General features: G+C 59.5%; 50 protein-coding genes and 1 pseudogene (1 of these 51 running past the window's edge). 24 read left to right on the top strand and 27 right to left on the bottom strand.

Annotation, left to right across the window (positions count from 1 at the left end; translation table 11 throughout):
• The 7 genes and pseudogenes from CKW21_RS24370 to CKW21_RS24340 form a co-directional block, all read right to left on the bottom strand.
• On the bottom strand, positions 1–697 hold the 5' portion of the coding sequence (locus CKW21_RS24370) for an anthranilate synthase component I family protein (RefSeq protein WP_095196440.1). It extends 779 nt beyond the left edge of the window; the window shows 697 of its 1,476 coding nt (coding positions 1–697); it begins with the start codon at positions 695–697; the stop codon falls past the left edge of the window.
• 648 nt (positions 698–1,345) lie between these two features.
• Positions 1,346–2,221, bottom strand: a complete 876-nt coding sequence (locus CKW21_RS24365) for an alpha/beta fold hydrolase (protein ID WP_095196439.1) — start codon at positions 2,219–2,221, stop codon at positions 1,346–1,348.
• Between the two features lie 13 nt (positions 2,222–2,234).
• A complete protein-coding gene (locus CKW21_RS24360; RefSeq protein WP_095196438.1) occupies positions 2,235–3,125 on the bottom strand; it encodes a DMT family transporter in 891 nt (296 codons plus the stop codon).
• 7 nt (positions 3,126–3,132) lie between these two features.
• Positions 3,133–3,744: pseudogene (locus CKW21_RS32370) on the bottom strand (flavodoxin family protein).
• A 4-nt stretch (positions 3,745–3,748) separates the two neighbouring features.
• Positions 3,749–4,435 (bottom strand): iron-containing redox enzyme family protein, encoded by a 687-nt coding sequence (locus CKW21_RS24350; protein ID WP_095196437.1) that lies wholly within the window; start codon positions 4,433–4,435, stop codon positions 3,749–3,751.
• Positions 4,419–4,982 (bottom strand): acetyltransferase, encoded by a 564-nt coding sequence (locus CKW21_RS24345; protein ID WP_095196543.1) that lies wholly within the window; start codon positions 4,980–4,982, stop codon positions 4,419–4,421. The genes CKW21_RS24350 and CKW21_RS24345 overlap by 17 nt, the downstream gene beginning before the upstream one ends.
• Before the next feature lie 13 nt (positions 4,983–4,995).
• Positions 4,996–6,351 carry a phenylacetate--CoA ligase family protein gene (locus CKW21_RS24340; protein WP_095196436.1) on the bottom strand — a complete coding sequence of 452 codons (1,356 nt, stop codon included), beginning with the start codon at positions 6,349–6,351 and terminating at the stop codon, positions 4,996–4,998.
• 398 nt (positions 6,352–6,749) lie between these two features.
• Between CKW21_RS24340 and CKW21_RS24335 the strand changes: the two genes are divergently transcribed.
• Positions 6,750–7,199, top strand: a complete 450-nt coding sequence (locus tag CKW21_RS24335) for a Spy/CpxP family protein refolding chaperone (protein ID WP_095196435.1) — start codon at positions 6,750–6,752, stop codon at positions 7,197–7,199.
• 184 nt (positions 7,200–7,383) lie between these two features.
• Positions 7,384–8,721, top strand: a complete 1,338-nt coding sequence (locus CKW21_RS24330; protein ID WP_095196434.1) for a HAMP domain-containing sensor histidine kinase — start codon at positions 7,384–7,386, stop codon at positions 8,719–8,721.
• A gap of 114 nt (positions 8,722–8,835) precedes the next feature.
• Here CKW21_RS24330 and CKW21_RS24325 read toward each other — a convergent pair whose 3' ends face one another.
• The gene (locus CKW21_RS24325) at positions 8,836–9,402 is read right to left on the bottom strand and encodes an NAD(P)H nitroreductase (protein ID WP_095196433.1); all 567 of its coding nucleotides are present in this window, start codon (positions 9,400–9,402) and stop codon (positions 8,836–8,838) included.
• 121 nt (positions 9,403–9,523) lie between these two features.
• Here CKW21_RS24325 and CKW21_RS24320 point away from each other — a divergent pair, with 121 nt between their 5' ends.
• Positions 9,524–10,978 carry a TrkH family potassium uptake protein gene (locus CKW21_RS24320; protein ID WP_095196432.1) on the top strand — a complete coding sequence of 485 codons (1,455 nt, stop codon included), beginning with the start codon at positions 9,524–9,526 and terminating at the stop codon, positions 10,976–10,978.
• Here the strand turns inward: CKW21_RS24320 and CKW21_RS24315 are convergent.
• Positions 10,935–11,996, bottom strand: a complete 1,062-nt coding sequence (locus CKW21_RS24315; RefSeq protein WP_218274055.1) for an AraC family transcriptional regulator — start codon at positions 11,994–11,996, stop codon at positions 10,935–10,937. The genes CKW21_RS24320 and CKW21_RS24315 overlap by 44 nt on opposite strands.
• Positions 11,997–12,156: 160 nt before the next feature.
• On the opposite strand from CKW21_RS24315, the gene CKW21_RS24310 reads away from it, so the two are divergent.
• Both CKW21_RS24310 and CKW21_RS24305 read left to right on the top strand, forming a co-directional pair.
• Positions 12,157–12,468, top strand: coding sequence for a DUF962 domain-containing protein (locus tag CKW21_RS24310; protein WP_095196430.1), 312 nt, complete (start codon positions 12,157–12,159; stop codon positions 12,466–12,468).
• A gap of 18 nt (positions 12,469–12,486) precedes the next feature.
• Positions 12,487–13,077 (top strand): HD domain-containing protein, encoded by a 591-nt coding sequence (locus CKW21_RS24305; protein WP_095196429.1) that lies wholly within the window; start codon positions 12,487–12,489, stop codon positions 13,075–13,077.
• A gap of 125 nt (positions 13,078–13,202) precedes the next feature.
• On the opposite strand, the gene CKW21_RS24300 is transcribed toward CKW21_RS24305, so the two are convergent.
• On the bottom strand, positions 13,203–14,018 hold the full coding sequence (locus CKW21_RS24300) for a UDP-2,3-diacylglucosamine diphosphatase (protein WP_095196428.1): 816 nt from the start codon (positions 14,016–14,018) through the stop codon (positions 13,203–13,205).
• A gap of 135 nt (positions 14,019–14,153) precedes the next feature.
• Between CKW21_RS24300 and CKW21_RS24295 the strand changes: the two genes are divergently transcribed.
• Both CKW21_RS24295 and CKW21_RS24290 read left to right on the top strand, forming a co-directional pair.
• Entirely contained in the window at positions 14,154–14,912 is a 759-nt protein-coding gene (locus tag CKW21_RS24295) for an AraC family transcriptional regulator (protein WP_095196427.1), read from the top strand.
• 76 nt (positions 14,913–14,988) lie between these two features.
• Positions 14,989–15,882, top strand: a complete 894-nt coding sequence (locus CKW21_RS24290) for a DMT family transporter (RefSeq protein WP_095196426.1) — start codon at positions 14,989–14,991, stop codon at positions 15,880–15,882.
• On the opposite strand, the gene CKW21_RS24285 is transcribed toward CKW21_RS24290, so the two are convergent.
• From CKW21_RS24285 to recQ, 4 genes are all read right to left on the bottom strand, one after another.
• Entirely contained in the window at positions 15,876–16,163 is a 288-nt protein-coding gene (locus tag CKW21_RS24285; RefSeq protein ID WP_095196425.1) for a SelT/SelW/SelH family protein, read from the bottom strand. The two genes, CKW21_RS24290 and CKW21_RS24285, sit on opposite strands and share 7 nt — an antisense overlap.
• Positions 16,164–16,353: 190 nt before the next feature.
• Entirely contained in the window at positions 16,354–17,847 is a 1,494-nt protein-coding gene (locus CKW21_RS24280; RefSeq protein ID WP_095196542.1) for a FimV/HubP family polar landmark protein, read from the bottom strand.
• Positions 17,848–17,974: 127 nt separating this feature from the next.
• Positions 17,975–18,409 (bottom strand): MarR family transcriptional regulator, encoded by a 435-nt coding sequence (locus CKW21_RS24275; RefSeq protein ID WP_095196424.1) that lies wholly within the window; start codon positions 18,407–18,409, stop codon positions 17,975–17,977.
• A gap of 119 nt (positions 18,410–18,528) precedes the next feature.
• A complete protein-coding gene (gene recQ, locus CKW21_RS24270) occupies positions 18,529–20,655 on the bottom strand; it encodes a DNA helicase RecQ (protein ID WP_095196423.1) in 2,127 nt (708 codons plus the stop codon).
• A 414-nt stretch (positions 20,656–21,069) separates the two neighbouring features.
• Between recQ and CKW21_RS24265 the strand changes: the two genes are divergently transcribed.
• The 4 genes from CKW21_RS24265 to lapD all read left to right on the top strand — a co-directional run bounded on the left by CKW21_RS24265 (position 21,070) and on the right by lapD (position 25,583).
• Positions 21,070–21,657, top strand: coding sequence for a YecA family protein (locus tag CKW21_RS24265; protein WP_007984167.1), 588 nt, complete (start codon positions 21,070–21,072; stop codon positions 21,655–21,657).
• Positions 21,658–21,667: 10 nt separating this feature from the next.
• Entirely contained in the window at positions 21,668–22,063 is a 396-nt protein-coding gene (locus CKW21_RS24260; protein ID WP_095196422.1) for a YbaN family protein, read from the top strand.
• Positions 22,064–22,912: 849 nt separating this feature from the next.
• A complete protein-coding gene (gene lapG / locus CKW21_RS24250) occupies positions 22,913–23,620 on the top strand; it encodes a cysteine protease LapG (RefSeq protein WP_095196420.1) in 708 nt (235 codons plus the stop codon).
• Between the two features lie 22 nt (positions 23,621–23,642).
• Positions 23,643–25,583 (top strand): cyclic di-GMP receptor LapD, encoded by a 1,941-nt coding sequence (gene lapD / locus CKW21_RS24245; RefSeq protein WP_095196419.1) that lies wholly within the window; start codon positions 23,643–23,645, stop codon positions 25,581–25,583.
• Positions 25,584–25,716: 133 nt separating this feature from the next.
• Here the strand turns inward: lapD and CKW21_RS24240 are convergent, their stop codons facing one another.
• Positions 25,717–32,103: a retention module-containing protein gene (locus CKW21_RS24240; RefSeq protein ID WP_095196418.1), complete on the bottom strand. Its 6,387-nt coding sequence runs from the start codon at positions 32,101–32,103 to the stop codon at positions 25,717–25,719.
• A gap of 597 nt (positions 32,104–32,700) precedes the next feature.
• On the opposite strand from CKW21_RS24240, the gene CKW21_RS24235 reads away from it, so the two are divergent.
• The 3 genes from CKW21_RS24235 (at position 32,701) to CKW21_RS24225 (ending at position 37,718) form a co-directional block, all read left to right on the top strand.
• A complete protein-coding gene (locus CKW21_RS24235) occupies positions 32,701–34,059 on the top strand; it encodes a TolC family outer membrane protein (protein WP_095196417.1) in 1,359 nt (452 codons plus the stop codon).
• A 134-nt stretch (positions 34,060–34,193) separates the two neighbouring features.
• Positions 34,194–36,353 (top strand): type I secretion system permease/ATPase, encoded by a 2,160-nt coding sequence (locus CKW21_RS24230; protein ID WP_095196416.1) that lies wholly within the window; start codon positions 34,194–34,196, stop codon positions 36,351–36,353.
• A gap of 9 nt (positions 36,354–36,362) precedes the next feature.
• The gene (locus tag CKW21_RS24225) at positions 36,363–37,718 is read left to right on the top strand and encodes an HlyD family type I secretion periplasmic adaptor subunit (RefSeq protein WP_095196415.1); all 1,356 of its coding nucleotides are present in this window, start codon (positions 36,363–36,365) and stop codon (positions 37,716–37,718) included.
• 120 nt (positions 37,719–37,838) lie between these two features.
• Here the strand turns inward: CKW21_RS24225 and CKW21_RS24220 are convergent, their stop codons facing one another.
• Both CKW21_RS24220 and CKW21_RS24215 read right to left on the bottom strand, forming a co-directional pair.
• Positions 37,839–38,435, bottom strand: coding sequence for a tRNA-uridine aminocarboxypropyltransferase (locus tag CKW21_RS24220; protein ID WP_095196414.1), 597 nt, complete (start codon positions 38,433–38,435; stop codon positions 37,839–37,841).
• A 4-nt stretch (positions 38,436–38,439) separates the two neighbouring features.
• Entirely contained in the window at positions 38,440–39,333 is an 894-nt protein-coding gene (locus CKW21_RS24215; RefSeq protein WP_095196413.1) for a LysR family transcriptional regulator, read from the bottom strand.
• A gap of 387 nt (positions 39,334–39,720) precedes the next feature.
• Here CKW21_RS24215 and speB point away from each other — a divergent pair, with 387 nt between their 5' ends.
• The 6 genes from speB to CKW21_RS24185 all read left to right on the top strand — a co-directional run bounded on the left by speB (position 39,721) and on the right by CKW21_RS24185 (position 45,326).
• Positions 39,721–40,671 carry an agmatinase gene (speB, locus tag CKW21_RS24210; RefSeq protein ID WP_095196412.1) on the top strand — a complete coding sequence of 317 codons (951 nt, stop codon included), beginning with the start codon at positions 39,721–39,723 and terminating at the stop codon, positions 40,669–40,671.
• 9 nt (positions 40,672–40,680) lie between these two features.
• Positions 40,681–41,103, top strand: a complete 423-nt coding sequence (locus CKW21_RS24205) for a nuclear transport factor 2 family protein (protein ID WP_095196411.1) — start codon at positions 40,681–40,683, stop codon at positions 41,101–41,103.
• Between the two features lie 54 nt (positions 41,104–41,157).
• Entirely contained in the window at positions 41,158–42,669 is a 1,512-nt protein-coding gene (locus tag CKW21_RS24200; RefSeq protein WP_095196410.1) for a cytosine permease, read from the top strand.
• 158 nt (positions 42,670–42,827) lie between these two features.
• Positions 42,828–44,207, top strand: a complete 1,380-nt coding sequence (locus CKW21_RS24195) for a sodium:solute symporter (protein ID WP_095196409.1) — start codon at positions 42,828–42,830, stop codon at positions 44,205–44,207.
• An 84-nt stretch (positions 44,208–44,291) separates the two neighbouring features.
• Positions 44,292–45,017 carry an MBL fold metallo-hydrolase gene (locus tag CKW21_RS24190; protein WP_095196408.1) on the top strand — a complete coding sequence of 242 codons (726 nt, stop codon included), beginning with the start codon at positions 44,292–44,294 and terminating at the stop codon, positions 45,015–45,017.
• A 57-nt stretch (positions 45,018–45,074) separates the two neighbouring features.
• Positions 45,075–45,326 carry a phosphopantetheine-containing protein gene (locus CKW21_RS24185; protein ID WP_095196407.1) on the top strand — a complete coding sequence of 84 codons (252 nt, stop codon included), beginning with the start codon at positions 45,075–45,077 and terminating at the stop codon, positions 45,324–45,326.
• Positions 45,327–45,512: 186 nt separating this feature from the next.
• On the opposite strand, the gene CKW21_RS31955 is transcribed toward CKW21_RS24185, so the two are convergent.
• The 4 genes from CKW21_RS31955 to CKW21_RS24170 all read right to left on the bottom strand — a co-directional run bounded on the left by CKW21_RS31955 (position 45,513) and on the right by CKW21_RS24170 (position 48,657).
• Positions 45,513–45,641, bottom strand: coding sequence for a PA1414 family protein (locus CKW21_RS31955; RefSeq protein ID WP_007914492.1), 129 nt, complete (start codon positions 45,639–45,641; stop codon positions 45,513–45,515).
• 139 nt (positions 45,642–45,780) lie between these two features.
• On the bottom strand, positions 45,781–46,674 hold the full coding sequence (locus tag CKW21_RS24180; RefSeq protein ID WP_095196406.1) for a LysR family transcriptional regulator: 894 nt from the start codon (positions 46,672–46,674) through the stop codon (positions 45,781–45,783).
• 78 nt (positions 46,675–46,752) lie between these two features.
• The gene (locus tag CKW21_RS24175) at positions 46,753–47,685 is read right to left on the bottom strand and encodes a DMT family transporter (RefSeq protein ID WP_095196405.1); all 933 of its coding nucleotides are present in this window, start codon (positions 47,683–47,685) and stop codon (positions 46,753–46,755) included.
• Positions 47,686–47,820: 135 nt separating this feature from the next.
• Entirely contained in the window at positions 47,821–48,657 is an 837-nt protein-coding gene (locus CKW21_RS24170; protein WP_095196404.1) for a S1 RNA-binding domain-containing protein, read from the bottom strand.
• Positions 48,658–49,007: 350 nt separating this feature from the next.
• Between CKW21_RS24170 and CKW21_RS24165 the strand changes: the two genes are divergently transcribed.
• Together CKW21_RS24165 and CKW21_RS24160 are read left to right on the top strand one after the other, a co-directional pair.
• Positions 49,008–49,196: a hypothetical protein gene (locus tag CKW21_RS24165; RefSeq protein ID WP_028621608.1), complete on the top strand. Its 189-nt coding sequence runs from the start codon at positions 49,008–49,010 to the stop codon at positions 49,194–49,196.
• Positions 49,197–49,410: 214 nt separating this feature from the next.
• On the top strand, positions 49,411–50,280 hold the full coding sequence (locus tag CKW21_RS24160; RefSeq protein WP_095196403.1) for a DUF6279 family lipoprotein: 870 nt from the start codon (positions 49,411–49,413) through the stop codon (positions 50,278–50,280).
• 124 nt (positions 50,281–50,404) lie between these two features.
• Here the strand turns inward: CKW21_RS24160 and CKW21_RS24155 are convergent, their stop codons facing one another.
• Positions 50,405–50,794 carry a transcriptional regulator gene (locus tag CKW21_RS24155; protein ID WP_095196402.1) on the bottom strand — a complete coding sequence of 130 codons (390 nt, stop codon included), beginning with the start codon at positions 50,792–50,794 and terminating at the stop codon, positions 50,405–50,407.
• Positions 50,795–50,972: 178 nt separating this feature from the next.
• Between CKW21_RS24155 and CKW21_RS24150 the strand changes: the two genes are divergently transcribed.
• Together CKW21_RS24150 and CKW21_RS24145 are read left to right on the top strand one after the other, a co-directional pair.
• Complete coding sequence (locus CKW21_RS24150) at positions 50,973–51,707, top strand: thioredoxin family protein (protein ID WP_095196401.1); 735 nt, start codon at positions 50,973–50,975, stop codon at positions 51,705–51,707.
• 223 nt (positions 51,708–51,930) lie between these two features.
• On the top strand, positions 51,931–52,206 hold the full coding sequence (locus CKW21_RS24145; protein WP_095196400.1) for a hypothetical protein: 276 nt from the start codon (positions 51,931–51,933) through the stop codon (positions 52,204–52,206).
• A gap of 10 nt (positions 52,207–52,216) precedes the next feature.
• On the opposite strand, the gene CKW21_RS24140 is transcribed toward CKW21_RS24145, so the two are convergent.
• The 5 genes from CKW21_RS24140 to CKW21_RS24120 form a co-directional block, all read right to left on the bottom strand.
• On the bottom strand, positions 52,217–53,020 hold the full coding sequence (locus CKW21_RS24140; RefSeq protein ID WP_095196399.1) for an IclR family transcriptional regulator: 804 nt from the start codon (positions 53,018–53,020) through the stop codon (positions 52,217–52,219).
• Positions 53,021–53,080: 60 nt separating this feature from the next.
• On the bottom strand, positions 53,081–54,391 hold the full coding sequence (locus CKW21_RS24135; protein ID WP_095196398.1) for an MFS transporter: 1,311 nt from the start codon (positions 54,389–54,391) through the stop codon (positions 53,081–53,083).
• 171 nt (positions 54,392–54,562) lie between these two features.
• Positions 54,563–55,711, bottom strand: coding sequence for a galactonate dehydratase (gene dgoD, locus CKW21_RS24130; protein WP_008085519.1), 1,149 nt, complete (start codon positions 55,709–55,711; stop codon positions 54,563–54,565).
• 48 nt (positions 55,712–55,759) lie between these two features.
• Positions 55,760–56,380, bottom strand: coding sequence for a 2-dehydro-3-deoxy-6-phosphogalactonate aldolase (locus CKW21_RS24125; protein ID WP_095196397.1), 621 nt, complete (start codon positions 56,378–56,380; stop codon positions 55,760–55,762).
• A gap of 19 nt (positions 56,381–56,399) precedes the next feature.
• Positions 56,400–57,392, bottom strand: coding sequence for a 2-dehydro-3-deoxygalactonokinase (locus CKW21_RS24120; RefSeq protein ID WP_095196396.1), 993 nt, complete (start codon positions 57,390–57,392; stop codon positions 56,400–56,402).
• Positions 57,393–57,671: the final 279 nt, after the last annotated feature.

Here is a 57,671-nt window from a genome sequence, read left to right as displayed (position 1 = left end):
TGTCGACCCAGCCAAGGAACTGCTCTTTTTCCACAGTATCCCGAGCCACCGTAACGGACGGATAAACAACCGGCGCGTTAGTGGTCTGAATGTCGATAGCACCAGCCAACAGCGCGGAATAGTCATCGGTTCTGCGGTGCGCCCATAGAGAACAATTATTAACCAAAATATCTACACTTCCATTGGCATGGAAGTACACTAGCGTCTGAAAAACGCTCAAGGCAATGATCGGATAGTCAATGGTCCGCTCGGTCAGGTCCGGAATATTTTCGACAAACCGGACACTGTCATATGAGAGATAACCAAAAAAAGCGAGACTAGGATTAGGCTGATGCGGAACATCAAAGGATGTTTGTATCGCACGTAACAAATCCCATACGGCATCGTTCGAATCAATACTGACACGTCCAATGTTGTCCAGAAAAACGCCCTGCTCCGACAGCGAACTTCTTAGATGGGCAGTCAGTAGTTCACTTCCCTCAATTATCGCGTACCCCTCATAAATTTTTACCGCCAGTAATGGCTCCATGCCGATTATGGTCGCCTTACGATCGCGGCTGGGGCCAGACAGTGATTCAAGTATAAAGGTCTTATCGGTGCCGAATGCTTTTGCCGCTGCTTCATACACAGCCAGCGGGTCGCATTTCAAGCGCTCAGTATGAGCCAGAACACTAACGGAGGCGGTTATCCTACTCAAGACATTACTCCTATATTATCGCCAGCAGTTCACACAGATCAGCGCCGACCGCCTGGGTCGACGCCCTAAACTGCCAAACAGATCAGACAGCTCAACTATTAATTAATGGATCCTTCGATCCGATCCGTGCACCGCAAGCAAACGCATGCCCTTTGCTGATCCAATCAGCACAGTTAGATTCCACACTTGTGTGGCACCGAACAGATCGAAAGAAAATGTTAAAATCATGGCATTGACTCTGCCAGATTCTCCATTCTGGGTATGTCAGAAATGTCCTGTAAAGCCTGCGGAATACTCCGTCAGAAAGAACACGGCATTAAAGAAATCCAAAACCCAATACCTCAGTCCTTTATATTTCGCGGTAGCTGCGATCCATGTCGTTCGCTGAAGCGAGTCGATTTAGTGCAGGCAGCCTGTCGCCGAACAGATGCTCAGACTGTCGTGCATCTGCACTGCGATCCGATTCCCGCGTCGGTCTACAAAGAGATGAGCGTAGTGCGACCACGCCGCACCAAATACCGCCATGACGCGAATCATTGAGACAGGTCTCGTAGAAATATCATGTAAGGTTTTGTCGGTGGGAAAGCTCGTAAAAATGAGCCGCGTTCGTGAGGCAGGGGCGGCCAGATGACTATTAGAACTTTATAGCTATATTGCTAGGAACCGCTGGATGGCATCCAGTGTCTCCTCGCCACACTCCAGATACGGGACATGCCCCGCACCCTCGATAATGCAGACGCTTGCCTGTGGCAGTAGTCGGTTAATCTCATCCAGGCAAGAAATATCAAATACGCGATCGTTGCTCCCCCACACAATTAAGGTCCGCGCCTTGACTTCCGCGAGCCGCATTTGAAGCGGGTACAAACCGGAGCCCTTGAAATCTTCCAGTATTTTCCCGATCCTCGCATAGCAAAGCGCTCCCCTAGCAGCCAGAGCCTTTGCCAGAAACGCATGGACCTTGGGCGCTCGAGTAAACACGATCTCCCAAAGCTTCCGCATTTCACAGACGGTCCGGTAGCCAAACGGATGCTTGCCAGACTCAAGAAACTGGCTCATGGCCGGACTAAGCCTTGCAGCCGGCAAACCGGCAGGCGCTATTGCGATTAAACGGGACACCTCTGCCGGATAAGTGGCCGCATAAAGGCAGGCAATGCAGCCACCAATGGAGTTGCCAATCAATACTACGTCCTTGAAAGACTGCGCATCGAAAAAAGCCTTCAGTCGCTCCACTTGAGCCACAGGACTGTAACTTTGCACGCCGTCGAACGAGGACTCCCCTTCACCGGGAAGGTCGAGGAATACGCAGTTGTAAGTGTCCACCAACGAGTATATTTGCGGCCCCCACTGATCCTTACTGGCCCCTAATCCATGGAGGAACACCAGGGTGGACTTGGCCTCGCGGCAAGTCGAGTGCAAATAGGCAATCTCATAACTTTTTGCTTTCCAGCACCGGGCTGTAAGTCTGTAGCGAAACCGGTTTTGCTGACGCAAGACGAGCAATGCCAACTGACCTGGCCACTCCATGGAGAATCACCTCTTAATGGGTTCGCCGATCAATCAGGCGGGTTGTTACCTGCACAAGTCTGCCGGGGATCTGACAGAGCCCGACACCGACCAAAACCGCCACACCGCCAACGATAAGGCTCAGTGACAAACCTTCTTTCAAGAGAAACTGGCTAACTGCAACCGCAAAAACCGGCACCAATAATAGAAACGGCGTCAGGCGCTGGACGGGGTGTCTGCCCAAAAGCCAATACCACAAGCCAAATCCAATCAGCCCACCACTGACGGCCGTATACAGCATGGCGGCCCAGGCCGTCGGACTGGCTATCAGGACAGCCCCCCACGCCTGCCCCTCAACCGCAGCCGAAACAATCAACAACTCCGGTGCCGCAATCAATGCCGTCCACCCGCTTATAACTAGCGGGTTGAAAGGTCCCCACCGCTTGGTGAGCAATGTTCCCACGGCGAAGACAAAAGCCGCAGCAATCACCAGCAATATTCCCGCCAACGTACCGCCTTTGCCAACGCCTCCCAACACCGTCAGCACGCCTAGCAACGCTACGATAATCCCCCCCACGACGGGTAATGCGATGCGCTCCCCCAAAACAGCAAAAGCCAGCAACAGAGTGAATGGTGTCGCAAGTTGGTAAACAACAGCAGACGTCGAGGCATCCACTCGTGAAATACCGCAATACAACAACCCGAAATGTAGCGCCCCTCCCAGGGAACCGATCCAGAACACTTGGAGAAGTTCGTATCGTTTGGGAATTCCACAAAAAGGTAATAAAACAGCCGCCATCAAGGCAAAGCGCATCGCGACCATGAGGATAGGCGGAAGCTCTTGTCCGCCAATTTTAACCGCCGTTACTTGTGCCCCCCACAAGAACGCCACTAGTACGGCTATCAATGAATCTCGAATAGGCATCTATGCATCATCCCGTTTGAAATTGGACTTGCTTTAGCAGGCGCAAACGCTCGACGCCACCACAGGGACTTTCATTCAATTTGTGATAGTGCTCCACAAGGCGATCCAGTGTTTCCCGCAATGCCTGTTCCGCCTCTGGGTCCTGAACTAGTTGTGTGTTGAACGTGGCCGGGAACCCCGAGCCGACCAATACCATTTTATTCAACAGGGCATTGAGCACCACCTGGCTAAATACCGCCGTGTGGCCGTATCGACGCCCCACCACCGCCACAGCCGCAAGCTTGTCTCGCAACGGTCGCTCACGCGGACGCATGAAGCCATACCCCACCCGCTCCAGAAATGCCTGGAAACGGCTGTTGGTTCCCTAGGCATGCATCACCGGCAGGTACAGAATGGCGTCCGCCTTGACCATTTCATTTACGATCGCGGCCACATCGTCTGGCAGGGAACAATCGATGTGTGAACAGGCGTTATCGGCATCGCAGTAGTCGATACGATAATTGCGAAGCCAGAGTTCTTCGACCGAGGCGCGTCCTTCCAAGTGGCGTCGAATCAACGACACCACTTTACTGCTGACCCCGTGTGCCCGGCTTGACCCGACAATGACGATCAGCTTCATCAGTTCAGGACGTCTTGGCCAATGGGGCGTCAACGAGACGCTCATATTCCAGCAACGACTCCTCCAGCAACTGACCGGTGAGGTACAACGTCACCCTCGCCACTTCTTTGATTAGTGCTCGCTCTTCATCCGTCTTCACCGCGCGCTGCATCGCCAAGCGCACTTCTTCGGAATGCTTTTCATCAATGGTCGAATGGGCGACAAAGAACGTCATTTGCTCGTCACTAAGTCCCAGGTCTACACGGAACTTGTTCAGAATGGGCTGGATGTGTTCATACACTCCCTCCGCCCAATAGCTGTACCCCAAGCGGGCAATCGGTCCCAGGCGGATGGCCACGTCGTTCAGATAGGAGATCAGCGCCTGAGTGGGAGGAAGCGGCACAGGCAGCGACGCAGGCAAGGCACCGATAGACTCCAGGTCACGAATGACCATTTTCTCGTGGCCCAGTTCTTCAAGCGCGTGCTTGTAAACGAAGCGCAGCAGCGTTGTCTGGCCCGGATCCGCTCTGAAAGCACAGGCTGCCTGATTGATCGAGTTGAAGCGGGTGTAATGGTAAACCTGGAGCATCACCTGCTGATAAAGCTCGACCGTAATTGGTTGCTCGAGGCTGTGACTCCAATAGCGACCCTTTTTGATTTTGTCCCAGCCGCTGTCAACAATGGCATTCAATTCTTTAAAGAAATTGTCCATGAATTACTTTCCCTTTTATGGTGTTAAAGACGGTTTCCAGCTCCAGGTAAACCAAACTGTAATCACGTGGTGATTGTCGGCTCGTCCAAGTGATGTCGTCGGCTAGAACACACCCTCCGATATCGACATACAGGGCAGCCAGACGCCCCCGACACAAAGCCGAGATGTATCTAAACTGCGTATTGGCTCTTAACCAAATTGCTGCTTGCAGAAGGAAGTGCCTCAAGTACAGGCCGCCCCTATACTTCTCATCCAACACCAGCCGATTGGCGTCAAACGAGTCCATTGGATGAGCGAAATAATGCCCCACATTAACGACCCGTTCGACAAAGCTCACGCCATGTCCCAACGGAGTTATCCGGATAGCACCGACAATCTCGCCTCCATCCAGATAAGCCATGTGATACGAATAGGTATCGCGTAATACCTCGGCATCGGAAAAATTTTCTTCACTGGCCGGGTTGTCACCAATGTAGCGAGACCTTAAAGCACGCACTTTTTGGAACAGTTCACTTTTCGCCGACACGATTTGCATGGACATGCTCATACTGTGCCCCAACCTATCGGCTGCGTTGATCAACAATTCGCGCTTCTTTCCAACTGAACCAACTGCCCAAGTTCACATGATCATCAAGGTCATCGACCATCATGATTGTCGCCTCAACCCCTAGGCGCTCGCGCACGCGCTCACGGATCAACAACGTCAATTGGCTGCGATCACCTTGGTAAAACCTGGACATTTCCATTTTGGCGATCACTGTATCTCTGTCATTCACGCAGTTGATGACGATTTGATAACCTAGGCATTTCTCGACACCTTCAAGCAGCGCCTGCTCGATTTGGCCAGCCGTGAAGTCTTTGCCGTTAAGGATCATGGCATCTTTGACACGTCCGACCACTTTCATTACCTGCCCTAGTGCAATCGGTTTTTTTGCCGTTTTTTGAATGCAAATTAAGTCGCCCGTACGGTAGCGGATCAACGGTTTCACGCCGTCGACCAGCATGGTGACGCACAACTCCCCTTCACCACTGTCACCCAGACTTTCGCCCGTTTGGGGGTTCAATACCTCAATGATGTAGTTGAGTCGATGGGGCATCAGTTGGTCGCTGGTGTTGGCTGCGGCAATAATCATCGCTTCTTGCGAGCCATACAGACTGTTGTAGGCTTCACAACCCCAGAGACTGTACAAGTTGTTTTTCAAGGCTGACGTACAGAGTTCACCGCTCATCATGAACGCCCGCAAATGAAAGTCCTCGCAGGGATTGAAGCCTAGCCGCTCGGCCTCCTTGGCCAGTGCCAGCAACAGTCCTGGAGCTGAAGCGACGACGCCGATGCGCAAATCCTTCATCAACTGGAGCGTCTTGGGATATCCGATGACCGGGGAATGCGGCCAGATTTTGGCGCTACAGACACCCAGTTGATGACAGACATCACCCAAGGTATCACCGAAGGAATGCGCCTCAGTCGGCCCCATGATGCCTACAACGGGTTTCTCTGCAGGGAAATGTTTCTCCAACACCGCCTTGTAAGCCATGGTGAGTTGTTTGTTACTTGCATAACTTTCTTTTTTATCTCGTGGGCATGGGGTCGCCGGACCGGTCGTGCCGGTGGTTTCATAAAAATAAATGCTGTCTTCCAGTGTGCCAGACAGAATATCTAGCATAGACTCTCTTAAATCATCCTTAGTGGTAAAAGGCAGTGAAGAAAGATTCGCCAGCGTGATGCCTTCTACATCAATATCTTTAAAGTGTTTTCCGTAGAAAACGGATTTACTTTTGACATGCCGCAGGACCGTTTTGAGCCGTTCCTCATGCCAGAGCCTAAGTTCGTCTTCACTTAGCGTGTTGGTCCAGTATGCCTGATGAATATCGTTATACTTTGTGGCGAATTCATCAAAAAGCTTTCTCACACCCATAACTTACGCCCTCGTCGACATTTATATTATTAGCTCTGCTCTTAACTACTAACGATGCCTCCCTCTGATACGGACACTAACAAGTTAGGAAAAACCATATACCTGCCTAACAAAACAGTTGCGAGCGCGAAAAAGATATGATAGGGCCAACCTGTCAATAGGAGATGTTGGTCTGCGTAAACGACCGGAGCCACTCGAGTTGTGATGCCGGCGTTGCACTAGGTAAAAAGGAAAGCCGGCGGGGTATCGTTTGGTGAAGCAGCCGATGTGTTGGATTTGTCAGGTTGTTCGAAAATCATCTTTACCCAAGCTTTACGCTCCGCTGACCGCCGCTGACCTTGATCTCCGTAATCTGTACTCATCCGGAACGTACCGGGAATGAGACAAGGAGATTCACCATGCGCAAGACTCTTATCGCTCTGATGTTCGCCGCCACCCTGCCGACTGTTGCCATGGCCATGCCCGAAGGCGCCGGCCCTATGGGTGGCCCGATGGATGGAGCGCGCCACGGCGGTCAGATGCACGGCATGCACGGCAAAGGCCCCTACAGCCAGCTGGACCTGAGCCGCGAACAGCGCGAGCAGATCCGCAAAATCATGGGCGATCAGATGCATGAGCGTAAGCAAGTGGTCGACAAGTACCTGGAGAAACTCTCGCCAGCCGATCAGAAAGCCATGAAAGACGAGATGGCCGCCAACCACAAGAAAGCCGAAGCTGATGTGCGGGCGCTGCTGAAACCGGATCAACAGAAGAAATTCGACGAGATCCAGAAAAAACGGGCTGAACGTCGCGCCGAATGGGCCGAGTTCAAGGCGTGGAAAGCGCAACAGGCGCAAAAAGCGCAATAATGATCTAACCCTGACCCAACGGCGAACACCGTTGGGTCTCAGTTTTCCGATCTACTGTAGGAGCGAGCTTGCTCGCGATGGACGTCAACGATAACGCGCGGCATCAGGTAGCACGTGTCGTCACTGCGTTTTTCGCGAGCAAGCTCGCTCCTACATCGGATTCATTGTTGTCTGAGGATTTTCTGTGCGTTCATTGTTCTGGCGTATCCTGGCCAGCTTCTGGCTGGCCATCGCCCTGGTTGCAGGGCTGTCCATTTTGCTCGGGCACATGCTCAACCAGGATGCGTGGATTCTCAGTCGTCACCCAGGCCTCAACACCCTGCCCGAACAATGGACGCAAACCTATGAGGCCCAGGGCGAAGAAGCCGCCCAGGACATTCTGGAACAGCGCAAACGCCAGTATCACATCGACGTTCAGGTACTCAACGAAAGTGGCGACCCGGTGGTGCGCGGCACCTTCCCACGCCGCGCCGCGGCCTTCGAAGCGCGACAGAACAATGATGACCGGCGCTTGCCATGGCGGCGTCTGACCGCTGAATACACCAGCGAAAAAACCGGCGACACCTACCTGCTGATCTACCGCATCCCCCACCCGGAACTCGATGCCTGGCACCGTGAAAGCCTGCTCTGGCCACTGAGTGCGCTGGGTATCGCCCTGGTGGTACTGACCTTGTTCAGCCTGTTGGTGACCTTTTCCATCACCCGTCCGCTCAGCCGTTTGCGCGGGGCGGTGCATGACCTGGGGCAAACCACTTACCAGCAGAACAGTCTGGTCAAACTGGCGAACCGCCGCGACGAATTCGGGGTGCTGGCCAACGATTTCAACCGCATGGGTGCACGTTTGCAAAGCCTGATCAGCAGCCAGCGGCAACTGCTGCGGGACGTGTCTCACGAACTGCGCTCGCCCCTCGCCCGCCTGCGCATTGCGCTGGCCCTGGCCGAACGGGCTACGCCGGAAGAACGGCAAAAACTCTGGCCGCGCCTGACCCGTGAGTGTGACCGACTCGAAGCGCTGATCAGTGAAATACTGGTGTTGGCGCGGGTTGATGCCGATAACGCCAGCGCCGAAGAGGTGGACCTGAATGCGCTGCTCACCGGGCTGCAACGGGATGCACAGCTGGGCTCGCCAGAGCAGAACGTTCGCCTTGAAGCCGAGCCGCAACTGAACCTCAGAGGGTGGCCGACCATGATCGAGCGCGCTGTGGATAACCTGCTGCGCAATGCTCAGCGCTTCAACCCGGAAGGCGGGCAACCGATTGAAATGCAGGCGTTGCGACAGGGTGAGCGGATTGTGGTGACCGTGCGCGATCATGGTCCGGGGGTCGACGCCGAACATTTGAATCAGCTTGGAGAGCCGTTCTACCGGGCGCCCGGGCAGACCGCAGCCGGACACGGTCTGGGCCTGGCCATCGCCCGCCGTGCGGCGGAACGGCATGGCGGGAGTCTGGTGCTGGCCAATCACCCGGAGGGTGGGTTTATTGCCAGTCTGGAATTGCCGATGGTGCCGGGGGCCATCACCTAACCCTGAATCCCTGTGGGAGCGAGCCTGCTCGCGAAAGCGGCAGTACACTCAACATCTCAGTGCCTGACACTCCGATTTCGCGAGCAGGCTCGCTCCCACAGGGGAAATACGGTGTCAGGCTTTGCCGGGCCAGGCGCTGACGAACTCTGCCAGATCCACCTTCTCCGCCACACGTGGCTCCTTCAGCGGCGTACCGAGATAAAGGAACGCAATCACCTTCTCCCCTTCCGCCAGCCCCAACCCTTTGGCCACATGCGGCGAATAGGCCAGATCCCCTGTACGCCACACCGCACCAATGCCCTGCGCATAGGCCGCCAGCAAGATCCCGTGCGCCGCGCAGCCAGCCGCCAGCATCTGCTCTGACTTCGGATACTTGACGTGATCCTGCAACCGGGCAATCACCACGACCACCAAGGGGGCGCGCAAAGGACCGTTGCGCGCCTTGTCGATGGCCGCTTCGGTCACTTCGCTGTCTTGCAGCTTCGCCGCTTCAGCCAGTAACTCGCCCATCTGCTCGCGCGCTGCGCCTTCGACGGTCAGGAACCGCCAAGGCTGCAAATGACCGTGATCCGGTGCCCGCATCGCTGCGGCAAACAACACTTCGCGCTGCGCTTGAGTAGGTGCCGGTTCGATCAGGCGCGGGACGGAAACACGGTTGAGCAAAACGTCGAGAGCCTGCATCGGCCACCTCCTGAAAAAATTGTGCGGCTATTCTAGCTGTAACTACCGTGGCAATGCCCGTTTACATGCCCTGCCCCACAGGTAGAATGGCGCCCTTCCTTACTACAGCCGAGCGGATTTCATGGCGTTGCCGACCTTGCGTCTCATTGGTTTCATCATCGGCATCTTCCTGATAACCCTGGCCATCGCCATGGTCGTGCCCATGGCCACGCTGGTGATCTTCGATCGCACCGGCGACCTGCCGTCGTTCCTCTGGGCCAGCATGATCACCTTTGTCGCCGGTCTGGCGCTGGTCATTCCGGGGCGCCCCGAGCATGTCCATCTTCGGCCAAGGGACATGTACCTGCTGACCGTCAGCAGTTGGCTGGTGGTGTGCATCTTCGCCGCGCTGCCGTTTTTATTGACCCAGCACATCAGCTACACCGACTCATTCTTCGAAAGCATGTCCGGCATCACCGCCACGGGGTCGACGGTACTTAATCACCTGGACGACATGTCTCCCGGCATCCTGATGTGGCGCTCATTGCTGCACTGGATCGGCGGCATCGGCTTCATCGGCATGGCGGTGGCGATCCTGCCATTGCTGCGCATTGGTGGCATGCGACTGTTCCAGACCGAATCGTCGGACCGCTCCGAAAAAGTCATGCCCCGCTCGCACATGGTGGCGCGGTTGATCGTGGCGGCCTACGTCGGCATCACCATTTTCGGCAGCCTGGCGTTCTGGTGGGCCGGGATGAGTCCATTCGATGCGATCAACCATGCGATGTCGGCGATTTCCACCGGTGGCTTTTCCACCTCGGACCTGTCCCTGGCCAAGTGGACGCAACCGGCCGTGCACTGGGTGGCCATCGTCATCATGATTCTCGGCAGCTTGCCGTTCACCCTGTACGTGGCGACCCTGCGCGGCAACCGCCGTGCGCTGATCAAGGATGAACAGGTTCAAGGCCTGATCGGCATGTTGCTGGTGACCTGGCTGATACTGGGCACCTGGTATTGGTGGACCACCCAGCTGCATTGGCTGGAGGCACTGCGGCATGTGGCGCTGAACGTGACCTCGGTGGTGACGACCACCGGTTTCGCCCTGGGGGACTACAGCCTTTGGGGCAACTTCTCGCTGATGCTGTTCTTCTATCTGGGCTTCGTTGGCGGCTGTTCGGGCTCGACCGCCGGCGGGATCAAGATTTTCCGTTTCCAGGTAGCCTACATCCTGCTCAAGGCCAACCTTAACCAGTTGATCCACCCGCGCGCGGTGATCAAGCAGAAGTACAACGGTCACCGTCTCGATGAAGAGATCGTGCGTTCGATCCTGACTTTTTCGTTCTTCTTCGCCATCACCATCTGTGTGATCGCGCTGTTACTGTCGCTGCTCGGCGTGGACTGGATGACCGCCCTCACCGGCGCGGCCAGTACGGTGTCCGGCGTCGGCCCGGGCCTGGGCGAGACCATCGGCCCGGCCGGCAACTTCGCCTCGCTGCCGGACGCCGCCAAGTGGATTCTCTCGTTCGGCATGCTGCTGGGCCGACTGGAGATCATTACGGTGTTTGTGTTGTGTATTCCGGCGTTCTGGCGTCACTGACCGGCGCAGGCATCTGCATCAACCGCACCCGGTACTCACCGGGTGTGGTGTCGAACCAGCGGCGGAAGGCGCGGAAGAAATTGCTCGGATCGGCGAAGCCCAACAGGTAGGCAATTTCCAGCAGTGTCATGGCCGGTTGCGCCAGATATTGTTCGGCCAGTTCTCGCCGGGTGTCATCGAGCAACGTCTGAAAACTCGTGCCCTCCTCCTGCAATCGCCGCTGCAACGTGCGTTGTGACAGGTGCAGCGTCTGCGCCACGGCATCACGTTTGGGTTCACCCTGGGGCAACAGACGACACAGCACCTGGCGCGCCTTGTGGGTCACGCGACTTTCGGAAAAACGCGCCAGGTATTCACCGGCAAACCGGTCATGCAGCAGCGCCATGGCCTCGTTGGCGGTCGGCAGCGGTGCTTCCATGTCCGCGCGCTCGAAAATCAACGCATCGTATGGCGCGTTGAACACCAGCGGTGCATGGAAGGCTTGTTTATAAGGTTCGATATTGACGGGTTCATCGCCCTGCACCAGCACCTTGCGCGGGTGCAGTGTGCGTCCGGTCAGCCAGCCGCACAGCGCCAGGGCGCACGCCAGCGAGGCTTCGGCGCTTTGACGGGTGGGCGGCAAATGATCGCCATGCACCGTCAAAATCAGCGCGTAGCCCTCATCCAGCAGCCGAAAACTCAGATCGGCACTTTCGGCAATGATCCGCTGGTAACGCACCAGGCGCTGAAAGCCCTCGGCCAGGGTCTGGCTGGACATCAAGGCGTAACCGGTTACATGAAACTGCGCAGGTCGCACCACCTTGCCCATGTTCAGGCCAATTGCGGGGTTGCCGGACAGCTCAACCGCACGCTGCCACAGTCGTGTCATGGAATCTTGCGGGAAGCGTGCATCCGGATCATCCAGTGCCGCGTAGTCGAGCCCCAGTTGTTTGAACAGAACCCGGCAATCCAGGCCGTCCATTTCCAGTGCTTTGACAATCCCCATCGCCCAGCTTGCAGAAGTCGTTCGTTCGCTCATGTCGGGTTCTTACATGATGAGCCGCATGTCACGGCCAATTTCCGAAGGATACTAAAGTGGCGCCGATTGTCACTGGCTGACGCCTACGTTCACTCTAGACTTAAATAAGCTACCCGCAGAACAACTTGCAGTCAGAACAATAACCACAGAGATCGCAGTCGTGGAAAACATCAGACGATTCAACAGCTTTGCTGAGTTTTACCCGTATTACCTCAGTGAGCACAGCAACAGTACCTGCCGCCGATTGCACTTCATCGGCACCACGCTGGTCATTTTCATTCTGGCGCTGACCATCGGCCGAGGCGCCTGGATGCTGTTGTGGGCCCTGCCGCTGGCGGGTTACAGCTTTGCCTGGGTCGGGCATTTCTTCTTCGAAAAAAATCGCCCTGCGACCTTCCAGCATCCCTTCTACAGCCTGCTCGGCGATTTCGTCATGTATCGGGACATGATTCTGGGGCGCGTGCCGTTCTAGTTCAAAAGAGGATAGCCGATGAATGCCAATGCCCGTTTCACCCACATGAAGGATGGCACGCAGGAAGACTGGGCGATCATCGCCGCGGATTTCAGTGCCTACGCCCGACAATTGCCATCAAGGATCGTGGCGCACCTGAAGCTGCTGGAGGGTGATTTCGGCGGCTTCCCGGTGGATCGACTGACCCACTCCCTGCAAACCGCCACCCGCGCCTGGCGTGATGGTCGCGACGAAGAGTACGTGGTCTGCGCGCTGCTCCATGACATCGGCGACACCCTGGGCTCCTACAACCACCCAGATATCGCGGCGGCGATTCTCAAGCCATTCGTGAGCGCCGAGAATTTGTGGATGGTGGAAAAGCACGGGATCTTCCAGGGCTATTACTTCTTCCACCACCTGGGCATGGACCGGCACCTGCGCGAGCAATTCAACGGCCATCCGCAATATCGGGCGACCATCGAGTTCTGCGCCAAATACGATGCGGCGGCGTTTGATCCGGCCTATGACACACTGCCGCTGAGCTTTTTCGAACCGATGATGGCGCGGTTGTTTGCGCAGCCGAAGAACTCGATCTACAAAGCGGCGATGGAGGAGCATTCGCCAGCCTGATAGATCCAGCGGGACCGCTGCGCGGTCCATTCGCGAGCAGGCTCGCTCCCACAGTTGACCGAGTAAACACGGTTAATGTGGGAGCGAGCCTGCTCGCGAAGAGGCCAGTCCAGACGCCTTGACTTTTAAGCCAGTTCCGCCACCTTCGCCGCCTTTAACTGCGCCTCCTGCGCCTGGGCATCCGCCAGCCGATACAGCTCGATCGTGCCATCCCAATGCTCGATCAACGCCGTGCACGACTCCACCCAATCGCCACAATTGAGGTAGTCCACCTCGCCGACCTTGCGAATCTCGGCATGGTGAATGTGCCCGCAGACCACGCCATGCAGCTCGCGCTTGACGCATTCATGGGCGATGGCTTCTTCAAAGTCGCTGATGAAGCTGACCGCGGTTTTCACCTTGTGCTTGAGGTATGCCGACAGCGACCAGTAACCGTAGCCATAACGGGCGCGCCAATGGTTGAGCCAGCGGTTGAGGGTCAGGGTGAATTCGTAGGCGGAATCGCCGAGAAACGCCAGCCAGCGGTGGTAACGGGTAATCACGTCGAACTGGTCGCCGTGGATCACCAGCAGATGCCGACCATCGGCGGTCACGTGCACCGCTTCGTCCACCAACTGGATATTGCCCAGGATCAGCTTCGAATAGCGGCGCAGGAATTCATCGTGGTTGCCGGTGACGTAGATCACCTCGGTGCCGCGCTTGCTCATGGTCAACAGGCGCCGGATCACGTTGGTGTGCGCCTGTGGCCAGTACATGCCGCTTCGCAGTTTCCAGCCGTCGATGATATCGCCGACCAGGTAGATTTTATCCGCGTGATAACCCTTGAGAAACTGCGAAAGGTGTTCGGCCTGGCAATCGCGCGTGCCCAGGTGCACATCGGAAATCCACAAGGTCCGCACACGTTGCTTACGGCTGGGTTTGGCGAGCTCGGCGCTGGTCATGGGCAACCCTCAGGACAAGTTTTGGCAAGCTTGCGCCAGTCGGGTTAATCGACCATGACAGCGGCAAGTCAGTCCTGTGACAACGCGCGCAGCCCACCTCGGTGTAGACTGGCCCCCTTGACCGGGAGACCTGCGATGCGCCCCATCCTCACACTTCGCCAGTACACCGAAGACCTGATCGTCCACAGTCACGAACACGCGCAACTGGTGTTCGGGCTGTCGGGTGCCCTGGATTTCGAGGTAGACGGACGTGGCAGCCAGGTGGTTCAGCAAAGTTTCGTGGTGGTCCCCTCGGGGTTTCATCATGCGTGCGGCAGCGCCAATGGCAGCCGTTGCCTGGTGCTGGATGTGCCGGGTGATCAATGGCTTGGCCAGTCCCTGGGCGATCATGCCGAGGCTAGTCGCCGCTTGCTCGATAACGCCGGCCGGTTGTCGCTGAATGCCGGACAAAGCCAGTTGGTCCATTGGCTGGCCAACAGTCCGGTCGATGATCCAGTGATTGCGCAACAAGGCGCGGTGCTGTTGCTGGCCAGCCTCAATAATGCCAGGCCCGAGAGTGTCGGCGGGCGGCGCCTGCCCTATGCGGCGCTGAATGCGCACATCGACCAATACGCCGCCTACCCGTTGCAGGTGGCCGATCTGGCCCGCGTCGCCGGCCTCTCCAGCGCTCGCTTGCATGCACGGTTCGTGGCCGAATGCGGCCAGACGCCGATGGACTACATCCGCAGCCGACGCCTGCACAAGGCGGTGGGGTTGTTGCGCGACTCTGCCCTGCCCATTGGCGAGATTGCCAGTCGAGTCGGCTACAGTTCCCAAAGTGCCTTTGCCGCCGCGGTGCTGCGCGAGTTCGGTGCATCGCCCGGCAAACTGCGGCGCGAGGCTGGCGACAAATAACGCGAGTCTGGCGACAGACACAACGGCGGCGGGCGCGGTTAAATGGCCGGGTTCAATACGATTACCAAGGATTGCCATGACTCCCCGTACCGCCCTTGGCGCTTTGCATATCGGCGCACTGATGTTCGGCCTGACCGGTGTGTTCGGCAAACTTGCCGCCGCTTCACCGGCCATCATCGTCTTCGGCCGGGCGGCGTTCGCGGTGTTGGCGCTGGCATTCTTTGCGCGGTTCGCCAGTAACACCCGCTGGCAAAGACTCGAAGCCGTTGATTGGCGCCGACTCTTGCTCAGCGGCTTGTTGTTGGCCGGACATTGGGTCAGTTTCTTTATTGCGGTGAAGGTTGCCGGCGTGGCCATCGCGACCCTGGGCTTTGCCAGCTTCCCGGCCTTTACCGTCATCCTCGAAGGGCTGATCTTCCGCGAGCGGATTCGCGCCAATGAAATCCTGCTGGTGGCGCTGGTCAGTGTCGGACTGGTGCTCGTTACGCCTGAGTTCGATCTGGCCAGCGGAGCCACGACCGGTCTGCTCTGGGCGGTGGTTTCCGGCTTGCTGTTCTCCCTGCTGTCACTGACTAACCGCGCCAGTTCCGCACGCATCCCGCCAGTGCAGGCGGCGTTGTGTCAGAACGTGGTGGTTGCCCTGTGCCTGTTGCCGGTGGCGGCACCGCAATTGAGCGCTGTGCGCCCCATCGACTGGCTGTGGATCGGCCTGCTCGGGGTATTCTGCACCGGCGTCGCCCACAGCCTGTTCGTCGCCAGCCTGGCGGTGATCAAGGCGCGGACCGCCGCAGTGGTCTTCGCCCTCGAGCCGGTGTATGGCATCACCATGGCCTGGCTATTGTTCAATGAAAACCCGACCCTGCGCATGTTGCTCGGAGGCGCGCTGATCATCGTTGCGATCGTGGTGTCCAGCAGGCTCTCAAGTAGCTCGAGCAAGAAAGCCGTTGCCGCGGAAGCGGCATCTCACTGAGTACGGTCGTTGTGTCCCAGGTCGCGGTCCGGATCGATGCGGTCGCGGACCCGCTGCTTGAGCACCTTGGCCTCGGGGAAACCGCCGTCGGCCTTGCGCTCCCAGATCTGCACATCGTCACAGAAAATGTGAAAAACCCCGCCGGTGCCGGGCACCAGAGACACTTTGCCGAGGTCGTCGCCAAAGGTACTGAGCAGCTCCTGGGCCAGCCAGGCCGCGCGCAACAGCCACTGGCACTGGGTGCAATAGGTGATGACGATTTCCGGTTTTGGGGTGGTCATGATCGGCGAAATTCCTGAAACGCAGAATAAGAATAAATGTGGCGAGGGAGCTTGCTCCCTATCAGCTGCGAAGCAGTCGTAAAAACGATGAATGCAGTGTGCCAGGATAAACGCGGCTTCTGGTTTTGGGGCCACTTCGCAGCCCAACGGGAGCAAGCTCCCTCGCCACAGTTTGTTTCAATGCAATAGATTATCGTATTCCCGCCAACAGACTGCGGGCCGTCTGTTTCAATGGCTCATTGGCTTCTTTGAGCAACTCGTCGAGCAGTTCGATGGCGCTGTCCCTATCACCGTCATCAATGCAAGTCCGGGCTTGCTCCAGTTTGCCTGCGTTACTGGGCTCGGCCGGACGATCCTGGCTCACTGTTTCGTCGAGAAAGCTGTCGTCCAGGGGCCGCGAGGCTGGTTCGATTTCCCATTCAATCTCGGGCTGCGGCAGTGCCGGTTCGCTGGATGGCGAAGTTTCAAATGGATCGACCAGGTCCCAATTCGCATCCATCGACAGGTCATCCAGGTTCAACTGGAACTCGTCGTTGGGAATGGTCTTGGGTGTCGGGGTGAAGGGCAATGCGGTGGAGGCCGCGACAGCGACCGGCCCCATTTTCGAGTGGCGGGCGCGGATGTCCTGAAGCTTTTGCGCATCAAACCCGGCATTGCGCAGGCTGTTTTCTTGCGTCTGCGCTTGCGGCACATCATTCGCAGGCGTCTCTTCTGGCTGAGCGTGCATCGATTGCAGCTCCAAAGCAGGCTGTACCGGTTCTGCGTGACTGAACAGCGGCTCATGCGGTGACGGCTGAGTGGCTGCCGATCCGAACGTTGCCTGAACCTGTTGCCGTTGACGGCGAACCCATATGGCCAGCAACAGCAACGCCAACAGCACCAACAGTCCGCCGATCAACAACCAGTCAGTCCCGGGTTCCTCGGCGATCACTGGTGCGGGAGTCACGGCAACGGGTGCAGCCGGTGCTGTTCTGGCTTGCTCGACCTCGGCCAATCGGGTTTGCAGCTCGGTCACCTGCTTTTTCTCGACGGCGATCTGCTCATCCTGTGCCTGGAGCTTCGCGTTGAGTTCATCGACAGTTGACTGCAACTGCTGGCTCTGCAAGACACTCGCCGCCAATTGCTCGGCAAGTGGGTCCGGCGTGGGTGCGGCGGCAGGTTTTGGCAGCGGTTCCCTGGGCGCAGGCGCGACGGCGGGCTGGACGCTGGGAAAGGCGGAAGCCGGAAGACTGGCCACCGACTCATCAGTGGCAGGCTCAATGCCCGGCGTTCCCGGGGGATCGATTAAAACCGTGTACTCGCGCAGCAAGCGACCGTTGGGCTGATGGAGCTGCACGAGGAAATTCAGGAAGGGTTCGTTGACAGGTTTACTGGATGTCACCTGGATCAGGCTGCGGTTGCCTCGCAGCACAGGTGTAAATTTCAGGTCGTTGAGGAAGAACCCCCGCTCGACACCTGCGCGACTGAATTCCTCTGCCGTCGCCAGGCTGACCGACAGCTCGCCGTCCTCCAGACCCGCGGCATCCACCAGGGTAATGTCGGCGCGTAGCGGTTGATTCAGCGCCGAATGCAGGGTGATTTCACCCAGGCCCAGTGCTGGCGCCAAGGCTGACCAAGTGACAGCAGCACCGGCCAGCAACCACCTGACGCAACCCCGTACAACGACTAGCCGACTCTCAAGCATGAGCATCCCTTAGGTAACCAGAACCAACTTGCACGTGATCGCACATCCGGTACGAACACGATATTGCGCAGTAGTTCTTATAGTCAGCTAAAAGCGGTCTCTCAAAAGTCTGGCCCGGTGTTGTGCCTCAAGATTTTTCCAGGTTGGCCAATATGTGCCCATGAACCCGCATGCAGACCTTCAAATCCGCCTCATCGACGCCTTCGAACAGTTCATGACGCAGTTGAGTGGCAATGGTTTCAATTTGTTCAATCAGAGGAAGCGCGGGAGCACAGAGGACGATCTTTTTCGCCCGACGGTCTTCCAGAACCGATTGGCGTTGCACCAGGCCCTGGCTTTCCAGGCTATCGAGCAGGCGGGCCAGGGTTGGTCCTTCGACGCCGACGCTTTGCGCCAGTTCACGCTGGGTCGGGGCTTCGTCGAAACGCGCCAGATGCAGCAGCACCAGCCAGCGTGCCTGAGACAGGCCGAGGCCAGCCAGACGGCGGTCCAGTTCGGCACGCCAGCCGCGCGACATCTGGGCCAGTTGCATGCCAAAGCGGTGTTGATCGGTTAACGGCATAAAACACTCATGGTTAGACTGAAATAGAGAAATACTAATTATTAGTCAGCTAAGCATGAGCCTCGACTGGAGGCAAGGCCTGTTCTGTACTGAATCGTTACATCAGTGAGACGGGTCACTTAAATCTCGAATTCGGACTGCAGCGCGGCCCGAACACAGTACAAGACCCCCTCCGGCACTCGTCCTGCGAACAAGGCTGAAATCTCCGCCACCGGCGGCAACTCGCCTTCTCCGTCGAGGAATGCATCCTGGACTTCACCCATCAAGTCTTCGGGCAAATCCAGCGCCTGCTCCAGCGATAACTGCTGTTTGCCGATGGCCTCGGCGAGCATGGTGTAGACGTTTTTTTCCGAGCATTGCAACTGACCGGCGATTTGCACCGGTGTCATGCCCGCCCGCGCCAGGGTGATCAGCTCGTGGCGCACATCGGCCACCGGCTTCGGTGCTTCGACCTGACCGCCAAGTACTTCCAGGAAGGCCTCGCCATAGCGTTCCAGCTTGCGCGCGCCGACACCGCTGACCCGGGCCATTTCCGCCAGCGAGGTTGGCTGGCTGCGCAGCATTTCCAGCAAGGTCGAATCGGGGAAAATGACGTACGGCGGCACGCCATGCTCTTCGGCGAGCTTGCGACGCAAGGCGCGCAAGGCCTCCCATTGCTCGCGCTCTTCGCCACGCACCAATTGGCTGGCCTGGCTCTTGCTGGTTTTCGCCGTGGTTTGCGCCTTGAGGTCGCGACGCAGTTCCAGGGTCACTTCCCCCTTGAGCAGCGGCCGGCACGTGTCGCTCAAGCGCAGGCCGCCGTAGCCTTCATGATCAACGTCGGCCAGGCCACGGGCCACCAACTGACGGAACAGCGAGCGCCATTCGCTCTCGCCAAGCGCCTTGCCGACACCGTACACCGACAGGTGCTGATGACCGAAACTGCGTACCTTCTCGTTGTCCTTGCCCAGCAACACATCCACCAGATGCCCTACACCGTAGCGCTGGCCGGTGCGGAAGATCGCCGACAACGCCTGACGTGCAGGCTCGGTGGCATCCCAGGTCTGCACGCCATCGATGCAGTTGTCGCAGTGGCCGCAAGGCTCTGGCATGTCTTCATCGAAATAGGCCAGCAGGGTCTGGCGACGGCAGCGGGTCTCTTCGCACAACGAGAGCATGGCATCGAGCTTGTGCTGTTCCAGGCGCTTGTGGCGTTCGTCGCCTTCGGAGTTCTGCAGCATCTGCTTGAGCATCACCACATCTTGCAGGCCGTAGGCCATCCAGGCATCCGCCGGCAGGCCATCACGGCCTCCACGCCCGGTTTCCTGGTAATAGGCCTCCAGGGATTTCGGCAAATCGAGGTGCGCGACGAAGCGCACGTTGGGCTTGTCGATGCCCATGCCGAACGCCACGGTGGCGACCATGATCAGGCCCTCCTCGTTGAGGAAGCGTTTCTGGTGATAGGCGCGCAGTTCATTGGGCAGGCCGGCGTGGTACGGCAGCGCCGGGAAGCCTTGTTCAGTGAGGAATGCAGCGACTTCCTCGACCTTTTTGCGCGACAGGCAATAAACGATGCCGGCATCGCTGCGCCGCTCGGCCAGGAAGGCCAGCAACTGCTTGCGCGGCTGTTCCTTGGGCACGATGCGGTAAAAAATGTTGGGGCGGTCGAAGCTCGACAGAAAGCGCTCCGCGTTCTGCAGGTGCAGGCGGGTGACGATTTCTTCGCGGGTGCGCTTGTCAGCGGTGGCGGTCAGGGCGATGCGCGGTACATCGGGGAACATTTCCGCCAACTGGCCCAGTTGCAGGTATTCCGGGCGGAAGTCGTGACCCCACTGCGACACGCAGTGCGCTTCGTCGATGGCGAACAGGGCGATGTTCAGCCCTTGCAGGAAGGCCAGCATGCGCGGCTGGACCAGGCGTTCCGGGGCGAGGTAAAGCATTTTCACCTCGCCGCGCCGGATGCGGGCCGCCAGATCGCGTTGCTGCTCGGCGCTGAGGGTGGAGTTCAATGCCGCGGCGGCTACGCCCAGCTCTTCGAGGGTGGCGACCTGGTCGTCCATCAAGGCGATCAACGGCGATACCACCACCGCCAGGCCTTCGCGCAGCAGCGCCGGCACCTGGAAGCACAGGGACTTGCCGCCACCGGTAGGCATCAGGACCAGGGCATCGCCGCCACTGGCCACGCGCTCAATGATTGCACCCTGGCGACCACGGAAACTGTCGTAGCCGAAGATGTCCTTGAGGACGCGTTGAGCCTGTTCGAGCATAGAAACTCCAAAAATCACCGAAACATCCCTGCAAAGGCTGGTTCAGAACCCGCAATGCTGCTCCGACAAATCGTAAGTGCGCATTGCATGACGCTTTACATTTCAGCCGTGACGCCAGCAGGGCATCACAAAACGCGCGAGTATACCCGAGCCCTGACCGGCAAAGGGCGCCACTGAGAAGACACCCGAATGCGATTGCAATGCAAAAACCTGTGGGAGCGAGCCTGCTCGTGAAAGCGATGGGTCAGTAAACATTGATGTTGAATGTAATGCCGCATTCGCGAGCAGGCTCGCTCCCACAAGGATTACGGTGTTGCGCAAGGTCGCAATGGCGCAAATCTGCCGCGCGGCTGGCCCAAGCGCTCAAGAAGGCCTAGAATTCCCGCATCGAATATTCCCCAAGGTAGCCCTTTAATGTCCTTCGCTGAGCAACTAACCCGCCTGCAAGTCTTCCTCGACGCCGATGAACTGCATGACGAGGCGCTGGACTACGTGGCCGCCCACGGCTACCTCACCGCGCTGTCGATCTGTTCTGAAGCCGTTCCCGATCGTGAGTGGATCGACGCACTTTTCGCTGAGGAGCCGCATTACAGCAGCGAAGCCCAGCGCGAAGAGATCGAAGCCACGTTGATCGGCCTCAAGGCGCACATCGCCCGTCAACTGGCCTCCGATGAAGAGTTCGAGCTGCCGTGCGATCTCGACCTGGGCGACGATCCGGACGATTCCGAACTGCGCGGCTGGTGCATCGGCTTCATGGAAGGCGTGTTCCTGCGCGAAGAAGCCTGGTTCGAAACCGCCGAAGACGAAGTCAGCGAAATGCTGCTGCCGATCATGGTCGGTTCGGGACTGTTCGACGAGCAACCGGAGTTCTCCGACATTGCCGCCGATGCCAACCTGATGGATGACATGATCGTGCAGATCCCGGAAGCCCTGACTGCGCTGTACCTGCTGTGCAACGCACCAGACGAAAAACCGGCGATTCTCAAGCCTCGTCACCACTAAGGTCCTGCCTATGGACAACCCCATAGGCAACCGCCCCCTGATGTTGCGCTACGTGCTGCTGGCCATCGGCTGCCTGAGCGTAGCGCTGGGGGTGATCGGGATTTTCCTGCCGGTGTTGCCCACCACTCCCTTCCTGTTGCTGGCAGCCGCCTGTTTCGCCCGCAGTTCACCCCGTTTCTATCAATGGCTGGTGCAGCATCCACGGCTTGGGCCATGGATTCGCGACTATCTCGATGGCAATGGCATTCCGCTCAAGGGCAAGGTCTACGCCATTGGCCTGATGTGGATGAGTATTCTGTTTTCCTGTTATCTGGTGCCGATGCCCTGGGCACGCGGGTTCATGCTGACCAGTGCGGTGTTGGTGACGGTTTATATTCTCAGGCAGAAGACGCTGCGCAGGTCTTGACCGCTCTTGATTGGGGGCATATCTGTTTCTTCGGTAATGGCGGCTGACGGTTTCGCTCTTACAGCGAGCCACTTGGAAGCGCCCCAAGTAACCAAGGGCTCTTGCCCCTTTCGTTCGGTGCCTCGCTGTGGCTCGGCATGCCCTCGCTCCGGTCCTGCTCCGTGGGCCCGCCGCGATCGGCCTCTCGAGGGGCGGGCACCGCGAAAAGCCAATGCGAGGCGGCCTGACAGCCGACCTGGTTGCAGGCTTGACTGCGATCACATTGTGGGAGCGAGCCTGCTCGCGAAAAACGCCCGGACCACGCGATCCTCCAGACAGGGCGCGTTATCGTTGACGTCCTTCGCGAGCAGGCTCGCTCCCACAGGGGAATGAGCACATCCGCCAAGTCAGGTCGGCTATAAGGCCGCCTTGTTTTGGCTTTGGATCTGGGCGCCCCGTTAAACCACGATGGCCGAACGCAGGTATTGCTCCGGGGGTAAACCGGCAGGACGCCGGTTTAGCCGCGCTGGGCCAGGGATGGCCCATCTCGGCGGCCCATGGAGCAATGCCGGAGTGAGGGCATGCCGAGCCTAGGCGAGGCACCGAGTGGTGGGGCAAGAGCCCTTGGTTACTTGGGGCTTTTCCAAGTGACTCGCCGTAAGGGCGAAACCATAAGTCGCCGTTACCGCAGGAATGGATATGTACACCTTCAAAAACTACGTCGCGCAACACATAGCTTCCGCGAGCAGGCTCGCTCCCACAATAAGACGCTGAACATCCTCAACAAACGGTCCCCGTTCGCCGACGACCAGCCCTCCCCCAACCCAAACACCACCTAGACTTTACAAATCCGCACCCGAGCAGCCCGACATGCCTCGCAGTCCGCGTAGTCAAGGATGGCCAACGCCCCGGCTTGGGTTCGGCGGATGGCTGTTGCTGGCCGGTTTTCTGCTGACCCTGCTGAGCAGTGTCCGGGCCGACCGGGATTTCGCGCAGATCCTGCAAAACGCCGAAAAACGCTACGGCACCCTCGGCCCGGCACGGGAGCGAATCGAGGCCTGGAGCCAAATGCTGCAAGGCGAACGCAATGCACCTGAGCGCGAGCAACTGAATGCGGTGAATCGCTTCTTCAATCAGCAATTGAGTTTTCAGGACGACACGCGCATCTGGCGGCAGATTGATTACTGGGCCACGCCCGTCGAATCCTTGATCAAGGGTGCCGCCGACTGCGAGGACTACGCCCTGGCGAAATATTTCAGCCTGCGCCGCCTCGGGGTTCCCAGCGAAAAACTGCGAATCACCTACGTCAAGGCGCTGGCCCAGAATCAGGCGCACATGGTGCTGACCTTCTATGCCAGCCCCACTGCCGATCCGCTGGTGCTGGACAACCTGATTGGTGACATCCGTCCTGCCTCGCAGCGCAAAGACCTGCTGCCGGTGTATGCCTTCAACGCCGAAGGCTTGTACCTGCCGGGAGCCAATGGCGGCAAACGCAGCAGCGACTCGAAAAAACTGTCGCGTTGGCAAGACGTACTGCAAAAGATGCAGACTGAAGGCTTCGCCGTGGGCGATGGCTGAAGACATCAGCAAGGAGCATTCCATGAAACTGCGCAACCAGTTGTTTCTCGCCATCTGCCTGTTCCTGCTGGTGGCGTTCAGCGGCAGTTTTTTTGTCAGCCTGGAAAGCTCTCGCGAACAGATGCTCGGCCAGTTGCGCTCCCACGCCCAGGACGCGGCCACGGCGTTGGGCCTGTCGTTGACCGCGCAGATCGATGATCCGGCCATGATGGAATTGATGGTCAGCTCGATTTTCGACAGTGGCTACTTCAACAGCATTCGAATCATCGACATCAAGGACGAGCAGGTACTGGTGGAGCGAAGCGCTCCGGCGCGGATCGAAGGCGTGCCAGGCTGGTTTGTCAGTCTGGTCAACCTGCGTCATCAGGGCGGTGATGCGTTGATCATGCGCGATTGGGAGCAGGCGGCACGGGTCGAGGTGCTGAGCAATCCACAGTTTGCCCTGGCCAAGCTCTGGGACAGCACCCTCGGCAGCCTGATCTGGTTGGTCGTGTGCGGATTGCTCAGCGCCATATTCGGTGGCTGGCTGTTGCGTCGACAACTTCGTCCACTCGAAACTTTGGTCAAACAAGCCGAAGCCATCAGTAAACGCGAGTTCCTGAGCCTGCCGAAACTGCCCCGCACGCCGGAATTGAAACGTGTGGTACTGGCGATGAATCAGATGGTCGAGAAACTCAAGGCGTTGTTCAGCGAAGAGGCAGCGCGTAGTGAAAAGTTACGCAGCGAGTCCTATCAAGACAGCCTGACCGGGCTGGCCAACCGACGCTTGCTGGATGAACAACTGGCGGACCATTTACTGGTCGCCGAGCAACATTGCGACGGTCATTTGCTGATGTTGCGAATCAACGACCTGACCGGGCTCAACCAGCGCCTGGGCGGCCAACGCACTGATGCGTTGATCAGCGCGGTCGGCGAATTGCTCAAGCGTCTGACCCGCTTGCCGGAGCGACGCACCTGGTTGGCGGCGCGCAATCGCGGGGGCGAATTCAGCCTCTTGACGCCAGGCCTGGATGCCGAGGACGCCGCACGCCTGGCTGCCGAAATCAGTGCCACCCTGGAAAACCTGCGCCAGACCGGTGCCAGTGACTGCATGCCGGTCGCGCATCTGGGCATCGTCGCCTACCACCCCGGCGAACCGTCCAACGATGTGCTTGTGCGACTGGATCAGGCGCTGACCCAGGCCGGCCAACATCCCGAGCGACCCTGGGTGCTGCTGGACCACGGCGAGAGTGCACCGAACCCGACCCCGTACGATTGGCGCGGCTGGATCGACGACGCGCTGACCCAAGGCAAATTGCAGTTGTATTTCCAGCCGGTGGTGCAATGCGCCGATACCAGTGAGGTGTTGCATCACAAAGTCCTCGCACGCTTGCTCGACCCGCAGGGCCAGGCGATTGCAGCCGGGCATTTTCTGCCGTGGATCGAGCGTCTTGGCTGGTCGGCACGCTTCGATCTGGCCATGCTCGAAGCCACCCTCGATTACCTTGCCGTCAATCGCTGGCCGCTGGCGCTGAGCCTGTCCGGCAGCACCTTGCGTGATCAGCAGCAGCTGCAGCTGATCATCGACATGCTCGAATCACTGCCGGAACTGGCGCCGTTGCTGACTCTGGAAATCGATGAACGCCAACTGCCGCCTCCCGAGCAACTGCAGCGACTCAGTCATAGCCTGCTCGACACCGGCTACCGCATCGGCCTGCAGCATTTCGGCGGCAGCTTCAGCCAGATCGGCAACCTCACCCAACTGGGCCTGGCTTATCTGAAAATCGATGGCGCCTACATCCGGCATATCGATGCACAACGCGATAAACGGCTGTTCATCGAGGCGATCTTCAGGGCGACCAACAGCATTGATTTGCCGTTGATCGCGGAAATGGTCGAGACCCAGGGCGAGCTGGAGGCCATCAGGGAATTGGGGGTCTTCGGGGTGATGGGCAGGTTGATCGGGCCACCGGAGCCGATGTGATTTCGTCAGGCAGAACGGTGGGAGCGAGCCTGCTCGCGAATGCGATTGCACAATCAACAGGGTTGCTGACTGAACCATCGCTTTCGCGAGCAGGGTCGCTCCCACAGGGATTAGTGTGAGCCGGCCCCTCAGGTCACACGGTATCCACCTTCAACGAATGATCGTTGAGCATGCCGTTGATGATGGTCGCCGAGTCCGCACCGGAGATCACCCCGCCCGCCCCCGGGGTGACACCGTAATGGCTGGCCAGGTTGACGCCGGCCAGGTCGATGGTCTGGTTCGGCGCAGCACCGGCCATGGCGCTGACGTCGATGCTGGTCACCAGTGACGCGCCGCTGCCGCTGACGGTGAAGTGCAGGTAGTCATCCAGCGAAGCCGCAGTGCCGTTTTCCCCTTGCAGCAGTTGCGACAGATCGAGTTTGTCGGTGCCCGGCGTGAAGTCGGTGATCACATCATGGCCGCTGTTGCCCTTGAACCACTGGAAGGTGTCGGCGCCGCTGCCGCCGGTCAGGGTGTTGTTGCCCAGGCCGCCGATCAGGAAATCGTCGCCGCCCTCGCCCTTGAGCACGTCGTTGCCCAGGCCACCGGTGATGATGTTGCTGTTGTTGTCACCGGTCAGGCTGTCGTTGAAGTTCGAGCCGACGAGGTTCTCGATGCCTGTCAGGGTGTCAGTGCCAGCGCCCAGCGTATTCTGTGGCCCGCTCGTCCCCAGATTGACCGTGACGTCCGCCGTGGCATGGGCGTAGCTGGCGGTATCGTTGCCGGTGCCGCCGTCGAGCAGGTCATTGCCTACGCCGCTGAACAGCAAGTCATTGCCGGCGCCGCCGTGCAATTCGTTGTTGCCGGTGCCTGCGGTGAGGATGTCATTGCCGTCACCGGCATTGAGGATGTTGTCGCCGCTGCCCGCCACCAGCGTATCGTTGCCGGCGGTACCGGTGAGGGTATGGCCATTCTGGTAGCTGATGGTCACGTTGGCGCTGTCGCTGCCGCCATGGTTGTCACTGGCGGTGTAGGTGCCGTGGTAGTCCGGGGTGATGTCATGCGCCCCGGAATAATCGAGCTTCATTGTCAGTTGGTAGCCTTCCGAATTGTTGACGCCGCTGCCACTGGTATTGGTGATGTTGGTGATGTGGATCTGGTACACACCATCCGCCGCCGCGGTAATGGTCTGGCCATCAGCCAGGGCAATCCAGGCGCCGCCATTGATGGAGTACTCCATGGCGATACGCCCGGCTGCCAGGTTGTGGTCCAGGTTGAGGGTTTCACCTTGTTTGAGGTTGACGGTGATTCGGTCCTCATCGTTGGTGTTGGCCGCAGTGACCGGGCCAAGGTAACCACTGACCACCAGTAGTGCGGTCATGGTTGCGGTATTGGCCGCAAACGACTCGCGCACATTGGCCAGGTTCTGGTTGCTCGGTTTGACGCCGCTGCCGGAGAAGTCGATCGCACCGGAACCCTTGAAGTCCGCGCCTTTGCCGACCCAGCCTGTGTAGTAGTTGCTCGGCGATGCGCTCAGCGGATCGCCATCGGGGTCAGTGTCATTGGCCAGCAGCAGCTCGCCCGGCACCGTGATGTTGCCCGAGAGTACGTTGGTGATGATGTGATCATCGGCGGCCACCGGTGGTGCATTCGGAATGACTTTGACCACCAGGGTCGAACTGGCGAGATCGCCGTCGTTGTCGCTGACGGTGAAGCCGATGTTTTCGGTGAGCACCACTGAGGTGGTTTTCTGCGATACGTAGCTGTATTCGCCGGTATCGAGATTCACCACCAGAGTGCCCTTGTTGTCGGTGGCGATACTCAGGGTGTTGTTGACCGTGTTGAAGGTGCCATGGTTGGCGCCGCCGCTGAAGTTCAGCGAACCCTGGTTGCTGTTGCCTTTCGGATCATAGGTGTAGGTGGTGCCGTCGACGGTGATGGTTTTGATGAAGCCACCATCGGCCCCGAACGTACCGCCCTCGCCCAGCAACGAACCGGTCACCGGCGCGCCGATGACGGTACCCGAGAGCACCGAGTTGAGCTGGCCGAGGTCGGTGACGATCACCGCATTGGTATTGGTGCCAGTGCCGGTACCGTCATAAGCCAGTGGATCGAGGGCGTCATTGTCGACGCCTTTACCCAGGCCGATCGCGTAGCTCTTGATTTGATTATCGGTGAGGAACTCTTTCCAGTCCGCCTCGTCCCCTCCACCAATGGAGCCTTCGTTGGGTTTGCCGTCGGAGAAGAAGTAGCCGACGTTCTGTGCGCCGGTCAGTTTGCCGTTGGTGTTGAACGCGTCCTGCGCCACATCCACCGCCGCGTCGTAATTGGTGCCACCGCCCGCCGTCAGGCCGGAGATAATCGATTTGGCCGTCGCTACATCGACCCATACCGAAGTCTTGTCGGTGGCGTTGCTGCTGAATGTCACGATCTGCACTTTGACGTCGCCCAGGTCATCGTACTTGTCGAGCAAGGCGCTGATCGCCTGCTTGGCCAGTTCCAGGCGCGACAACCCCGGCACGCCGGATGCGTCGGCCATGCTGCCGGATACGTCGATGATCAGCAGCAGATTGGAATCGATCTCCACAGCCGCCACGGAACGCTCCGAAGCGACGGCTTTAGGCACGTCATCGACGATGTTGACCACGATGGTGCTGGTGGTGCTGTTACCCCCCGCATCGGTGGCTTTGTAGGTGAAGCTTTCGCTCAGGGTGTTCGGACCATCGTTGGCACCCGGCGCGGTTTTCGGCGCCGAGGTCAGGGTGTAGGTGTAGGTGCCGTTGGGGTTGAGCAGGATCTGCCCGTACGTCCCGGTGGCGCTGCCGACCAGGGTGTAAGTGATCGCACCGCTGGCGCCGGTGACCGAACCGACCAGGGTACCGCTGGCCGTTTCACCGGTATTGCCCGGTTCGCTGCCGGTGACGGTGCCGGCCGCCAGATCCTGTCCGTCCTTGCCCGTATCCAGGGCTTTTTCGTAGACCGTCACGTCGCTGTCAGTGACCGCTTTGATGTTGCTGTTGCAGACATCAATGGTGATGGTGGTGGTGCTTTGATCGCCATCGGCATCGCGCACGGTATAGGTGAACGTATCGGTAGCCCCCGGTGCAGCGACCGAGTTCGGGTTGCTGTGATAGACCGCGTTGCCGGCGGCGTCCAGGGTCAGGTAGCCGTAGTTGCCGTTGATCTGCGTGTTGAGGCCGCCCACTGCCGAAGTCGAGGTGTTGCTGCCGGCCCGCACGCCGATCACCGCGGCCAGGCCGTCGGCACCGCCGATGTCGTTGTCCAGCACATTACCGCTGACCGTGCCGCCTTCGATCACAGAGGCGGTGTCGGCTTTGGCGGTCGGCAAATCATCGACGATGTTGACGTTGATCTGCCCGGACACCGTGCTGCCGTCGGTGTCGGTAGCGACCACGTTGAAGTTCTCGGTAATGCTGTTGGCACCGTTGGCATTCGGGTGGGTCTCGTTGTCCACCAGGGTGTATTTGTAGCTGACCACGCCAGTGGCCGGGTTGTAACCGGTGATGGTCAGGGTGCTGCCCAGCGGCGTGACGATCGATTGCGGGAAACCGGCGGCCACGCCTCCGGTGACCACGGCGATACCGCCGACGGTCAGGGTTTGCAGGCCATCCAGCGCGGTGACGGTGAACGTGCCGCTCTGGGTCAGCGCCGGTGCGTTGGGATGGGAGCCGTCGCTGAGGTTCTTTTCATAGACCGTCAGCTCGCCACAATCGACATCCAGACCCTTGATGATGACCAGATCGTTGTTGTTATGGACGTTCAGCACCAGGTTGGCGGTGCTGATATCGCCGTCGGCATCAGTGAGGGTGTAGGTGAAGGTTTCTGTCCCGTTGCCACCACCGTGCAGGGCTTTGAAATCCACATCGTTGGTGTTGAGGGTGTAGGTGTAGGTGCCATTGGCGTTCAACACCAGGGTGCCGTACTTACCGACGAAGGTACCCGCGGTGATCGGACCGCTATGGGGGCCGGTCGCCACGCTATCGGCGCCTTGCACGTCGTTGGTCAGCACGTTGCCGTTGAGGGTGAGCAACGACTCCGACGCCGTGTGGGCGTTGCTGTCATTCATCGCTTTGGGCACGTCATCGACGATGTCGACCACGAGGGTGCTGGTGACGACGTTGCCCAGGGAGTCGGTAGCCTTGTAGGTGAAGGTTTCGTGCGTGACATTGGCGCCGTCATTGGCATGCGGCGTCGTGCCGGGCGGTGAAGTCAGGGTGTAGGTGTAGGTGCCGTTCGGGTTGAGGTGAATCTGCCCGTAAGCCCCGGTGGCGCTGCCGACCAGGGTGTAGGTGATCGCACCGACAGCGCCGGTGACCGAGCCGACCAGGGTGCCGCTGGCGGTTTCGCCGGTGCTGCCGGGCTGGCTGCCGGCGACCGTACCGGCGGCCAGGTCCTGGCCGTCCTTGTTCAGGTCGAGGGCTTTTTCGTACACGGTCACGTCGGTGTCGCTGACCGCTCTCAGGCAACTGTTGTACACGTCGATGGTGATGGTGGTGGTGCTTTCATCGCCATCGGCATCACGCACGGTGTAGGTGAAGACGTCGATCGCACCGGGGCCGCTCACCGCGTTGGGGTTGCTGTGGTAGACCGCGTTGCCCTGGGCATCGAGGGTCAGGTAGCCGTAGGCACCATTGATCTGGCTGTTCAAGCCGCCGATGGCCGAGGTCGAGGTATCCGACCCGGCACGCACGCCGACCACCGCACCGCTGGCGGCCGGACCGTCGGCGCCGCCGATGTCGTTGTCCAGCACGTTGCCGCTGGCGGTGCCGCCCTCCCGCACGGAGGCCGCGTCGGCTTTGGCGGTCGGCAGGTCGTCGACAATGTTGACGTTGATCTGTCCGGTGGCGGTGCTGCCGTCGGTGTCGGTGGCGACGACGTTGAAATTCTCGGTGATGCTGTTGGCGCCGTTGGCACTCGGGTGGGCTTCGTTGTTCACCAGGGTGTAGCTGTAGCTGACCACACCGGTGACCGGGTTGTAGCCGGTGATGGTCAGGGTGCTGCCCAGCGGCGTGACGATCGATTGCGGGAAACCGGCAGCCACGCCACCGCTGACCAGGGTGATTCCACCCACGGTCAGGGTTTGCAGGCCATCGAGCGCGGTGATGGTGAAGGTGCCGCTCTGGGTCAGGGCCGGGGCATTGGGGCTGGTGCCGTCGCTGAGGTTTTTCTCATGGACCGTCAGTTCGCCGCCAGATACGTCGAGACCGTTGAGGGTCACGCCATCGTCGTTGTTGTGGATGTTCAGCACCAGGTTGGCGGTGCTGGTGTCGCCGTCGGCATCGGTGAGGGTGTAGGTGAAGGTTTCGGTGCCGTTGCCACCGCCGTGCAGGGCTTTGAAGTCCGCATCGTTGGTATTCAGGGTGTAGGTGTAAGTGCCATTGGCGTTCAGCACCAGGGTGCCGTACTTACCGACGAAAGTGCCGGGGGTGATCGGGCCGGCGTTTTCACCGACCGGCACACGGTCGGCGCCTTGCACGTCGTTGGTCAGCACATTGCCGTTCAGGGTCTGCTGGGTTTCCGATGCCGTGCCATTGCCGTCATCGACCGCTTTGGGCACATCGTCGGTGATGTTGACGTCCAGGGAACCGGTGGCGGTGTCGCCGTTGCTGTCGCCGGCTACCACGGTGAAGTGCTCGCTGAGGGTAGTGCCGTCACCGGACGTATGGGTCTCGTTGTCGTTGAGGGTGTAGCTGTAACTCACCACACCGGTGGCCGGGTTGTAACCGGTGATGGTCAGGGTGCTGCCCAGCGGCGTGGTGATCGACTGCGGGAAGCCCACGGCGACACCGCCGCTGATGATGTTGATCCCGCCGATGCTCAGGCTGGTCAGCCCGTCGGGCGCCGTGACGGTGAAGGTACCGCTCTTGGTCAGCGCGCCGGGATTGCTCGCCGAGCCGTCGGCGAGGTTGGCTTCGTTGAGGGTCAGTTCGCCGCCTTTTACCGAGAGGCCGTCGAGGGTGACCGGATTGTTCACGACAGGCGTGATCACCGGCTCAGCGTCGGGGTCGGCATCACCTTCGTGCCGCTCTTCGGGAAACTCGGGAATGCCATTGAAACCGGCGGTGGGGAAGCCAATGATCGGATCGACCCGCCCGCCCACTTCTTCAAGCAATACAAAACTGTGGCCCCCACCCAGTGCACCACCGGCAGGACCGGTCGAACCCGGCCCGGCCGCCGTCGCTTCAGCGGTTTGCGTCGGGTCGTCACCGGCAGCAATGGCTTTTTGCAGTTGCTCGACATCGGTGAGCTGTGCCTGGGTCGGCGTCACCGCCTCTGCCGTGTCCACACGGGGTGGCTGATGCGCCAATAACTGGGAGGTCATTTGCAGGCTGCTGCCCCTTCCGAGGGTCAGTTCCTGGCCATTTTGCAGATGCACCGCCACGGCCCCTTCGGCCCCGGTACTGAGCTGATCACCGGCGAACAATCGGTCGCCCTCGATCAGAACGCGACGGGTGCCGTCGCCCCCTGTCGCGAACACCTGACCGATGACTTTACTGACGATACCGATGAGCGTAGCCATGTGCACTTCCTCCGTTGCCAACCGCTGTCGGCACCTTTTTTGTTGCGGAGAACATGCTCATGGATGGCTCAAACGGGTCGCCCGGCGGATCGTCTACCCGATCAGCGGCATTACCTGAGTAAGCCGCTGCCCCGGCGACGATCTCGCCCAGCGTGTTGCTCACGGGCGTCGTCCACGGTGGGAATAAAACCCTTTGCGATCAATGGCATCGAGTTCCACATCCGAGACAACTTGCCCTGCGAGCGATGCGTAACGGTTCTGAATCACCCGAGTGACAAAAAACCGTCACCCAATTTCCGTTACACGTCCCTCCCCTCCAGCACCTCTCCGCCCTATGTCGATAAATGGATCGGAACTTTTCCAAGCCCTGATGAGCGCCCTAAAGCTCATAAATCAAGGGCTTCGCAATTGAACAATGTGCTGGATTTTGCAGAGCGCATAAGTTTTTTTCGGCATAAACCTTATGAGAAATACTTCTTAGGTTCTCTCCAGAATGTTCTTAGCTCTGTTGTTAAAAGCATGAAACGGTTTGCCTATAAATGTCGTCAAATAATTGGCGACTCATAAAGCACCATCAGGACTCAGGGAGATGTACCCATGCGCCTTTTAACCCCCCTCTACACCGCCGTTTTATTGGCCATGGCCTGCACCTCTCAGGCTCAAGCCATGTCATTGACCGAAGCGATCCAGAGCACCATTGCGACCCACCCGGAATTGGCGTCGCGGGTGGACAGCCGTCTGTCGGCCGATGAAGACGTGAAGGTCGCCAAGGGGGGCTTTTATCCATCGGTTGACTTGAACGCCGCCTATGGACGCGGGTACAGCGATAACACCAATACGCGCGCGTTCGGCGATCACCACACGGAAATCCTCAACTACACCCAATCGGAATTGCGCCTGCGGCAGATGCTCTTCGATGGCTTCAATACCGCCAACGAGGTCGAGCGCACCAAGGGCGTGGTCAACTCCCGGGCCTATTACGCTCAGGGCACCGCCCAGGACCTGGCCCTGCGCACCGTCGAGGTTTATCTCGAAGTCCTCAAGCGTCGTGAACTGGTGACGCTGGCCAAGAACAACCTGCAAGCGCACTTGCGGGTCAACGACCAGATCGGCCTGCGTACCGAACGCGGTGTCGGCAGTAACGCCGACGCCGACCAGTCCACCGCTCGTCGGGCACTGGCGGAGAACAACCTCGACACCGCCGAGGTGGACCTGGCCGACGCCGAGTCGAACTTCTACGCCGTCGTCGGACGCATGCCCGATGAACTGGAAACCCCGCCCTCGACCCGCGGCGAGCTGCCGGCCAGCCTGCCCGAAGCCCAACAGAGCATGGTGGAAAACAACCCCTACCTGAAATCCGCCCAGGCCGACGTGCAATCGGCCGAGAGCCAGTACGAGGTTGCCAAGTCGCCGTTTTACCCACGTTTCGATGCAGAGGCCGCGGTGGGCGCGAACAACAACATCGCCGGCGAAGAGGGCCATGACAACGAATGGCGGGTCGGGGTGGTGATGAACTACAACCTGTTCCGCGGCGGCAGCGACAAGGCGCGCCTGCAATCCAACGCCCACAAGATCAATCAGGCCATGGACATCCGCAACAACGCCCTGCGCCAGCTCAACGAAAACATTCACCTGGCCTGGAACGCCATGGTCAACGCCAAGAAGCAAACCCCGACCGCCCGTGAATATGCCGAAACCAGTAAACGCGTGCGCCTGGCCTATCAGGATCAGTTCGGCCTCGGCCAACGCACCCTGCTCGACCTGCTGGACAGTGAAAACGAACTCTACAACGCCAACCGCCGTTACACCGAAGTGCGCTACACCGAGGAATTTTCGATGTACCGGGTATTGGCGAACATGGGCCAGTTATTGAGCAAACAGCGGGTGGTGTTGCCCGCCGATGCGATCGCCCAGACCGAAGTGAAAAACGAAGCGCGTTTGCCTGAACTCAAATAAGACCCCCTGTAGGAGCGAGCATGCTCGCGGTGATGACGCGGGATGCCTGACACCCCGCGGCGCTCTCAGGTTCATCGTCGGAACGCCGCCCGGAGCAAGCTCGCTCCTACAGTAAAAATAAGGGAGCGATCAATGTGACCAGCATGGAACCTGGCAACACCGGTGTCGATCCGCGCCTGAGCTTCGATGACCCACTGCTGGACGGTCTGTTGATTCTCTGCAAACTCCATGGCGCGACGGTCAGTCGCGCCAGCCTCAGTGCCGGGCTGCCAATGGCACACCAACGCCTGAGCCTGGACCTGCTGCCTCGCGCAGCGGCCCGGGCCGGTTTGCAGGCGCGCCTGCTGCGCCGCGACCTCAAGGATATTTCCCCGCTCAACCTGCCCGTCATGCTGCTGCTCAACGATGGCCGCACCGCAGTGCTGCGCCGCCATGGCGAAGACGGCCGATTGCTGATCCTGCCCAGCGAAGCCGACGGCGGCGAACAATGGATCAGGACCGAAGAGCTTGAAAAGCATTACACCGGCCAGGCCCTGTTCGCCCGGCCACGGCATGAACTCGAAGACCTGCGCTCGCCGTTGGTGCCGCGGGTCCAGGCCTGGTTTCGCGACACGCTGAAACTGTCGAAATGGCTGTACAGCGACGCGGTCCTGGCGAGTTTCCTGATCAACCTGCTGGGCTTGATGGTGCCGCTGTTCGTGATGCAGACCTACGACCGCGTGGTGCCCAACCAGGCCACTTCGACCCTGTGGGTGCTGTCCATCGGTTTGCTGATCGGCACCGCTTTCGAGTTGGTGCTGCGCGTGGTGCGTGCGCACTTGCTGGACACCGCCGGGAAGAAAACCGACGTGATCCTGTCGGCGACGCTGTTCGAACGCATCACAGGCATGGCGATGAAAGCGCGGCCGGCGACCATCGGCGGTTTTGCCCAGAGCATTCATGACTTCCAGGGCCTGCGGGAATTTCTCACCGCCGTGACCCTCACCAGCCTGATCGACCTGCCCTTTGCCTTGCTGATGTTGCTGGTGATCGGCCTGCTCGGCGGCTGGCTGGTGGTGATCCCGATCCTGGCATTTCCGATCACCATCATTTTCGCCATGGTGATTCAGGCGCGCCTGCGCGACACCGTGCAAAAAAGCCTGACCCTGGGGGCCGAACGCCAGGCCCTGCTGATCGAAACCCTCGGCGGCCTGGAAACCCTCAAGGCCTGCAGCGCCGAAAGCGAGCGCCAGCACAAATGGGAAAGCACCCACGGCGCCCTCACCCGCCTCGACAGTCACGCGCGCAACCTGGCGGCGCTGGCCACCAACGGCACCCTGTTCATCCAGCAGTTTTCCGGCATGGCGACCATCGTTGCCGGGGTCTATAGCATCATCGCCGGCAACCTCAGTGTCGGCGCGCTGGTGGCGACCTACATGCTCGGCAGCCGGGTTCTGGCCCCGCTTGGGCAAATCGCCGGGTTGATCACCCGCTACCAGCAAGCGCAACTGACCATGAAGAGTACCGACGCCCTGATGTCCCTGCCTCAGGAACGGGACGCCCGGCAACGGCCGCTGGAGCGTACGCAACTGCAAGGCGCGCTGGACGTGATCGGCGTGACGTTCAATTACAACGGCCAGAGCGCCCCGGCACTGGCCAATGTCAGCTTCAGCGTGAAACCCGGTGAGCGGATCGGCATCATCGGCCGCAGCGGCTCGGGCAAAAGTACCCTGGCGCGCCTGGTGATGGGGTTCTACGAACCTGCGGAAGGCCAGTTGCTGCTCGATGGCCTGGACCTGCGGCAACTGGACGTCGCCGACCTGCGCCATCAGATCGGTTACGTCGCCCACGACCTGCCGCTGCTGGCCGGCAGCCTGCGCGACAACCTGACCCTGGGCGCACGCTACATCAGCGACGCGCGCATGCTCGAAGTGGCGGAACTGACCGGCGTCACCGAGCTGGCCCGGCAACATCCGCAAGGCTTCGACCGCCCCGTCGGCGAGCGCGGGCAATTGCTCTCCGGCGGCCAACGCCAGGCCGTGTTGCTGGCCCGGGCCTTGTTGCTGGATCCGCCGATCATGCTGCTCGACGAGCCCACCAGCGCCATGGACAACAGCAGCGAAGACGTTCTGCGGCAAAAGCTCCACGGCTGGGTCCAGGGCAAAACCGTACTGCTGGTGACCCACCGCACCTCGATGCTGAGCCTGGTGGATCGGCTGGTGGTGCTGGATAACGGGCGGATCGTCGCCGACGGACCGAAAGAAGCGGTCATCGATGCACTGCGCAAGGGCCGCGTCGGCTCTGCGGCGGTCTAGGAGTAGCCCATGTCTGCTGATCAAGGTTCGCGCGGCTACTTCAAAAGTTTTAACAAAAGCGCCGAAGTTGAATTCATGCCGGAAACGGCCGGCGCCTCGCTGCAGGATTCTCCGCGCTGGTCACGGGTGACCGTGTGGCTGGCGGCAGCGCTGTTGATCAGCGCGCTGCTCTGGGCCAAGTTCGCCGTGTTGCAGGAAGTGACCATGGGCGAAGGCAAGGCCATTCCGTCGAGCAAGGTGCAAGTGATCCAGAACCTGGAGGGCGGCATCGTCACCGAGATCTTCGTACGCGAAGGGCAAATGGTGAACAAGGGCGACACCCTGTTGCGCCTGGATGACACGCGCTACCAGTCGAACAAGGGCGAAAGCGAAGCCGATCGGTATGCACTGACCGCGCAGGTCGAGCGACTGTCGGCAGAAGCCGAAGGCCGGCCCTTCAAACTGTCGGAAGAAGTGATCGCCAAGGCGCCGCAAGTGGCCGAAGACGAACGCTCGCTGTACGAACAACGGCAACGGCGACTGGCCAGCGAACAGCGCACGCTGAGTGAACAACTTCGGCAAAAAACCCAGGAGCTGGCGGAGTTCCGCTCGAAAGCCGGTCAGTACAGTTCAAGCCTGGCGCTGGTCAATCAGGAGATGGCCATGTCCGAGCCGCTGGTCAAGACCGGCGCCGTGTCGCCGGTGGAGATCCTGCGACTCAAGCGCAGCGCCGTGGAAATCCGCGGCTCGCTGAACGCCACCACCCTGGCGATCCCCCGGGCGGAATCGGCGATGGCCGAGATCAAAAGCAAGATCGACGAGTCGGAACAAACCTTCCGCTCCGAAGCGGCCAAGGAGCTGAATGAGAAACGCACCGACCTGTCGAAAATCACGGCGTCGAGCATCGCCATCGACGACCGCGTGACCCGTACCACGGTGACCTCGCCGGTCAAGGGCATCATCAAGGTGTTGAAGGTCAACACCATTGGCGGCGTGGTCCAGCCGGGCAGCGATATGGTGGAAATCGTCCCCCTGGAAGACAACCTGCTGATCGAGGCCAAAGTGCGGCCACAGGACGTGGCATTCCTGCATCCGGGGCAGAAAGCCATGGTCAAGTTCACCGCCTACGACTACACGATCTATGGCGGCCTGAGCGCCAAGCTTGAGTTGATTGGTGCCGACACCATTACCGATGACAAGGGCAACAGCTTCTACCTGATCCAGGTGCGCACCGATAAAAACCATTTGGGCGGGGATGCGAAACCGCTGCTGATCATTCCGGGGATGGTGGCGACGGTGGATATCATTACCGGGGAGAAAACGGTATTGGATTATTTGCTGAAACCGGTGCTCAAGGCGCGGACTGAGGCGATGCGCGAGCGGTAGTTTCGATCAGATATTTTGGATGATTGTTCTATCGCTTTCGCGAGCAGGCTCGCTCCCACAATGGAATGCGATCAAATGTGGGAGCGAGCCTGCTCGCGAAGAGGCCCGCACAGGCAACATCTATTTCGGCCCATGATTACGCTGAAAAACCTCCTCCCCCATCGCCGCAATCTGCCCCTCGATCAACGCCTCGAACGGCTTGAGCAACGGCTCGAATGAAGCCGGCGCTTCAAGCGTCTGCAACGCCTGCACAATCGCCTCCACCGTCGACAATGCTCCCGGCCCCGGTGCCTTGCGCAGTCGATAACGGGACACGCCGCCCTCGGCCAGGGTCACCCTCGGCAGCGCCGCCAGCAGTGGATTGAGGTGCAGCATCTTGCGCGCCTTGCGCCAGGTGCCGTCCGGTACCACCAGCAGCAACGGCTTGTCGAATGCGCTGTAAGCCTGTATCGGCTGCGCATCATCGCCGGGAAACAGCAAACGCGCCTGGTACCCCGGCTGATTCAACAACCTCGGCAAATCCTCGAATACCTCGCCGACGATCAACTCGGCATTGTTCAAGCCCAACGCCGCCAGCCGTGCGGTGTTCAACGCATGATTCACTTCGCCGGGATGCTGCAAGAGCAAGATTCGGGTGCGGCTATCGAGGCTGGGAATCAGTGGGCACAGGCAATGGCTTTGCGGACGCAGGCAGCGCGGGCATTGAATTCTGGACATCGTCTTAAACCTGATTGAGCTGCGCTTTGAGCAGATCGCGGAAAGTCTGGATCAGCGGCTCGCGGCTGCGGCCCCGGCGCACGATCATCGAAAACGGCGCCTGATATCCGAAGGTCGCCGGTAGCAGCACACGCAAGTCACCCTTGTCGGCCCAGGCCTGGGCGTAGTGCTCCGGCAAGTAACCGATGTAGGCGCCGGACAGCACCAGAATCAGCTGCGCCTCCATACTCTCCACCGTTGCGGCGCTGTGCTTGAAGCCATGGCGGGCTAGTTCAGCCTGGCTCCAGTAACCACGACCGACCATGCGCTGCTGGGTAATAACCTGCTCGGGAATGCGCCGCTCGTTAAACAGCGGATGCCGCGTGCTGCAATACAACCAGTGCTGCTCGCGGTACAGCGGCATGTACACCAGACCGCTCATGCGCGTGGAAAACGCGCCGATGGCCAGGTCGAGGCGGTTGTCCTGCACGCCCAGTTGCAGTTCGTAGGGGCTCATCACCGACAAATGCAAATGCACGGCCGGATGTTCCTGGCTGTAGGCGCCGATGGCTTCGGCGAACGGCAAGGCCTTATCGCTGACGGTGGAGTCGATCACCCCCAGGTTCAATGTGCCGCGCAATTCGCCCTTGAGCGCGGCGGCGTATTGCTCGAAACCTTCCAGCTCGGCCAATAGACGCAGGGTTTCCTGATGGAACAACTCGCCCTTGCTGGTCAGGCTGAAACCGCCCCGGCCGCGATGGCACAACACCAGGCCCAGCGCCGACTCAAGCTGGCTCATGTAGGTGCTGATGGCCGAGGTCGAGAGGTTGAGTTCTTGCTGGGCGTTAGCGAATCCCTGATGACGCACCACGCTGACGAAAATGCGCAATAGTTTCAGGTCGGGTAAAGCGTTGGCCATGGGGGCTCCAGACACCAATCGAATTTCAATCCTGTGGAAGGGATTTATCTGTGGCGAGGGGATTTATCCCCGCTGGGTGGCGAAGCCGCCCCGGATCTGCACCTCGGTGTGTCAGATGCACTGTGTGCGCTGGATTTACGACTGCTGCGCAGCCGAACGGGGATAAATCCCCTCGCCACAGATAAATCCACTCACCACAGAAGTGCGGCACATGGCCGCAAGTCTATCGCCATGCCAAGCATTAGTTTAGAAAAATCTGAACTAAGTATTTGCGCGTAGCGATTCTTCCCGGTCACTACATTTCGCAGAATCGGCCCACAGCGGTGCCTGCGTCTCCCCGACCTGCGCAACCGACATAAATAAAACAACGACGATGAGGCCCTACCCGTGGACAAGATTCTTCACCAACCACTGGGCGGCAACGAAATGCCGCGCTTCGGCGGCATCGCCACCATGCTGCGACTCCCCCATGTTCCTACCACTGCTGGCCTGGACGCTGCGTTCGTTGGCGTGCCCCTGGACATCGGTACCTCGCTGCGCCCCGGCACCCGTTTCGGACCGCGTGACATCCGCGCCGAATCGGTGATGATCCGCCCGTACAACATGGCCACCGGCGCGGCGCCGTTCGACTCGCTGTCGGTTGCCGACATCGGCGACGTGGCGATCAACACCTTCAACCTGCTGGATGCCGTACGGATCATCGAAGAGTCCTACGACAATATCCTCGAACACGATGTGATCCCCCTGACGTTGGGCGGCGACCACACCATCACCCTGCCGATCCTGCGTGCCATCCATAAGAAGCACGGCAAGGTCGGCCTGGTGCACATCGACGCCCACGCCGATGTGAACGATCACATGTTCGGCGAGAAAATCGCCCACGGCACCACCTTCCGTCGCGCTGTCGAAGAAGGCCTGATCGATCCGGACCGCGTTGTACAAATCGGCCTGCGTGCCCAGGGCTATACCGCTGACGACTTCAACTGGAGCCGCAACCAGGGCTTCCGCGTGGTGCAGGCCGAAGAGTGCTGGCACAAATCCCTGGCGCCGTTGATGGCTGAAGTGCGTGAGAAAGTCGGTGGTGGCCCGGTGTACCTGAGCTTCGACATTGACGGTATCGACCCGGCGTGGGCACCAGGTACCGGCACCCCGGAAATCGGTGGTCTGACGACCATTCAGGCGATCGAGATCGTTCGTGGCTGCCAAGGCCTCGACCTGATCGGTTGCGATCTGGTAGAAGTCTCGCCCGCTTACGACACCACGGGTAACACCTCGCTGCTGGCCGCCAACCTGCTGTACGAAATGCTCTGCGTACTGCCTGGCGTGGTCCACCGCTGAGGGTCGGTCATGAACGAACGTGATCAGGTTTTGAAAGCGGCTACCGACCTGGTGTCCGCCTTCGCCCGAAACGATCGCGAAGCCTACTTCGGCGCGTTCAGCGCCGATGCCAGCTTCGTTTTCTACACCCTCGAACAGCCCCTTTTGTCGCGCGATGCCTACCAGGCGTTGTGGGACAGCTGGCGTGCCGAGGATGGCTTCGAGGTGCTGTCGTGCACGTCGAGCAACGCTTTCGTCAGCCTGCAGGGTGACGTGGCGATTTTCATCCATGACGTGGCCACCGAGCTGCGCATGCAAGGGGAGCAACACTTCAGCCAGGAGCGCGAGACGATTGTTTTCAAGAAACAAGCGTCTGGCCAAGAACAACAAGGCCTGTGGCTGGCCTGTCACGAACATTTGTCCGCTATGCCGGAAGGGCTGCCAACCCCTTAGCCAAACAGGTGACGCTCACACACGATGAGCGCGCCTTTATGATCGGAGCAGATCATGAATAACAACAACAACGAAAAAAGCCTTAGCAGCATCGAAACAAACGGGGTCGAACAGATCCCGGACAATGAACGCGACGCCCGGCCCAGCGACCTGTTTCGCTTGATCTTCGGCGGCGCGAACACCTTTGCCACCGCCGTACTCGGCAGCTTCCCGGTACTGTTCGGCCTGTCGTTCCAGGCGGGCGTCTGGGCGATTGTGCTGGGCGTGGTACTCGGTGCATTGATCCTGGCGCCAATGGGCTTGTTCGGCCCCATCAACGGCACCAACAACGCGGTGTCCTCCGGCGCGCACTTCGGCGTACACGGGCGCATCGTCGGCTCTTTTCTGTCGCTGTTGACCGCTATCGCGTTTTTCTCGCTCTCCGTCTGGAGTTCGGGTGATGCGCTGGTCGGAGGTGCCAAACGCCTGATCAATTTGCCGGAAACCGATCTGACCCTGGGCCTGGCCTACGGCCTGTTCGCGCTGCTGGTTTTGACCGTGTGCATCTACGGCTTTCGCTTCATGCTGTGGGTCAACCGCATCGCGGTGTGGGCGGCCAGCCTGCTGTTCCTGCTGGGCATTTTCGCCTTTGCTCCGGCTTTCGACAGTCAGTACGCCGGCACGGTGGCCATGGGGCAGGCCGGTTTCTGGGCAGCCTTTATCGGTGCCGCGCTGGTGGCCATGAGCAACCCGATTTCCTTCGGCGCATTCCTTGGCGACTGGTCACGCTACATCCCGCGTGAGACGCCCAAAGGCCGGATCATGCTGTCGGTTATCGCGGCGCAACTCGCCACCTTGATCCCGTTCCTGTTCGGCCTCGCCACCGCCACCATCGTGGCAATCAAGGCGCCAGACTACATCGCGGCCAACAACTATGTCGGTGGTCTGCTGGCGGTATCGCCGAGCTGGTTCTTCCTGCCGGTGTGCCTGATTGCGGTGATCGGCGGCATGTCCACGGGCACCACCTCGCTCTATGGCACCGGGCTGGACATGTCCAGCGTGTTTCCACGGGTGCTGTCGCGGGTCAAGGCCACGCTGCTGATCGGCGTGATGTCGATTGCCTTCATCTTCATTGGCCGCTTCGCAGCAAACCTGGTGCAGAGCGTGTCGACCTTCGCCGTGCTGATCATCACCTGCACGACCCCGTGGATGGTGATCATGATCATCGGCCTGCTGGTCCGTCGCGGCTTCTACTGCCCGGATGACTTGCAAGTGTTCACCCGCGGTGAAAAAGGTGGCCGCTACTGGTTCACCCACGGCTGGAACTGGCGTGGCCTGGGTGCCTGGATTCCGAGCGCGGCCGTCGGCCTGTGCTTCGTGAACTTGCCGGGGCAGTTCGTCGGACCACTGGGCGAACTGGCCGGCGGTATCGACATCAGCCTGCCGGTGACCCTGGGCCTGGCCTCGGTGGTGTACCTGGTATTGCTGAGCCTGTTCCCGGAATCGACTGCGGTGTTCGGCCCGAATGATCCACGCAGCAAGAGCACGGATTCGCTCGTTAAAGCGGCGATGCGACAAGTCGCCTGAAATACCTGTGGGAGCGAGCCTGCTCGCGAAGACGGCGGCACATCCAACAAAGGTGTGACTGACAGAACGCTTTCGCGAGCAGGCTCGCTCCCACAAAGAGCAGCCCCACAGAAACGTCTTAGTTTCACCATAAAAAAGACAATCGGAGACACGCCATCATGGCTTTGGATTTATTCGTCGTACTCATCTACGCCGCCGCGATGCTGATACTTGGCTACTACGGCATGCGCAAGGCCAAGACCAACGAAGACTTTTTGGTTGCCGGTCGTAACCTGGGCCCGAGCCTGTACATGGGCACCATGGCGGCCACCGTCCTCGGCGGCGCGTCCACCGTGGGCACCGTGCGTCTGGGCTACGTGCATGGCATCTCCGGTTTCTGGCTCTGCGCCGCACTGGGTTGCGGGATCGTGGCGCTGAACCTGTTCCTGGCCAAGCCGCTGTTGAAACTGAAGATCTACACCGTTACCCAGGTGCTGGAGAAACGCTACAACCCGATGGCCCGCTCCGCGAGCGCGGTGATCATGCTCGCGTACGCACTGATGATCGGCGTGACCTCGATCCTGGCGATCGGCACCGTACTGCAAGTGCTGTTCGGCCTGCCGTTCTGGATCTCGGTACTGCTCGGTGGTGGCGTGGTGGTGATCTACTCGGCCATTGGCGGCATGTGGTCGCTGACCCTGACCGACATCGTCCAGTTCGTGATCAAGACCGTTGGCCTGATGTTCATCCTGTTGCCAATCTGCCTGTACCGCGTCGGCGGCTGGGACGAACTGGTGTTGAAACTGCCGGCGGCGAGCTTCAGCTTCACCACCATCGGTTGGGACACCATCATCACCTACTTCATGATCTACTTCTTCGGCATCCTGATCGGTCAGGACATCTGGCAACGGGTGTTCACCGTCAAGACCGCCAAAGTGGCTCAGGTCGCCGGTACGTTCGCCGGTGTCTACTGCATCCTCTACGGCCTGGCCTGCGCCCTGATCGGCATGGCGGCTCATGTGTTGATCCCGGACCTGGACAACGTCAACAACGCTTTCGCCGCGATCGTGAAACTGTCCCTGCCGGACGGTATCCGTGGCCTGGTCATCGCAGCCGCACTGGCTGCCATGATGTCCACCGCCAGCGCCGGCCTGCTCGCCGCCGCTACTACCCTGACCGAAGACCTGCTGCCGAAACTGCGTGGCGGTAAACAGTCGAGCCTGGGCCTCAACCGTGTCGTCACTATGCTGACCGGTGTTGTGGTACTCGGCATAGCCCTGGTGGTAAACGACGTGATCAGCGCCCTGACCCTGGCCTACAACCTGTTGGTGGGCGGCATGCTGATCCCGCTGATCGGTGCGATCTTCTGGAAACGTGCCACCACCGCCGGCGCCATCGCCAGCATGGGCATGGGCTTCGCCACCGCCCTGCTGTTCATGGTCAAGGACGGTCTGGATGCCAACACCCCGATCTACTACAGCCTGGCCGTAGGTCTGGTGAGCTTCGTGGTGATCAGCCTGATGTCCCGTCGCCCAGCCGTGGCAGCGAGCGCCATCTAAGCTGAACATAACAACTTGATGCTTTCTTCGACGGGTGTGGCGTCGGTTGCCACACCCGTTTTTTTCGCCTGAAGGAAAGTGATTATGAAGATCGTCAGCCGCGATCAGTGGTTCGAGGTGAAACAACTCAGCGACGGCATCCGCCTGATTCACGAGCCTTACATTCGCCCCTTCTACCGCTGCAATCTTTGGTTTGTTCAAGGCCGTGACAAAGACCTGCTGCTGGACAGCGGTTCCGGGCTCGTCAGCTTGCGCGAGCAATTGCCGTGGATCACCGAGCGGCCCCTGGTAGCGGTGGCCAGCCACTGCCATTTCGACCACATTGCCGGTCATCACGAATTTTCCGAACGCCTGGTACACCCGGCCGAAGCGCAGATCCTGGCTACACCGGACGGTGAAAACGATTTGAGCCGGGCATTTGTCGGCGACGACATGTTCGAAGCGCATCCCGATTGTCCGTTGTGCTACGCCGAGTATCGGGTCAAGGCTGCCCCGGCAACGGGCTTGATCGAAGAAGGCGATGTACTGGACCTGGGCGACCGGGTGCTGCAAGTGCTGCACACGCCGGGACACTCGCCGGGCGGCATCAGCCTGTACGAAGCCGCGACCGAGACCTTGTTCAGCGGCGACATCATCTACGACGGGCCGCTGATCGAGGACGCCTACCACTCCAACCTCGACGACTACGCCCGCAGCCTGCAGCGCTTGCGCGCGCTGCCGATCCGCACGGTGCATGGCGGGCATTTCGGCAGTTTTTCCGGGGATCATCTACGCCACATGATTGACGAGTGGCAACGCTCACACGGCTGAAGCCTGCTGTACTCAAGCCCAGGGCCAATAAAACAACAACGCCCTTGAAGAGTCATCATGAACAAAGCCGCCATTCGCGCCGCCGTGCACCGCTACATCAGCCGCCTGCTGGAGGGTCAGGATGACTTCGACGACAACGCCAGTCTGGCGCAGTTGGGATTGGATAAAACGGATATCGAAGAGCTGATCTTCCATCTGGAAGATGAACTCGGCTTGACGGCGTTTACCGCCGAGGAAGACCGGATGCTCAAGACGGCCAGGACGGCGAATGACTTGAGCCGGTTTTTGATGGAAATTGGGCGGCATTGAAACCACACGCCATCAGAGCAGCTACGCCCTCTGTGGCGAGGGAGCTTGCTCCCGTTCGAGGGCGAAGCCCTCGCGAACCTGTCCAAGCGCCACAAATGGAACCGTGCAATCAAGAGGGGCCGCTTCGCAGCCCGGCGGGAGCAAGCTCCCTCGCCACAAAAGCACCCTCTCCCAACGCTTGTTCGCTTACCGGCGACGCTGCTGGCGTCGGCGCTGTTCGTCGTCGGTGCGAATTGGCACAGGTTGCAGAGGCGGTTCGATCAAACCGAGCGCGACACCCAGGTCATGCAGCCAGTTTTGGATTTTCTCTTTCATGATGCCCCCTTCAGGGTAGTGCCGAGCGACCGGAATTCTGTAGTCGCTTCGAACTGATAATAGTCCGAAGTCCTGAGCAATGCTCGCCCAAAGTGGCAATGATCTGTTACTGAATGGCTCACAATCCGACGGCATTAAATCATGCAATCGCCCGGGCCGGGATTTGCGCCGACGGATAGAGCGCCCGCTGCTCCTCGATCCATGCATTCAGGTTGGCCCCGGCCATGCCCTTGCGCCACATCAGCCAGGTGGTGGCCGTGGCAAATGGCTCAGGCAACGGGTGGACCGTCACGCTTTCGCGGCCCGGCAGGCTGGCAAGCATTGACTCTGACATCAATGCTACGCCGGAACCTGCAATCACACAGGCGAGCATCCCCGGATAGGATTCGATCTCAATCGCCCGCCCCATGACCGCGTGGTCCCGGGAGTACCAGGATTCCAGACGCATCCTGTAGGAACAGCCCTGGCGAAAGGTGAATACCGAACGCCCTTCCACGTCCCGCGCGCTGAGTACCGGCGGGTGATCCGCCTCGCTGATCAGCACCAGCCGTTCCTCGCACAACAACACACCATCAAGCATGGCCAGTTCGGGGGGACCGTCCACCAGCGCCGCATCGAGTCGGCCGGAGAGCAAACCTTCCAGCAATTCACCGCTGGGTCCGGACTGCACTTGCAAATTCACCGCCGGGTAACGCTTGTGATAGCGCGCCAACAACGCCGGGAGGTGAATGGCGGCGGTGCTGTACATGGTGCCGAGCACGAAATCGCCGGCCGGTTGCCCGCCCTGTACCGCGGCATGGGCTTCGTCGTGCAAGGCGAACAGTTTGGCGGTGTAATCCAGCAGGACTTTTCCCGCAGGCGACAACTGCAAACGCTGACGCTCGCGAACGAACAGTTCAACGCCCAACTGCTCCTCCAGCTGCTTGAGCCGGGTCGACAGGTTGGACGGCACGCGGTGCAGGCGCTCGGCGGCGCGGGTGATGGACTCTTCCTGCGCCACCGCCTGGAAGATCCGCAACTGGCTGAACTCCACGACATTCTCCAGACAAGAACAAGTTACCCACTATTGTTCTTTTTCAAAGAATGTCAATCCATCCAGGCGCGAAGGTGCTCAGGGCTGCCCAAGTGCTCTGCGCAACCGACGGCGCAACCACTGCTCGGCGCTGACAAAGGTGATGCCCAGCAGCACCAGCACCGCGCCAATGACAAAGTTCAGGGTCAGTTTTTCCCCCAGCAACACCACCCCAAACGTAACGCCAAACAACGGCGTCATGAACGAAAACACCGCCAGGTTTGCCGCCAGATACCGGCGCAGCAACCAAAACCAGATCAGGTAACTGAAGAACGACACCACCACGCCTTGAAACAGCACACTGGCAATCGCCACACCGGTCAAACTGACGTGGGTGATCTGCCCGCTGAGCAGCGCGATCAACAACAGGCCGATGAAGCCGATGATCAACTGATAGAACAATGTCAGGGTCACCGGCGCCTCCGACAATCGCGAAGCTCGCACCACCACCGTGGTCGCGCCCCAAGCCGCGCCGGCCAGCACGCCCAGCGCATCGCCCATCAACATCCGGTAATCGAGGTTGTCCCAGGACATGCCACCGGCAAACGCGATGGCGATCCCGACGAACGCGAGGAAAATTCCCAGCCATTGCACAGGCCGCAAACGCTCGCTCGGCAACAGCCAGTGCACACCCAGTGCGGTGAAAATCGGTGCGGTGTAGAGGAATACCGACATGTGCGCGGCCGTGGTCAATTGCAGGCCTTCGGAAATGAAGAAGAACTCCAGACCGAACAAGGCGCCGGCCAACAAGCCACCGCGCCAGGTCGCACCGACCTGATCCCAACCGCCCTTCCAGCAGATCAGCAACCCCACCAGCAACGCAGACATGCCGGAACGCGCGGCCGCCTGCATGACTGGGGCAATGTCGGGCGCCGCCCACTTGATCATCACCTGCTGAACACCCCAGACCAGGCACAACCCCAACATCACTTGCAGGGCAAATCCATCGGCGCTACGCCGGGTGGCGCTCACCGGAAAACCTCGACAACGACACAATCCATGGCAGTGACTCGACAGTAAAAACAAAACCCCGGCACATGGCCGGGGTGAAAAATTATTCTATCGATTATTAACCAGATGGGCAGAAATTGCCTACAGGGGTCGGTATCAGCTCAGTTCAATGCGATCAGCATGAATGACAATCTGGCCATTCTTGTACAGCGCACCGATGGCCTTCTTGAAGTTGCCTTTGCTGACGCCGAACATGCTACTGATCACAGTCGGGTCGCTCTTGTCGCTGACCGGCAGGGTGCCGTTGTTCTCGCGCAACTTGGCGAGGATCTTCGAGTTAAGGCTGGTGGCCGCTTCCTGGCCGACCGGTTGCAGACTCAGGCTGATCTTGCCATCGGCACGAACTTCCTTGATGAAGCCTTTCTCTTCCTTGCCCGCACGCATGAACTTGAAGATTTCGTTCTTGTGAATCAGGCCCCAGTGCTTGTTGTTGATGATTGCCTTGAAACCCATGTCGGTGGCTTCGGCAACCAGCAAGTCGACCTCCTGGCCCGGGGTGTAGTTGGCCGGGGTCTTGTCCAGATAGCGATCCAGGCGCGCCGTCGCGGTGATGCGACGGGTGTGTTTGTCGAGATAGACATGCACTACGGCGTATTCGCCGGCCGTCATCTGGCGCTTTTCTTCCGAAAACGGCAACAACAGATCCTTTGGCAGCCCCCAATCGAGGAACACACCAATGCTGTTGACTTCAACAACTTTCAAACTGGCAAATTCACCGACTTGAACTTTCGGCTTTTCAGTCGTCGCGATAAGTTTGTCATCGCTGTCCAGATAAACAAAAACATTGAGCCAGTCTTCATCTTCGCTGGGAATATCTTTTGGAATATAACGATTAGGCAAAAGAATTTCGCCATCCGCGCCACCGTCCAGATATAAACCGAAGTTAGTGTGTTTAACCACTTGTAAACTGTTGTAACGCCCGACTAAAGCCATGTCCAATACCCTCATTGCGTGGGCGGCATTCTACCCGGTTTTGCAGGCCGCGTTCGGCGACCAACCCACCGGTGCGAGAAATTCCTCTGCAGGCCTTCATTTTCCTGGGTTTTACCGTACGACTCCCGCCGCTCGTCAGACCGACCCGAGGATTTTCATCGCTGCCGGCCCAGCAGGGCATCCTGTTTTTGCGGACCACGTTTTTATTTAAAACAGCGACTTAGAGGCAATTATCAAATAATGATCCGCTAATTATCCTGATCCGCCCTCGGTCATCCAAAGGATAATTGCCAAGCAAATTGCAGGTAATTCCTGTACGATGCCTGGCCAAGTTAATTTTCTACAGGTTAATGGCCGCCATGCGCGTAAAAGCATCCACCAGCAAAGCAAAGCCAGCTCCAGCCGTCGAAACCAGCGAATCGATCAACAATCAGATCGCTGCGTTCCTCAAATCCGGCGGTGAAATCCAGCAAATTGCCAAGGGCGTCAGCGGCCAGACGTTCGGCCCGTCCAAGCAGATCACCCTGGGTAAAAAATAAAAGCCCAAAAGTAATACCTCGCATCACCTGGTCCACAAGCGCTTTGAGCTTCGAAGCGCTTGGACTGGAACCCTCCCCCGCAACACCTCCCCCAAAAGACATGTACAGAAACAACGCCACGGTCCGCCGCCTATTGATCGGCTGAACTGCCGGGCTCATCCTGCGTTCACATGAGAATCAGTCCCCGAAGCCAGGCTTTCGCAAGGATTCGCCCATGTCCCGCTGGATGAAACAGCTCGCTTTCGTGCTCACCGTGACGCTCGCTCTCGGCGCGTGCAGCCGCATGGGCCTGGCCTACCGCAACCTCGACGTGATCATCCCCTGGACGCTCAGCGATTACCTGGACATGAACGGCGAGCAAAAAGGCTGGTTGAACGAACGCCTCAAGGAACACCTGACCTGGCACTGCACCACACAACTGCCAGGCTATCTGGACTGGCTGGATCGCTTGCAGACCATGATCGCGACCAATCAGGTAACCGATGCCGCATTGCAAGCCCGCACCGAAGAAGCCGAACAGGCGATCGCCGAGACCGCGCGGGAAATCACCCCGTCCGCCATCGAGTTGCTGCAAGGACTGGATGACCAGCAGGTCGCCGAAATGAACGAGGCCTTCGCCAAAGACCAACGCAAACGCCAGGCGCTGTACCTCAAGCCGTCCCTTGATCAGCAGATCAAGGACCGCGGCGAACGCATGGAAAAACGCCTGGATGCCTGGCTCGGGCCACTCACTCCCCCTCAGCAACAACGCGTCGTGGCGTGGTCCAACGCTCTGGGTGACCAGAATACGCAGTGGCTCGCCAACCGCGTCCACTGGCAGAAGCAATTCAGTGCAGCCGTTGCGCAACGTCACAGCCCCGAATTCCCACAACGAATCGAGACACTTCTGGTGAATCGAGAGCGCTTGTGGACACCAGCCTACCGCGAAGCCTTCGCCAAAACCGAAGCCCAGGCGCGTTCACTGTTTGTGGACTTGATGGCGCAAAGCACGCCGCAGCAACGTGAGCGGTTGCTGACGAAAATCGAGGGGGTGCGCAAGGACTTCAATGATTTGAAGTGTCTGAAGGCGGCAAAACAGAGTTGAACGCTGCACAAATCCCTGTGGGAGCGAGCCTGCTCGCGAATGCGGTGGGTCAATCGATAGATGTGTTGGCTATGAGACCGTATTCGCGAGCAGGCTCGCTCCCACAGGGGGATACTTGTAGTTCTCAAGCAATCTGCGCCTTCGAAGCCACCTCATCAAACGTCGCTTCATCCAGTGCATCGCCCTGCTCATCCAGCACTTGGCGCGGATGGTCATTACCGGGAATGCTGCTGTCGATCAGGCTCAATAACCTCGATCCGCGCATCGTCAAAATGTAATTTGAACCCGTCCCCCCCTGATCCTCGGGCCGGGGTTCGATATAACCTCGCGCCAACAGCAATTTTTCATACTCACCAGCCACTGCTTTCAGATGGTCGAGGTTTTCAGTGACCTCGCCTTCGGCCGTTTTGGCTGCCACATACTGCTCGGCATAGGGCCGTGGCGTAAAGCTGGCTTCGCCGTGCTGCACCTCATGCAGCAAACGCTCAATCAAATCCCAGTTATAAGTCGTCATCCTGATTCAACCTCCGGAGCCCGAGAGTGAGAGGGCCTTCATAGGTTGTGACCGGCGTGGTCGGTAGCCGTTCAGCTCAGGTTTTTGCTACGACCGACCGGCGGTATGTCGAATTACCCCAGGGCCAAACGACTAGGCTGTGTACGTCACCTCCCAGCCCCACGCAGGAGAAATCACCATGAACATTCAGAATCATCCCGTCGTGTCCCGGGAAGAATGGCTCGCCGCCCGCATACAGCACCTGGCCCACGAAAAGGCCTTCACCAAGGAACGGGACAGACTCAGCGCCGAACGCCGCGCCCTGCCCTGGGTGAAAATCGACAAGGACTACCACTTCCAGGGGCCGCAAGGCGAACTGAAACTCGCCGACCTGTTCGGTGGCCGCTGCCAGCTGGTCATTTACCACTTCATGTTTGCCGAAGGCTGGGATGAGGGCTGCCCCGGTTGCTCGTTCCTCTCCGACCACATCGACGGCGCCAACCAGCACCTGGCCCACCACGATGTAGCAGTGGTAGCGGTTTCCCACGCCCCGTTCGCCGAATTCCAGGCCTTCAAACGGCGCATGGGCTGGAGATTTGACTGGGTGTCGTCCGAAGGCTGCGACTTCAACTACGACTTTGGCGTCTCGGCCCGAGCCGAAGACGTCGCCGCCGGCAAAGCCACCTACAACTATGAAAAGACCGACGGCTCCGAAGAAGAACTGCCAGGGCTCAGCGTGTTTTATCGCAATGAAGCCGGTGAGATTTTTCACACCTACTCGACTTATGCCCGTGGTCTGGACCTGCTGGTTGGTGCCTACAACTACCTTGACCTGACGCCCAAAGGACGCAACGAGGAGGAAATCATGGAGTGGGTAAGGCATCACGACAAGTATGAGGACGCGGCGAAACCCAGTTGCTGCCACGGAGGTTAAATTGGATACCCGCAGGTCCTTTGTGGGAGCGAGCCTGCTCGCGAAAGCTGTGTGTCAGCCAACATCAATATTGACTAAACCACCGCCTTCGCGAGCAGGCTCGCTCCCACAGTGGGTTGGCGGTGTTTTTGAGAGACAACTTCAGCCCAGACCTGTCTGAACTTTTTCCACCCACGAGCCCTCAACCGGTTAACCCGCCTTAACCGGAACCGAGGCCTGACCGATGAAAACCCTGCTGAAACTCACCCTCGCCGCCACCCTCGCCTGCGCCCTGCCCGTCTGGGCCTGCACACCTGAGGAAGCCACCATCAAGCGCGAACAGTTGGCTCGGGAAGTTACCAAATTGACCGAGCAGAACCCGGCCAAGGCCAAGGAAATCAACGATGAGCTGCAGAAAATGGATTTGGGGACCGCTTCCAAGGATCTGCCGGACAAATGCCAGCTGATCGATCATCGCCTGAAAGAGCTGGGTGTGGCTGAGAAGAAGGCCGAAACCTGACCTTCGCGCCTTATACCTTCAAACCAAGTTCCGCTGACAACCGGGCCGTAGCCCCTTTGATCAGGGGAATCAGCTCGGCCATTTTTTCCAACGGCATGTAGGGCACGGTACTGGCGATGCTGATGCCGGCGACAATGCGCTTGCTGGCATCGCGGATCGGTGCCGCCACGCAGCGTATCGAGGGTTCGTTGTCTTCCAGATCGAAGGCGTAGCCACCGGCGACATATTCGAGCATGCGCTGCTGGAACTGCTCCCAGGACTGCTCCGGATGCTGCGGCCAGAACTGATTTTTTCCGCCTGCCGGCAGGCTGATTTCGTACAGCCGCTGCCACTCTTGCGGTGTGTCATCGAGCATCAGGGCCTTGCCGATCCCGGTGCGCGCCAACGGCATGCGATGGCCGACACGCGAACGCATTTCCGGGCCATTGCGTCCCGGATTCTTGTGCAGGTACAGCACTTCATCGCCTTCGCGGATGGCCAGGTGAATGGTGTCGCCGGTCAACGCCGACAGTTCATCCAGATACGGCCCGGCCAGGGTCACCAACGGCAACTCTTCCCGCGCCTGAAACCCCAGTTCGATCAGCTTCGGCCCCAGCAGATAACCGACTTGCGGCACCACCCGCAGATAACGTTCGTCCACCAGGCAACTGGCCAGACGATGGGTGGTGCTGCGCGTGGTGCCGATCAGCCGGGCGATTTCCTTGAGATCGCGGGCGCCGCTGGCTACGGCCTGAACTACACCCAGACCGCGAAGCAGGGTCTGGGTGCCGGTCGGCGCGGCGTCCTTGGCGATTTTTGGGGCGTCTTCCTGCATATTCAGCCTTTACCGTTGAGCGAGGGAACGGGCGGCATTATGGTCGCCCGCATGCCAAGACTACAACTTGATACGCTCGACCTTGCCCACCAGCAACACGTAGGAAAGTGCCCCCATCAACGCCAGCACCGAGATGTAGGTGATCGCCGGAGCAAAAGAATCGCCCGTGGCGAGGAAACCGATGACAATCGGCGTGGCGATGGCCGACAGGTTGCCGATGAAGTTGAACACCCCACCGGTCAGACCCAGCAAGCGCGCCGGTGCCAGGGTCGACACCAGCGACCAGGTGATCGAAGCCAGGCCGTTGCCGAAAAACGCCAACGCGAGGAAGGCAATCACCAGCGGCGTCGACTCAACGAAGTTGGCACCGATAATCGAGGTGGAAATCAGCAGACCACTGATGATCGGTAACTTGCGGGCGAAACCTACCGAATAACCACGACGGATCAGGAAGTCGGAGAAGAAACCCGAACACAGCACGCCGACAAAAGCCGCGAGAAACGGCAGCGACGCCAGCAGGCCGGACTTGATGAAGTCCATGCCGCGATATTTCACCAGGTAGGTCGGGAACCACGTCAGGAAAAACCACAGCGTCGAGTTGAGGCAGAACTGGCCGAGGTAGATGCCCCAGAGTTTGCGCTTGGTCAGGACAATGCCGAGGTCGGTCCAACTGAATTTGGCTTTGACTTTGGCTTGTTCGGACTGAATGTCGACGAGGCCACCGCCTTCGCGGATCAGCTCGATTTCAGCATCGTTGGCACCTTTGAAATCCCGGGGTTCGCGATAGACCGCGTACCAGATCACGGCCCAGATAATGCCCACCGCGCCGGTGCTGACGAACACCATGTGCCAGCCATAGTGATGCTGCAGCCAGGCCAGCACCGGTGTCAGGAACGCCAGGCCGACAAACTGCCCGGAGGTGTAGAAACCGATGGCCGTAGCCCGTTCGCGCTCCGGAAACCAGGTGGTGACGACGCGGCTGTTGATCGGATAGGCCGGTGCTTCCAGAGCGCCTACCGCCATGCGCAGCACGAACAGCGCGATGAAACTGGCGGCGAAACCCAGCATCACCGTGGCCACCGACCACAGCAACAGTGCAACGCTGTAGAGAATGCGCGGCGGTACCCGGTCCACCAGCCAGCCACCGGGAATCTGCATGGCGGCGTAGGTCCAGCCGAAGGCTGAAAAGATCAGGCCGACGTGAATCGGATCGATGCCCAGGTCGCTGGTCAGCGCCGGCGCGGCAATCGACAGGTTGCTGCGGTCCAGGTAGTTGATCACCACGGTGATGAACAGCAGGACCATGATGAAAAACCGCTTGCGGCTGGGCGTCACCAACGACGCCTGCCCGGTGAGGGTTTGCGGTTGCATGGGGGGGTGCCTCTTTTTATGTTTATTGAGGTCGTCGTGAAACTAGTACTGAACCCTGTGGGAGCTGGCTCGCCAGCGATAGCATCCTGTCAGTCACATCAATGCTGGATGTGCCGCCGCCATCGCTGGCAAGCCAGCTCCCACAGGATTCAGTGTTGAATCAGGGAGTGATCACCACTCGGCAAAGCTGCCGTCGGCGTGGCGCCAGATCGGGTTGCGCCAGCGGTGGCCGACAGCCGCGCGTTCGATCACGTATTCCTCGTTGATCTCGATGCCCAGGCCCGGGCCATTCGGGATCTTCACGAAGCCTTTGTCGTAGTCGAATACCCGTGGGTCCTTCACATAGTCGAGCAGGTCGTTGCTCTCGTTGTAGTGGATGCCCAGGCTTTGTTCCTGGATGAACGCGTTGTAGCAGACCGCATCCAGTTGCAGGCACGCGGCCAATGCAATCGGGCCCAACGGACAATGCAGCGCCAACGCCACGTCGTAGGCCTCGGCCATGTTGGCGATCTTGCGGGTTTCGGTGATGCCGCCGGCGTGGGACGCATCGGGTTGAATGATGTCGACATAGCCTTCGCTGAGCACGCGCTTGAAATCCCAGCGCGAGAACAGGCGCTCACCCAGGGCAATCGGCGTGCTGGTCAGCGGCGCCAGTTCCTTGAGCGCTTCGTAGTTTTCGCTGAGTACCGGCTCTTCGATGAACATCAGTTTGTACGGGTCGAGTTCCTTCATCAGCACCTTAGCCATCGGCTTGTGCACCCGGCCATGGAAGTCCACGCCGATGCCGACGTTCGGACCCACCGCATCACGTACGGCCGCGACATTGGCCAGGGCCAGGTCGACTTTTTCGAAGGTATCGAGGAACTGCAACTCTTCGGTGCCGTTCATTTTTACCGCGGTGAAACCACGGCTGACCGCTTCTTTTGCCGCCCGCGCGGTGTCTGCCGGACGGTCGCCGCCGATCCACGAATACACGCGTATCTTGTCCCGCACCTGGCCGCCCAGCAGGTCGCTGACCGACACCCCCAACGCCTTGCCCTTGATGTCCCACAACGCCTGGTCGATACCGGCCAGGGCGCTCATGTGGATCGCACCGCCGCGATAGAAGCCACCGCGGTAAAGCACGGTCCAGATGTCTTCGATGTTGCGTGGGTCCTTGCCGATCAGGTAGTCGGACAATTCTTCAACGGCCGCGGCAACGGTGTGGGCACGGCCTTCGACCACGGGCTCGCCCCAGCCGGTGACGCCTTCGTCGGTTTCGACCTTGAGGAAGCACCAGCGCGGCGGAACGATGAAGGTGGTCAGTTTGGTGATTTTCATCTGGTTGTCTCTCTTGTTATTTGCAGCGCGATCGGCGCCGGAAAAGTCTTAACGCAGAGCGTTCCATGCAGCGACATAGGCCTTGGCACTGACCGACACTTGCTCAGGCGTCATGCCCGGCTTGAACAAGCCCGAACCCAGGCCGAAGCCTTTGACACCCGCGTCGATGAACACCTGCATGTTGTCCGGGGTGATCCCGCCGACCGGCGCCAGAATCGTTCCCGCCGGCAGCACCGCGAGCCAGGCTTTGACGACCGCCGGGCCCATCTGCTCGGCCGGGAACATCTTCAGCACATCCGCACCTTCGGCCAGCGCCGCGAAGGCTTCGGTCGGCGTGGCGACGCCCGGCGACAGATACAAACCGGCCGCTTTCGCCGCGCGTAGCACCTTGGGATCGCTGTGGGGCATGACGATCACCTGGCCACCTGCCGCCTTCACTTGCTCGACCTGCTCCGGCGTCAGCACCGTGCCTGCACCGATCAGGCAATCGGCGGGCAAGGTACTGCGCAGGATGCGGATACTTTCGTACGGCTCGGGGGAATTGAGCGGCACTTCGATGACGCGAAATCCGGCTGCGTACAGGACTTCTCCGATGGCGGCGGCTTCTTGCGGACGCAGGCCGCGCAGGATCGCGATCAGACCGTTTTGCGCCAGTGCTTGTTTGAGCATGTCAGGACTCCAGTCAGGTTTAACGGGATGGGCTGGCGGCAATCAATCCGGCGGCGACCGCCAGTTGCCACAACCCGCGTTCGGTGGCCTGTTCGGCCAGGGTCACCCGGGCAAAACCGCAGGCGTCGAGGGCCCGGCTATAGCGGCTGCACAGTTGGGAATTGCCGATCAGGATGATTGAAGGCAGGTGCACGCTGTTGCGTCGGCGTCGTTGAACGTTGGCCAGGGCTGCCAGTTCATGGCCAATCAGCAGGCCGGACAGATAATCCGCCTGCGCCGTGGTGCTCAGTTCACCGGTCAGGCCCAGGCTGCGGGCACTGAACAGGGTCGACAGCACACCGATGTCGCCGTCCGCCGATAACGCGACCTGCACGCCGCGATCGAAAGCCTCACCATCGAACGCGCCGCCGCGCTGCTGCGTGCGCCCCAGAATGCTGTGTTCGCTGAGCACGGCGAAGACTTCGCCGGTCATGAACGTATCGAAATGCACGATGCAGCCTTCGGTCACTTCCACCCATTTCGAATGGCTGCCCGGCAGGCCGATCAGCAGATCGGCGCCCGCCTCGCTCGACAGGGTTTGCAGCACGCCGAGTACCTGGGTTTCTTCACCACGCATGACGTTGGGCAAGTGCGAACGCTGAATCACCCCAGGCACGATGTGCACGTCGACACCGCGAAGACTGCGCACAATTTGCAGGGAGGTTCCGAGACTGGCGACGTTCGCCGGTGTATCGCGGTAAGCCGCTTCGCGCCAGCCCTGGGCGCTGCCGACCATGCCGCAGGCAATCACCGGCAAATCGGGTTGGGCATCGAGCCAGTCACCGCAGGCCTCATCGAAGGCCAGTTCAAAACCATCGGTGCATTCGCGACCGCCGATGATTCGCGGCGCCTTGGGCAGCTGCATGATCCCCGACGACAGCGAACGCTGCTCGAGCACCTGGCCGCCCGCGGCAAGTTTGTAAGCACGTAATGAGGTTGTCCCCCAATCCAGCGCGATCAATTGCGCCCGCATCGCTTCACCTGTTTTGTTTTTTGGCAGTGAGTGAGGCGGACTATAAACCTGGACACCCATAAATCTCAATATATAAATATCAATCCCATATATTGAGACAAAACAAAAAAAGATCGCAGCCTTCGGCAGCTCCCACATGGACCGCGATCCTGTAGATACCGTCTTGTCCCTCATCGGGCAAGCGCAAAATTCGGGTCAAATGGCTGGCCCGATTTAAGAACGGCGTAGACAAAATGTAGGAGCTTGCGCATTGCTGCACAGATGATCTGTTTGGGGGCC

The organism is Pseudomonas sp. Irchel 3A7 (genome assembly GCF_900187565.1).
Lineage (GTDB): Bacteria > Pseudomonadota > Gammaproteobacteria > Pseudomonadales > Pseudomonadaceae > Aquipseudomonas.
The sequence above is the reverse complement of the archived record's forward strand: the minus strand, read 5'-3'. Positions and strand labels throughout refer to the sequence as shown.

Bases quoted from the DNA above. Each gene is read 5' to 3' on its own strand.
- CKW21_RS24365 (WP_095196439.1), bottom strand. From the start codon at position 2,221: ATGGAGTGGCCAGGTCAGTTGGCATTGCTCGTCTTGCGTCAGCAAAAC.
- CKW21_RS24360 (WP_095196438.1), bottom strand. From the start codon at position 3,125: ATGCCTATTCGAGATTCATTGATAGCCGTACTAGTGGCGTTCTTGTGG.
- CKW21_RS24350 (WP_095196437.1), bottom strand. From the start codon at position 4,435: ATGGACAATTTCTTTAAAGAATTGAATGCCATTGTTGACAGCGGCTGG.
- CKW21_RS24345 (WP_095196543.1), bottom strand. From the start codon at position 4,982: ATGAGCATGTCCATGCAAATCGTGTCGGCGAAAAGTGAACTGTTCCAA.
- CKW21_RS24340 (WP_095196436.1), bottom strand. From the start codon at position 6,351: ATGGGTGTGAGAAAGCTTTTTGATGAATTCGCCACAAAGTATAACGAT.
- CKW21_RS24335 (WP_095196435.1), top strand. From the start codon at position 6,750: ATGCGCAAGACTCTTATCGCTCTGATGTTCGCCGCCACCCTGCCGACT.
- CKW21_RS24325 (WP_095196433.1), bottom strand. From the start codon at position 9,402: ATGCAGGCTCTCGACGTTTTGCTCAACCGTGTTTCCGTCCCGCGCCTG.
- CKW21_RS24320 (WP_095196432.1), top strand. From the start codon at position 9,524: ATGGCGTTGCCGACCTTGCGTCTCATTGGTTTCATCATCGGCATCTTC.
- CKW21_RS24315 (WP_218274055.1), bottom strand. From the start codon at position 11,996: ATGAGCGAACGAACGACTTCTGCAAGCTGGGCGATGGGGATTGTCAAA.
- CKW21_RS24305 (WP_095196429.1), top strand. From the start codon at position 12,487: ATGAATGCCAATGCCCGTTTCACCCACATGAAGGATGGCACGCAGGAA.
- CKW21_RS24300 (WP_095196428.1), bottom strand. From the start codon at position 14,018: ATGACCAGCGCCGAGCTCGCCAAACCCAGCCGTAAGCAACGTGTGCGG.
- CKW21_RS24295 (WP_095196427.1), top strand. From the start codon at position 14,154: ATGCGCCCCATCCTCACACTTCGCCAGTACACCGAAGACCTGATCGTC.
- CKW21_RS24290 (WP_095196426.1), top strand. From the start codon at position 14,989: ATGACTCCCCGTACCGCCCTTGGCGCTTTGCATATCGGCGCACTGATG.
- CKW21_RS24285 (WP_095196425.1), bottom strand. From the start codon at position 16,163: ATGACCACCCCAAAACCGGAAATCGTCATCACCTATTGCACCCAGTGC.
- CKW21_RS24280 (WP_095196542.1), bottom strand. From the start codon at position 17,847: ATGCTTGAGAGTCGGCTAGTCGTTGTACGGGGTTGCGTCAGGTGGTTG.
- CKW21_RS24275 (WP_095196424.1), bottom strand. From the start codon at position 18,409: ATGCCGTTAACCGATCAACACCGCTTTGGCATGCAACTGGCCCAGATG.
- recQ (WP_095196423.1), bottom strand. From the start codon at position 20,655: ATGCTCGAACAGGCTCAACGCGTCCTCAAGGACATCTTCGGCTACGAC.
- CKW21_RS24265 (WP_007984167.1), top strand. From the start codon at position 21,070: ATGTCCTTCGCTGAGCAACTAACCCGCCTGCAAGTCTTCCTCGACGCC.
- CKW21_RS24260 (WP_095196422.1), top strand. From the start codon at position 21,668: ATGGACAACCCCATAGGCAACCGCCCCCTGATGTTGCGCTACGTGCTG.
- lapG (WP_095196420.1), top strand. From the start codon at position 22,913: ATGCCTCGCAGTCCGCGTAGTCAAGGATGGCCAACGCCCCGGCTTGGG.
- lapD (WP_095196419.1), top strand. From the start codon at position 23,643: ATGAAACTGCGCAACCAGTTGTTTCTCGCCATCTGCCTGTTCCTGCTG.
- CKW21_RS24240 (WP_095196418.1), bottom strand. From the start codon at position 32,103: ATGGCTACGCTCATCGGTATCGTCAGTAAAGTCATCGGTCAGGTGTTC.
- CKW21_RS24235 (WP_095196417.1), top strand. From the start codon at position 32,701: ATGCGCCTTTTAACCCCCCTCTACACCGCCGTTTTATTGGCCATGGCC.
- CKW21_RS24225 (WP_095196415.1), top strand. From the start codon at position 36,363: ATGTCTGCTGATCAAGGTTCGCGCGGCTACTTCAAAAGTTTTAACAAA.
- CKW21_RS24220 (WP_095196414.1), bottom strand. From the start codon at position 38,435: ATGTCCAGAATTCAATGCCCGCGCTGCCTGCGTCCGCAAAGCCATTGC.
- CKW21_RS24215 (WP_095196413.1), bottom strand. From the start codon at position 39,333: ATGGCCAACGCTTTACCCGACCTGAAACTATTGCGCATTTTCGTCAGC.
- CKW21_RS24205 (WP_095196411.1), top strand. From the start codon at position 40,681: ATGAACGAACGTGATCAGGTTTTGAAAGCGGCTACCGACCTGGTGTCC.
- CKW21_RS24200 (WP_095196410.1), top strand. From the start codon at position 41,158: ATGAATAACAACAACAACGAAAAAAGCCTTAGCAGCATCGAAACAAAC.
- CKW21_RS24195 (WP_095196409.1), top strand. From the start codon at position 42,828: ATGGCTTTGGATTTATTCGTCGTACTCATCTACGCCGCCGCGATGCTG.
- CKW21_RS24190 (WP_095196408.1), top strand. From the start codon at position 44,292: ATGAAGATCGTCAGCCGCGATCAGTGGTTCGAGGTGAAACAACTCAGC.
- CKW21_RS24185 (WP_095196407.1), top strand. From the start codon at position 45,075: ATGAACAAAGCCGCCATTCGCGCCGCCGTGCACCGCTACATCAGCCGC.
- CKW21_RS31955 (WP_007914492.1), bottom strand. From the start codon at position 45,641: ATGAAAGAGAAAATCCAAAACTGGCTGCATGACCTGGGTGTCGCGCTC.
- CKW21_RS24170 (WP_095196404.1), bottom strand. From the start codon at position 48,657: ATGGCTTTAGTCGGGCGTTACAACAGTTTACAAGTGGTTAAACACACT.
- CKW21_RS24165 (WP_028621608.1), top strand. From the start codon at position 49,008: ATGGCCGCCATGCGCGTAAAAGCATCCACCAGCAAAGCAAAGCCAGCT.
- CKW21_RS24160 (WP_095196403.1), top strand. From the start codon at position 49,411: ATGTCCCGCTGGATGAAACAGCTCGCTTTCGTGCTCACCGTGACGCTC.
- CKW21_RS24155 (WP_095196402.1), bottom strand. From the start codon at position 50,794: ATGACGACTTATAACTGGGATTTGATTGAGCGTTTGCTGCATGAGGTG.
- CKW21_RS24150 (WP_095196401.1), top strand. From the start codon at position 50,973: ATGAACATTCAGAATCATCCCGTCGTGTCCCGGGAAGAATGGCTCGCC.
- CKW21_RS24145 (WP_095196400.1), top strand. From the start codon at position 51,931: ATGAAAACCCTGCTGAAACTCACCCTCGCCGCCACCCTCGCCTGCGCC.
- CKW21_RS24140 (WP_095196399.1), bottom strand. From the start codon at position 53,020: ATGCAGGAAGACGCCCCAAAAATCGCCAAGGACGCCGCGCCGACCGGC.
- CKW21_RS24135 (WP_095196398.1), bottom strand. From the start codon at position 54,391: ATGCAACCGCAAACCCTCACCGGGCAGGCGTCGTTGGTGACGCCCAGC.
- dgoD (WP_008085519.1), bottom strand. From the start codon at position 55,711: ATGAAAATCACCAAACTGACCACCTTCATCGTTCCGCCGCGCTGGTGC.
- CKW21_RS24125 (WP_095196397.1), bottom strand. From the start codon at position 56,380: ATGCTCAAACAAGCACTGGCGCAAAACGGTCTGATCGCGATCCTGCGC.
- CKW21_RS24120 (WP_095196396.1), bottom strand. From the start codon at position 57,392: ATGCGGGCGCAATTGATCGCGCTGGATTGGGGGACAACCTCATTACGT.